Annotated in this window: 40 protein-coding genes and 1 pseudogene; 27 read left to right on the forward strand and 14 right to left on the reverse strand. The window is 64.5% G+C overall.

Annotated features, from left to right (window positions below):
* Positions 1-100: 100 nt before the first annotated feature.
* The 8 genes and pseudogenes from B9A11_RS22370 to B9A11_RS19750 all read left to right on the forward strand — a co-directional run.
* Positions 101-208, forward strand: a pseudogene (locus B9A11_RS22370) (hypothetical protein); the annotation flags it as partial.
* Between the two features lie 91 nt (positions 209-299).
* The gene (locus B9A11_RS19720) at positions 300-1,361 is read left to right on the forward strand and encodes a thiolase family protein (RefSeq protein WP_234988913.1); all 1,062 of its coding nucleotides are present in this window, start codon (positions 300-302) and stop codon (positions 1,359-1,361) included.
* A 9-nt stretch (positions 1,362-1,370) separates the two neighbouring features.
* Positions 1,371-2,528: an amidohydrolase gene (locus tag B9A11_RS19725; RefSeq protein ID WP_058249142.1), complete on the forward strand. Its 1,158-nt coding sequence runs from the start codon at positions 1,371-1,373 to the stop codon at positions 2,526-2,528.
* A 32-nt stretch (positions 2,529-2,560) separates the two neighbouring features.
* Positions 2,561-2,833 (forward strand): alanine racemase, encoded by a 273-nt coding sequence (locus B9A11_RS19730; protein WP_058249143.1) that lies wholly within the window; start codon positions 2,561-2,563, stop codon positions 2,831-2,833.
* A gap of 6 nt (positions 2,834-2,839) precedes the next feature.
* A complete protein-coding gene (locus B9A11_RS19735; protein ID WP_058249144.1) occupies positions 2,840-3,130 on the forward strand; it encodes a type III PLP-dependent enzyme domain-containing protein in 291 nt (96 codons plus the stop codon).
* Positions 3,108-3,638 carry an alanine racemase C-terminal domain-containing protein gene (locus B9A11_RS19740; RefSeq protein WP_058249145.1) on the forward strand — a complete coding sequence of 177 codons (531 nt, stop codon included), beginning with the start codon at positions 3,108-3,110 and terminating at the stop codon, positions 3,636-3,638. Before B9A11_RS19735 ends, B9A11_RS19740 begins: the two co-directional genes overlap by 23 nt.
* Before the next feature lie 159 nt (positions 3,639-3,797).
* Positions 3,798-4,616, forward strand: a complete 819-nt coding sequence (locus B9A11_RS19745; protein ID WP_058249146.1) for an alpha/beta fold hydrolase — start codon at positions 3,798-3,800, stop codon at positions 4,614-4,616.
* An 82-nt stretch (positions 4,617-4,698) separates the two neighbouring features.
* Positions 4,699-5,238 carry a hypothetical protein gene (locus B9A11_RS19750; RefSeq protein WP_058249147.1) on the forward strand — a complete coding sequence of 180 codons (540 nt, stop codon included), beginning with the start codon at positions 4,699-4,701 and terminating at the stop codon, positions 5,236-5,238.
* Between the two features lie 21 nt (positions 5,239-5,259).
* Here B9A11_RS19750 and B9A11_RS19755 read toward each other — a convergent pair whose 3' ends face one another.
* From B9A11_RS19755 to B9A11_RS19765, 3 genes are read right to left on the reverse strand one after another with little or no spacing between them, the layout of a single operon-like run.
* The gene (locus tag B9A11_RS19755; RefSeq protein ID WP_058249148.1) at positions 5,260-6,327 is read right to left on the reverse strand and encodes an ABC transporter substrate-binding protein; all 1,068 of its coding nucleotides are present in this window, start codon (positions 6,325-6,327) and stop codon (positions 5,260-5,262) included.
* Positions 6,324-7,724, reverse strand: a complete 1,401-nt coding sequence (locus tag B9A11_RS19760) for a sensor histidine kinase (protein WP_058249149.1) — start codon at positions 7,722-7,724, stop codon at positions 6,324-6,326. Before B9A11_RS19760 ends, B9A11_RS19755 begins: the two co-directional genes overlap by 4 nt.
* Positions 7,717-8,388, reverse strand: coding sequence for a response regulator transcription factor (locus B9A11_RS19765; RefSeq protein ID WP_058249150.1), 672 nt, complete (start codon positions 8,386-8,388; stop codon positions 7,717-7,719). The genes B9A11_RS19760 and B9A11_RS19765 overlap by 8 nt, the downstream gene beginning before the upstream one ends.
* A 176-nt stretch (positions 8,389-8,564) precedes the next feature.
* On the opposite strand from B9A11_RS19765, the gene B9A11_RS19770 reads away from it, so the two are divergent.
* The 3 genes from B9A11_RS19770 to B9A11_RS19780 all read left to right on the forward strand — a co-directional run bounded on the left by B9A11_RS19770 (position 8,565) and on the right by B9A11_RS19780 (position 11,617).
* A complete protein-coding gene (locus B9A11_RS19770) occupies positions 8,565-9,554 on the forward strand; it encodes a Bug family tripartite tricarboxylate transporter substrate binding protein (protein ID WP_058249151.1) in 990 nt (329 codons plus the stop codon).
* A gap of 80 nt (positions 9,555-9,634) precedes the next feature.
* Positions 9,635-10,066, forward strand: a complete 432-nt coding sequence (locus B9A11_RS19775; protein WP_058249152.1) for a tripartite tricarboxylate transporter TctB family protein — start codon at positions 9,635-9,637, stop codon at positions 10,064-10,066.
* Positions 10,067-10,075: 9 nt separating this feature from the next.
* Positions 10,076-11,617 carry a tripartite tricarboxylate transporter permease gene (locus B9A11_RS19780; RefSeq protein WP_058249153.1) on the forward strand — a complete coding sequence of 514 codons (1,542 nt, stop codon included), beginning with the start codon at positions 10,076-10,078 and terminating at the stop codon, positions 11,615-11,617.
* 187 nt (positions 11,618-11,804) lie between these two features.
* On the opposite strand, the gene B9A11_RS19785 is transcribed toward B9A11_RS19780, so the two are convergent.
* The 3 genes from B9A11_RS19785 to B9A11_RS19795 form a co-directional block, all read right to left on the reverse strand.
* Entirely contained in the window at positions 11,805-13,280 is a 1,476-nt protein-coding gene (locus B9A11_RS19785) for an inorganic phosphate transporter (RefSeq protein WP_058249154.1), read from the reverse strand.
* Entirely contained in the window at positions 13,277-13,786 is a 510-nt protein-coding gene (locus B9A11_RS19790) for an NUDIX hydrolase (RefSeq protein WP_159452536.1), read from the reverse strand. Before B9A11_RS19790 ends, B9A11_RS19785 begins: the two co-directional genes overlap by 4 nt.
* A gap of 127 nt (positions 13,787-13,913) precedes the next feature.
* Positions 13,914-15,089 (reverse strand): LysR family transcriptional regulator, encoded by a 1,176-nt coding sequence (locus tag B9A11_RS19795; protein ID WP_143595952.1) that lies wholly within the window; start codon positions 15,087-15,089, stop codon positions 13,914-13,916.
* A 466-nt stretch (positions 15,090-15,555) separates the two neighbouring features.
* Between B9A11_RS19795 and B9A11_RS21510 the strand changes: the two genes are divergently transcribed.
* The 16 genes from B9A11_RS21510 (at position 15,556) to B9A11_RS19865 (ending at position 33,142) form a co-directional block, all read left to right on the forward strand.
* On the forward strand, positions 15,556-15,699 hold the full coding sequence (locus tag B9A11_RS21510; RefSeq protein WP_159452537.1) for a hypothetical protein: 144 nt from the start codon (positions 15,556-15,558) through the stop codon (positions 15,697-15,699).
* Positions 15,700-15,776: 77 nt separating this feature from the next.
* A complete protein-coding gene (locus B9A11_RS19800; protein WP_234988914.1) occupies positions 15,777-16,835 on the forward strand; it encodes a TRAP transporter substrate-binding protein in 1,059 nt (352 codons plus the stop codon).
* 62 nt (positions 16,836-16,897) lie between these two features.
* Complete coding sequence (locus B9A11_RS19805; RefSeq protein ID WP_058249157.1) at positions 16,898-17,491, forward strand: TRAP transporter small permease; 594 nt, start codon at positions 16,898-16,900, stop codon at positions 17,489-17,491.
* Positions 17,488-18,801 (forward strand): TRAP transporter large permease, encoded by a 1,314-nt coding sequence (locus tag B9A11_RS19810; RefSeq protein WP_058249158.1) that lies wholly within the window; start codon positions 17,488-17,490, stop codon positions 18,799-18,801. The genes B9A11_RS19805 and B9A11_RS19810 overlap by 4 nt, the downstream gene beginning before the upstream one ends.
* A 120-nt stretch (positions 18,802-18,921) precedes the next feature.
* Positions 18,922-19,683 carry an SDR family NAD(P)-dependent oxidoreductase gene (locus B9A11_RS19815; RefSeq protein ID WP_058249159.1) on the forward strand — a complete coding sequence of 254 codons (762 nt, stop codon included), beginning with the start codon at positions 18,922-18,924 and terminating at the stop codon, positions 19,681-19,683.
* A gap of 26 nt (positions 19,684-19,709) precedes the next feature.
* Entirely contained in the window at positions 19,710-21,503 is a 1,794-nt protein-coding gene (locus B9A11_RS19820) for a feruloyl-CoA synthase (protein WP_058249160.1), read from the forward strand.
* Positions 21,504-21,728: 225 nt separating this feature from the next.
* Complete coding sequence (locus tag B9A11_RS19825; protein ID WP_058249161.1) at positions 21,729-23,270, forward strand: benzoate-CoA ligase family protein; 1,542 nt, start codon at positions 21,729-21,731, stop codon at positions 23,268-23,270.
* Complete coding sequence (locus tag B9A11_RS19830; RefSeq protein WP_058249162.1) at positions 23,270-24,088, forward strand: alpha/beta fold hydrolase; 819 nt, start codon at positions 23,270-23,272, stop codon at positions 24,086-24,088. The genes B9A11_RS19825 and B9A11_RS19830 overlap by 1 nt, the downstream gene beginning before the upstream one ends.
* Positions 24,088-24,528 carry a DUF309 domain-containing protein gene (locus tag B9A11_RS19835; protein ID WP_083499955.1) on the forward strand — a complete coding sequence of 147 codons (441 nt, stop codon included), beginning with the start codon at positions 24,088-24,090 and terminating at the stop codon, positions 24,526-24,528. The genes B9A11_RS19830 and B9A11_RS19835 overlap by 1 nt, the downstream gene beginning before the upstream one ends.
* Positions 24,529-24,653: 125 nt before the next feature.
* Positions 24,654-26,315 carry a 2,3-epoxybenzoyl-CoA dihydrolase gene (gene boxC / locus B9A11_RS19840; RefSeq protein ID WP_058249163.1) on the forward strand — a complete coding sequence of 554 codons (1,662 nt, stop codon included), beginning with the start codon at positions 24,654-24,656 and terminating at the stop codon, positions 26,313-26,315.
* A 152-nt stretch (positions 26,316-26,467) separates the two neighbouring features.
* Positions 26,468-27,919: a benzoyl-CoA 2,3-epoxidase subunit BoxB gene (gene boxB, locus B9A11_RS19845; RefSeq protein WP_058249164.1), complete on the forward strand. Its 1,452-nt coding sequence runs from the start codon at positions 26,468-26,470 to the stop codon at positions 27,917-27,919.
* Between the two features lie 127 nt (positions 27,920-28,046).
* Positions 28,047-28,214 (forward strand): hypothetical protein, encoded by a 168-nt coding sequence (locus tag B9A11_RS21965; protein WP_186009228.1) that lies wholly within the window; start codon positions 28,047-28,049, stop codon positions 28,212-28,214.
* A gap of 124 nt (positions 28,215-28,338) precedes the next feature.
* The gene (boxA, locus tag B9A11_RS19850) at positions 28,339-29,520 is read left to right on the forward strand and encodes a benzoyl-CoA 2,3-epoxidase subunit BoxA (RefSeq protein WP_058249165.1); all 1,182 of its coding nucleotides are present in this window, start codon (positions 28,339-28,341) and stop codon (positions 29,518-29,520) included.
* Between the two features lie 106 nt (positions 29,521-29,626).
* Positions 29,627-30,058 carry an acyl-CoA thioesterase gene (locus B9A11_RS19855; RefSeq protein ID WP_058249166.1) on the forward strand — a complete coding sequence of 144 codons (432 nt, stop codon included), beginning with the start codon at positions 29,627-29,629 and terminating at the stop codon, positions 30,056-30,058.
* 85 nt (positions 30,059-30,143) lie between these two features.
* On the forward strand, positions 30,144-31,061 hold the full coding sequence (locus B9A11_RS19860) for a helix-turn-helix transcriptional regulator (protein WP_058249167.1): 918 nt from the start codon (positions 30,144-30,146) through the stop codon (positions 31,059-31,061).
* A gap of 23 nt (positions 31,062-31,084) precedes the next feature.
* On the forward strand, positions 31,085-33,142 hold the full coding sequence (locus tag B9A11_RS19865; protein WP_058249168.1) for a 3-hydroxyacyl-CoA dehydrogenase NAD-binding domain-containing protein: 2,058 nt from the start codon (positions 31,085-31,087) through the stop codon (positions 33,140-33,142).
* Positions 33,143-33,160: 18 nt separating this feature from the next.
* Here the strand turns inward: B9A11_RS19865 and B9A11_RS19870 are convergent, their stop codons facing one another.
* The 8 genes from B9A11_RS19870 to B9A11_RS19905 all read right to left on the reverse strand — a co-directional run.
* Positions 33,161-34,570 carry a 3'-5' exonuclease gene (locus B9A11_RS19870; protein ID WP_058249169.1) on the reverse strand — a complete coding sequence of 470 codons (1,410 nt, stop codon included), beginning with the start codon at positions 34,568-34,570 and terminating at the stop codon, positions 33,161-33,163.
* Position 34,571: 1 nt separating this feature from the next.
* Positions 34,572-35,072 carry a hypothetical protein gene (locus B9A11_RS19875; RefSeq protein ID WP_058249170.1) on the reverse strand — a complete coding sequence of 167 codons (501 nt, stop codon included), beginning with the start codon at positions 35,070-35,072 and terminating at the stop codon, positions 34,572-34,574.
* Positions 35,073-35,150: 78 nt separating this feature from the next.
* Positions 35,151-36,974 carry a putative nucleotidyltransferase substrate binding domain-containing protein gene (locus B9A11_RS19880; RefSeq protein WP_058249171.1) on the reverse strand — a complete coding sequence of 608 codons (1,824 nt, stop codon included), beginning with the start codon at positions 36,972-36,974 and terminating at the stop codon, positions 35,151-35,153.
* A gap of 5 nt (positions 36,975-36,979) precedes the next feature.
* Positions 36,980-37,528: a dihydrofolate reductase family protein gene (locus B9A11_RS19885; protein ID WP_058249172.1), complete on the reverse strand. Its 549-nt coding sequence runs from the start codon at positions 37,526-37,528 to the stop codon at positions 36,980-36,982.
* A gap of 112 nt (positions 37,529-37,640) precedes the next feature.
* The gene (locus tag B9A11_RS19890; protein WP_058249173.1) at positions 37,641-39,434 is read right to left on the reverse strand and encodes a sodium:solute symporter family protein; all 1,794 of its coding nucleotides are present in this window, start codon (positions 39,432-39,434) and stop codon (positions 37,641-37,643) included.
* 5 nt (positions 39,435-39,439) lie between these two features.
* Positions 39,440-39,721: a DUF4212 domain-containing protein gene (locus B9A11_RS19895; RefSeq protein WP_058249174.1), complete on the reverse strand. Its 282-nt coding sequence runs from the start codon at positions 39,719-39,721 to the stop codon at positions 39,440-39,442.
* Between the two features lie 136 nt (positions 39,722-39,857).
* Positions 39,858-40,541, reverse strand: a complete 684-nt coding sequence (locus B9A11_RS19900) for an adenylate kinase (RefSeq protein ID WP_058249180.1) — start codon at positions 40,539-40,541, stop codon at positions 39,858-39,860.
* A gap of 6 nt (positions 40,542-40,547) precedes the next feature.
* A partial coding sequence (locus B9A11_RS19905; protein WP_143595953.1) for an AMP-binding enzyme occupies positions 40,548-41,105 on the reverse strand: 558 nt, incomplete at its 5' end.

Genomic DNA, 41,105 nt, shown 5'->3' on the forward strand with positions numbered 1-41,105 from the left:
TGATGCGGCGCTGATCCCTGAACCCTTTGCCGAAACCCTCGTCACCGCGCAACTGGGTGTGCTGTGGTTCCAAGTCCATCTCAAGGGCTTGCCGACCCACGTGGCCTATGCCGGCAGCGGGTCCAACGCCATCGAGGCCGCGATCCCGCTGATCCACGCGCTGCACGAGATGGAGCACCGCTGGAACGCCGCCGACCGGCGCAGCGCCGATTACGCCCATATGGATCACGCGCTCAACCTGAACGTGGGCAAGATCGAGGGCGGCGCCCAACCTTGCCACGCCCGCTGTGCAGGCCGCCGTGGCCCGCGCCGGGCTGATCGGGGCGGACATCGAAGAGGCCGTCTTTGGCGCGGCGCTGACCCAAGGGACGGCGGCGGCCAACGTGGCGCGGCACATCACCTTGGCCGCTGGCTTGCCCGACAGCGTGGCGGGGACGACGGTGGACCGGCAATGCGCTTTGGGACTGAACGCTCTGGCGATGGCGTCCCATATGATGCGCTGCGAAGGCGTGGATGTCGCGCTGGCGGGGGGCTTGGAAAGCATCTCTCTTGTGCAGAACGCCCACTGGAACGATCACGCCTACCGCGACCCGCCGGTGCGCGAGGGCTACTATATGGCCATGCTCGACACCGCCGAAGTGGTGGCCGCGCGCTATGGCATCTCGCGCGCAGCACAGGACGCCTATGCGCTGTCAAGCCAAGCCCGCACGCCCCGCGCGCAACAGGCCGGGCGTTTTGCCGATGAAATCGTGCCCGTGCAGGCGGTCCAGCAGATCACGGACAAGGCCACCGGCCAAAGCCGCTCTGCCCCCGTGACCCTGCGCCAGGACGAGTGCAACCGCCCCGGCACCACCGCCGAAGGGCTGGCCAGCCTGGGTGCGGTGCGCGGGCCGGACAAGACCGTCACGGCAGGCAACGCCAGCCAGCTGTCCGATGGCGCGGCGGCGCTGGTGGTGATGGCGGCGTCAGAGGCCGCCCGGCGCGGTCTGACCCCGCTTGGCGCGTTGCGCGGCTTTGCCGTGGTGGGCGTCGCGCCCGAGGAAATGGGCATCGGGCCGGTGGTGGCGATCCCGCGACTGTTGAAACGGCACGGCCTTGCGTTGGACGACATCGACCTTTGGAAAATCAACGAAGCTTTTGCCGCGCAACTGGTGTATTACCGCGACCATCTGGGCATCTCTGACGAGCGGCTCAACGTCAATGGCGGCGCGATTTCCATCGGCCATCCCTACGGCATGAGCGGCGCGCGCATGGCCGGGCACCTCTTGCTCGAAGGTCAGCGGCGCGGCGCGGAATGGGGGGTCGTGTCCATGTGTGTCGGCGGCGGGCAAGGCGCGGCTGGCCTGTTCGAGATTTTTTGAGGGGGTATCATGGACTTTCTGACCCAAGGCCAGCTGGCCTATCTGACCAATCTGCGCCACGCGCTGCACCGCACCCCCGAGGTGTCGGGCCAAGAGCGCGAGACCGCCGCGCGCATCACCCGCGAGCTGCAAGCGCTGGGGCCGGACCGCATTTGGCAGGGGCTGGGCGGGCACGGGGTGGCCGCCGAATTCAAGGGGGCAAAACCGGGGCCGACGGTGCTGCTGCGCTGCGAGCTTGACGGTTTGCCGATCCGGGAACTCTCAAGCCTGCCGTACCGCTCCGAGGTGCCCGGTCAGGGGCATCTGTGCGGCCACGACGGCCACATGGTGTCGATGCTGGGGGTGGCGATGGCGCTGGCGCAGCGGCCCGCCACGGGCCGGGTGATTGTGCTGTTTCAACCCGCCGAAGAGACCGGAGCAGGCGCGCAGGCGGTCATAGAGGATGCGCGCTGGCCAGAGCTGCGCCCGGATTTTGCCTTTGCCTACCATAACTTGCCCGGTCGTCCCTTGGGCGAGATCGGCCTGCGCCCCGGTCCGGGCAACTGCGCCTCGCGCGGGATGCAGGTGCTGTTCGAGGGCAAAAGCTCTCATGCGGCCGCGCCCGAAGACGGGCTGTCGCCCGCAGTGGCCATGGCGGCGCTGATGACCGAACTGCCTGCGCTGAGCCATGGGGCGATTGGCGATGCGGACTTTGCCCTTGCGACCCTGACCCACGCGAAACTGGGGGAGCCGAGCTTTGGCATCGCCCCGGCGGACGGCGAGCTGCGCGTGACCTTGCGGTCGATGACCAATGCGCGCATGGACGAGATGGTGGCGCAGGCACAGACCCTCGTGGCGGCGCGCACGGCGGACCTGCGCAGTGACGTGGCGTGGCACGACGTGTTCCGCGCGGTGGTCAACGACCCCGACGCCACAGAGATCGCGCGGCACACCGCCCGCGCGCAGGGGCTTGCCCTGCATGAGATGGCGCACCCCCTGCGCTGGTCCGAGGACTTTGGACGCTTTGGCGACGACGGGGCCAAGGCCGCGCTGCTGTACATCGGGGCAGGCACGGACCATCCGCAGCTGCACAACCCCGATTACGACTTTCCCGACGCGCTCATCCCCCTGACGGCGGGGCTGTTTCACGGCATCACCCGGTCGCTGCTGGGCGGGCCAGAGGCGTAATTCCCGCGCGCGCTCTGCCGTCTTGGTGCCGGGTGCATCTGGATCGCATCGCGGCCAATCTGGACCGTGCGCTGGCGCTGGTGCCGCCGGGGCGCCGGTTCTGCGCGGTGCTCAAGGCCGACGCCTATGGCCATGGGATCGCGCGGGTTGCCCCCTTGATCAAAGAGCAAGGCGTTGGGATCATTGGCATAACCTCGAACGCAGAAGCCTTTGCCGTGCGCCGAACGGGCTTTGACGGACGGCTTTTGCGCCTGTGCGCCGCGCCCCCCGCCGAGATCGAAGAAGCGCTGGACCTGCGGGTCTAGGAGCAGGTGTCCTCGGTGCAGGGGGCGCAGCATCTGCGCGGTTTGCGGTATGTTGGGCGCAATGCCGCGCCGGTGCATCTGGCGCTGAACTCTGGCGGGATGGCGCGTGATTGCATCGACGTCACCCGGCCCGAGGGCCAAGCCGCCTGCGCCGCGATCCTGCGGTTGCTCGGCGGGCAGATCGCCGGGATTTGCACCCATTTCGCCAACAACGCACCCGAGGCTTTGGCCCGCAGCGCCGCGCTGTTCCAGAGCCACGCCGCTTGGGCCATTGATGCCGGGGCTGTGCCGCTCTGATCTGTTGATCCACGCGGGCAGCTCGCTGACCCTGGTATCGGAGGTGCCGGTCGAGACCGATATGTACCGCTGCGGCGCGCTGCTCTATGGCATCTTGCGCCCCGACTGGGGGTTTGTCCCCACGATGGAGGTCGCCGCCCGCGTCGTCAGCGTGCTGGACTACCCCAACGGTGCGTATGTCGGCTATGACAACGCGGCGCGTCTGACCCGCGACAGCCGCTTGGCCTGTGTGTCGATCGGCTATCAGAACGGCTTTGACAGAGGCGCGACGGAGGCCGCCGTGCTGATCCGCGACCAGCGCGCGCCGGTGGTCGGCAAAGTGTCGATGAACGCGCTGATCGTCGATGTGACGGGCATCGGGGGCGTGTCGGTGGGCGATGTGGCGACGGTCTTTGGCCAAGGCCATCGCGCAGAAATCCCCCAAGCCACGGTTGAGCGGCAGTTCGGCACCATCATGGCCGATCTTTACACCGATTGGGGGCTGCGCAACCCGCGGCTTTATGCCTGAGCCCGCCGCCAGCGCCTGCCTTTGTGGCGGTTGCGGGCACCGACCGGCGGGAAATGGGGCGAACCCACGATTATCAATCGACCTAAGCGGGAAAATCGGCCACCAATTGGCCGGGGGCACGCCCCCCACACAGGCCATCGACACCATAGGAGCGCCAAGATGCTGGACCTGCCGAACACTGCGCAGATTGCGGGCAATGCCGTCAAATGGGGGCGCATGGGGCGCGGTCCGGCCATGGTGGCGATCCACGGCACGCCCTTTTCCTCGCAGGTCTGGCGGCGGATCATCCCGTCGCTGGCCGAACATCGGACGGTCTATTACTTTGACCTTGTGGGCTATGGTCAGTCGGAAATGCGCGCGGGGCAGGACGTGTCTTTGGGCGTGCAAAACGAAGTGCTGGCGGCGCTGATGGACGAATGGCAGTTGGACCGCCCCGACGTTCTTGCCCATGACTTTGGCGGGGCGACCGCGCTGCGGGGGTGGTATCTGAACGGCCTGCGCTATGGCTCTTTGACGATTTTTGACGCGGTGGCGCTGGCGCCTTGGGGCTCGCCCTTTGTGCAGCATGTGCGCCAGCACGAGGCCGCCTTTGCCGGGATGCCAGACTATATGCACCGCGCGATGCTGCGCGCCTATTTGCAGACCGCCGCGCATCAGCCGCTGTCCGAAGAGGCCCATGAGGTCTACGCTGCGCCGTGGCTGGGGCCGGTGGGTCAGCCCGCCTTTTACCGGCAGATTGCCCAGATGGATCAACGCTTTACCGATGAGGTCGAGCCGCTGTATGGCGCGATGGACTGCCCCGTTACGGTGCTTTGGGGCGAGCAGGACGCATGGATTCCCATCGAACGCGGTCAAGAGCTGGCGCGGCGCATTTCGGACCGTCCGATCATCCGCGTGCCGGGGGCGGGGCACCTGATCCAGGACGACCGCCCCGAGGCGATTGTGGCGGCGGTGCTGGGAATGATCTTGGGGCGGTAGGGCGGCGCGGCCCTTGCATCCGGGCGGGGTTTCGCGGGATAGGGACACGGCGCGCGAGATGCGCGAGCAGTGAAAGTGTACCATGTCCCAAGACAAGCCCCCGCAGACCGACCACCTTCAGAGCGATTGTTCGAAATGTGCCGCGCTGTGCTGTCTGGCGCTGGCCTTTGACAAGGGGCGGGACTTTGCCTTTGACAAGAACCCCGGAGAGCCGTGCCGCAACCTGTCCGGCCACAGCTGCACGATCCACGACGATCTGACCGAAAAGGGGTTCCGGGGCTGCGTGGCCTATGACTGTCTGGGGGCGGGCAACCGCGTGGTGCAAGAGGTCTTTGGCGGGCAATCGTGGCGCGACGAGCCGCGCCTGACCCGCGTCATGATGGAAGCCTTTGCCGGGATGCGCGAGGTGCACAAACGCATCGACCTGCTGCGCGCCGCCGGGAGCTTTCCGCTGGAGCCGCGCGATGAACAGACCCGCGCGGGCTTTTTGGCGCGTCTTGAGGACTGGCGTTGGAGCGGGCCGGAGCTGAACGACTTCGAGGTCGCGCTGGCGCTGGAAATCGACATCTTTATCCACTCGCTGTCGGCCTATCTGCCGCAAGCCTTTTTTGAAGAGCGCTAGGGGCGTTCAGGGGCGCCTAGTCTAGGGCGCGATCTGCCCAAAGGTACCCCGCCACTTGGCGATAAAGTTCAGCTGGCGGTGCCGGTCCATGGCCACCAGCGTCGTCGGGTCGATCGAGATAAAGCGCCGCGCGCTTTCAGGCAGGCTGGTGTCTTCGCGGTCGGGCTGCTGGATCAGATTGGCCTCTGTCAGGGCGCGGCGACCCTCGGGGGACAGCAGGTAATCAAGGAACAGCGCCGCCCCTTGGGCATTCGCCGCTCCGCGCGGGATCACCAGGGCGCGCGACAAAAACAGCGTGTAATCGGTGGGATGGATGATGCCGATGTTCGCCTGGGGGGCCGAGGCGACATAGGACCCCAGCACATTGTACGCCATCAGATAGCGCCCCTCGGCCACGCCTTGGATGATCTCGGCAGAGCAACAGGTCGCCACGGCATTGACGCGCGAAAAGCCTTCGAGCAGGCCGCCAAAGGTCGTCGCGGCCTGGCTGTCCATAAAGGCAAAGAGAAACCCAAGGCCCGAGGCCTGAATGTCATAGGTGGCGATCTTGCCGCGATAGCGCAGCGGCGAGCGGCGCATCAGGTCCAGCAGGGCAAAGCGCGATTGCGGCACGTCCTCGGCGGGGACCAGCGCGCTGTTGTAGATGGTGACGGCGGCCTCTTGGGTGATGCCCCAGATCTCATTGCGCCACTTGCGCGTGTCCGGCAAGGCGTCGGTCAGGGGCGAGCGGTAGGGCTGCGCGCAGGCGCGGTTCACAAGGTCCACCATCTGGTGCACCCCAGAGGAAATCACCACATCGGCGCCGGGGCCGTCGCCCTCGCAGGCGCGCAGGCTATCGGCATAAAGCGCGTTTGAGCCCCATTGCTCGTACCGGATGGTGATCTGCGGGTGCCGGGTGACAAAGCCGGTCAGCGCCGGGGCCAGAATGGCGATGTCGGTGGTGGAACGCACGATCAGCGAAACGCCCGGCGCGGTGCCTGCGGCGGCGTCGGTGTCGACACCGGGCGCGGTGAAGACGGCTACCGCCTCTTGGGCGCGGGCGGGCAGCGCAAGCGTCAGCATCAGCAGCAGGGCAAGGGCGCGGATCATGGGCCGACCTCGTTGTGGGCATCACCGTGGGCAGGAAAGGACAGGGTCACGCGGTAGCCGGCGGGGGTCTGGGCCATGCCGACCGTCCCGTCAAAGGCCTGCGCCACGGCGCGCATGATCGACAGGCCGAGACCTGCGCTTTTGCCGCGCGACGCCGCCGAGCGGGCAAAGCGTTCGCCAATCTGGCTCAGCATGTCGGCGGGCGGGCCGTCGCCTGCGTCCTGCACCCAGATCTCGGCCCTGTCCCCAACGCGGGTGACCCCCAGACTGACCGGAGAGGCGCCGTGCCGCAGCGCATTGGCCAGCATGTTCTTGACCGCTTCGCGCAGGGAGATTTCGTCGCCCATGATGGTCGCGGCCTGATCCCCGAGGTCAAGAAGCACCTCGATGTCGGGCGAGAGCAGCTCGTGGTCGCGTTCCTCAAAGATGTGCAGGGCAATGTCGCGCAGGTCCACCGGGGCGGGCGGCGCGTTGTCGGTGCGGTGGATGACCAGCGCCCGCGACAGCATCTGGTCCAGCAGGTTCCCCAGTGACCGCGTGCGCCGCAACAAGCGATCCAGCCGGGCGGGGCGCTGCGCCGGGTCATCCTCCAGCGCCAGTTCGGCCTGCGCGCGGATCGCGGCCACCGGCGTGCGCAACTGGTGCGCCGTGTCGGAAATCAGGTTCTTCATCGCGCCCACCTGCCGGTCGAGCCGCTGCATAAAGCGGTTCATCGAGGCGACCATGACGGCGACTTCGGCGGGGCCGTCGGTGGGCATGGGCGTCAGGTCATAGGGGTCGCGCTCCGCCAGCTCCTGCGCCATCCGCTCCAAGGGCCGCATCGCCGAGCGGATCACAAAAAACGCCCCAAGGATCAGCGCCACGCCCCCAAGGCCCGTCGCCAGCAGGGCGCGGGTTGTCAGGTCATAGGCCATCTCGCTGCGTGCGCGTGACGTCTGGCCGACGGTGATCGACACCACGCCGGAATAATCCCTCTCGGAAAAGGGGCGCACCACGGTGACATAGCGCGCGGCCTCTCCTTGCATGGTGCCATCGAAAAACCGCGGCGCATCAAGGCTGCGCGGCAGATCGGCCGCCGCAGTGGCCCAAGGATGCCCGGTCAACAGCGCGCCAGAGGGGCCGCGCACCGCATAGGCGATGCGGTCGTCCTGCGCCAGGGACAGCAGGCCAAAGGCGGACACGGGGATGTCGGCCACCGGCACCCCGCCGACGATGTTCACGGATTCGGCAATGTCCTGCGCCGCGCCCACGAGCAGGCGGTCAAAGGCTTGCTGCGCCGCGTTCTGCCCATAGGCAAAGGCCGCAAGCGACACCACGACGCCGCCCATCGCCAGCAGCGACAGCACCCCCAGCATCACACGGGCCAACAAGGTGCGGGGCAGCCACGCCTTAGCCATGCTGCACGATCCGGTAGCCAAGGCCGCGCTGCGTCTCGATCGCCACGCTCGACCCAGAGAGCTTTTTACGCAGGCGGGCGATATACAGCTCGATGGCGTTCAGGCCCACGTCGGCGTCGTCAAAGGCGAACAGCCCGTCATAGAGGCGCTGCTTGTTCAGCGTCTCGCCCTGATGGCGCAGCAAAAGCCCGAGCAAGGTCGCCTCGCGCCGGGTCAGGTCCAAGGGTTGGCCCTGCATCGTGGCGCTGAGGCCCGCGGGCGAATAGCTAAGCGGCCCCAAGGTGATGGCATCGGACTTTTGATCCGAGTCGCGACGCATCAGCGCGCGCAGCCGCGCCTCTAGCTCTCGTTGGTCAAAGGGTTTCACCAGATAATCATCCGCCCCAAGGTCCAGCGCCGACACCCGGTCATCCACCGAAAACAGCGCCGTCAGCATCAGCACCGGCGTGCGATTGCCGCGCGCGCGCAGGTCGGACAGCAGTTCGGTGCCGTTGCGATCGGGCAGGTTGATGTCCAGCACGATGGCGTCATAGCGCTGCACTGCAAGGAAATCCTCGGCGTCCTCGCAGGTTTCGGCCAGATCGCAGGCCATACCGCTTTTGCCAAGGCGGATGGCGACCGCTTCGGCAACGTCTGTGGCATCTTCAACGATCAAAACACGCATGGATCGGCCCTTTTTCGGAAAGCTACCTTCCGGTTTGACAGGTTCGTGACAGCTAACCTCATTACACCCCCTTATCAGCCAAGCGCGAGGAGACCGCAAACATTCGCGGAGCGCTGGTCAAGGGACACCGGGCGGCCATACGCCCGGACGATACATCAATGTGGAGGAGTTATCACATGATCCTTAAAGCTTCCCGTCTTGCTCTGGCAGCGGCTGTTCTGGGCGTGTCCGCCCTTGGCGCATCTGCCGAAGGCTTCACCCCCGAAAACCCCGAGTGCATCGCACCGGCGAACCCCGGCGGCGGCTGGGACTTTACCTGCCGTCAGGTCGGCAAGTCGCTGCAAGACCTCGGTCTGCTGGATAAGACCGTGCAGGTCGTGAACCTCGCCGGTGGCGGCGGTGGTGTGGCGTTCGCCGAAGTCGTCAACAAGCGTGGCGATGACAACGACCTGATCGTGGCGGCATCCACCGCAACCGCGACCCGTCTGGCGCAGGGTGCATACCCGGGCAACTCCATGGACCAGGTGCGCTGGCTGGCGACCATCGGTGCGGACTACGGCGTGATCGCCGTGGCGGCTGACAGCGAGATCGCGGACCTGCCCGCGCTGCTCGACCAGATCAAGAACGACCCGACCGCCGTTTCCGTGGCGGGTGGCTCGGCTGTTGGCGGCTGGGACCACCTCAAGGTGCTGATCGCGGCCAACGCCTATGGCATCGAAGACGTGCGCACCGTCAAGTACATCGCCTTTGACGGCGGCGGCGAAGCGGTGACCCAGCTGCTGGCGGGCTCCGTGCAGGCCTTCACCGGCGACATCTCCGAAGCCAAGGGCTTTGTCGACAGCGGTGACATCCGCGTTCTGGCCGTGCTGTCGCCGGACCGCCTGCCGGGCGAATTCGCCGACTTCCCGACCGCAAAAGAGCAGGGCGTTGAGGCCATTGGCGCAAACTGGCGCGGCTTTTACGCACCGGGCAACATGAGCGACGAAGCGTATGACGCATGGGTTGCCAAGATCGCTGACCTCTACGCGTCCGACTCTTGGAAAGAGACCATGGCCGTGAACGGTCTGGCCCCGCTCGACCTGCAAGGCGATGCGTTCCAGTCCTTCGTGTCCGACAGCGTCGCACAAATCCAGGCCATCTCGAAAGAGATCGGCATCATCAAGTGATCGTCTGATCGCTGATTTTTCAGGGCGTCCCCATCGGGGGCGTCCTTTTTCACAACATATGCCGCTACAGGAGATCCCTTATGAGTGATCGTATCTTTGGCGCTGTTGGGGTTCTGCTGGCGATTGGCTTTGCCTTTGCCGCGCTGGCCATCGAAGAGAGCTTTCTATCCGATGCCGTTGGTCCCAAAGCCTTTCCCCTGATCATTGCCGCCATTCTTGGCCTGAGCTCGGCGGTGATCGCCCTGAAACCCGATGCTGCGCCGGAATGGCCCAGCCTGCCGCGCCTGGCCGAAATCCTCGCCGCCGTGGTGGTGATGGTGCTGTACGCGCAATTCCTGCCGGTGGTGGGCTTTGTCATCGCGACGGCCTTTGCCGCGACCTATCTGACGTGGCGTCTGGGCTCTGGCCTGATTGCGTCGGTGGTGACGGGCGTGGGCACGTCTCTGGGCATCTACGTGATTTTCCATCTGGTGCTGGGGCTGTCGTTGGCCCGTGGCCCGCTGGGGTTCTAAGGGGGACTTATGGACACTTTGGCTTCTTTGGCGGATGGCTTTGCCATCGCGCTGACATGGCAGAACCTGGCGCTTGCGCTGCTGGGCTGCTTTTTGGGCACGATCATGGGCGCGCTGCCCGGTCTTGGCCCGTCGAACGGTGTGGCGATCCTGATCCCGCTGGCGTTTACGCTGGGGCTGGGGGCGACGCCGTCGTTGATCTTGCTGACATCGGTTTACTATGGGGCGATGTATGGCGGGCGGATCAGCTCGATCCTGCTGAACATTCCCGGCGATGAACCGGCGATGATGACCTGCCTTGACGGGCACCCCATGGCGCAAAAGGGCATGGCCGGTCAGGCGCTGTCGCTGTCGGGGATTGCATCCTTTGTTGGCGCGTTCTTTGCCACCTGGGGTCTGATCTTCCTCGCGCCGCAGCTGGTCAAGATCGCGCTGCTGTTCGGCCCGGCGGAATATTTCGCGCTGTTCGCGCTGGCGTTCATGACGCTGGGCGGCGTGTCGTCCACGAACCAAGCCAAGTCGGCCTTTGCCGCCGCTTTGGGTCTGGGCCTCGCGATGATCGGTGTGGATACCCAAACCGGCGTGCCGCGCTTTACCTTTGGCGAAGTGCACCTGTACGACGGTCTCGACTTCCTCGTGGCGATCGTGGGTCTGTTCGCGCTGTCCGAGGTCTTTATCTTCCTCGAACACCGCCACGGCAACGCCAGCGGCGATGCGGCCAAGGTCAAGGTCGGCCGTCTGACGCCGCCCATGTCCATGCTCAAGGAAACCACTCCGACCATGGCGCGCTCGACCGTGCTGGGCTTTATCGCCGGGGTGCTGCCGGGGGCGGGCGCGTCGCTGGGCTCTTTCATCAGCTACTCGATGGAAAAGCGTCTGGTGGACCAGAACGGCAAGACCTTTGGCAAGGGTGACCCGCGCGGCGTCGCGGCCCCCGAGGCGGGCAACAACGCCGCCGCCGGTGGTGCGCTGGTGCCGATGCTGGCGCTGGGTGTGCCGGGGTCGGGGACGACCGCCGTGCTGCTGGCCGTGCTGCTGAGCCTGAACATCACGCCGGGGCCGCTGCTGTTCACCCAGAACCCGGACGTGGTCTGGGGTCTGATCGCGGCGCTGTTCATTGCGAACTTTATGCTGCTGGCGATGAACATCCCGATGGTGGGCCTGTTCACCCGCGTGCTGATGGTGCCGCCGCGCATCCTGATGCCGATCGTGGCCATGGTGTCCTTTGTGGGGATCTACGGCATTTCCGGCTCCAGCTTTGACCTGCTGGTGATGATCGGGTTCGGTGTCATGGGCTGGGTGCTGCGCAAGCTGGACGTGCCGCTGGTGCCGATCATCCTAGGGACGCTCTTGGGCAACTCGATGGAGAACAACCTGCGCCGCGCGATCACCATCGACAACGGCGACTGGTTCACCCTGATCGACAGCCCGCTGTCGCTGGTGCTGTGGGCGATTGCCATCATCGGCTTTGTCCTTCCGCTGATCGTGGGCCGCAAGGTCAAGGCGCAGATGCACCAGAACCGCGACGAAGAAGGCGCGATCTCTGACTAAGGGGCAGCGGTACCCTCTCACTCCACTCCTCTTCTCATGAGGGGGTAGCGCAGGGCGGGCCATGATTGGCCTGCCCTTTTTGATTGCTCAAAGCGTTGGCGGCGGGCGCATGGCGACATCCAAAGAAAAAGGCGGGCCGTCGTGGACCCGCCTTTCGTGTCTGTTCAGAGACGCTTTTCAGCGCCGTTTAGCTGCCTGCAAAGGTGGTCAGCATCCAAAAGCACAGGCCCGACAGCAGCGCTGTGGCAGGCACGGTGATGATCCAGGCGGCCACGATGGTCAGGAAGTGCGAGCGGCGCACCAGCTTGCGGCGGCGGCGTTCCTCGGCGGCCATGGGCTTGGACGGGGAACGCGCGATCTTGAGCTTGCGAGAGCGGCGCTCGGCGTGCCATTCGCGGAAGAACCCGACGCCGAACACGCCGCCCACCGCGATATGGGTCGAGCTGACCGGCAGACCCAGCCAGGACGCCGCGATCACCGTGATCGCCGCCGACAGCGCCACGCAATAGGCGCGCATGGGGTTCAGCTTGGTGATCTGGTTGCCGACCATGCCGATCAGCTTGGGGCCGAACAGCAGCAGACCAAAGGAAATGCCGAACGCGCCGATCATCATCACCCACAGGGGGATGGTCACCTTGGTCGCCATGGCAGAGGTTTCCGCCGCCGACACGATCGCCGCCAGCGGGCCGACCGCGTTGGCCACGTCGTTCGCACCATGGGCAAAGGACAGCAGCGCCGCCGACACCACCAGAGGCAGGCGGAACAGCACCTTGAGGCTGCGGTTGCGGTTTTCCAGCCCCTCGGCCTGACGGCGGATGAACGGCTTGGAAATCAAGGTAAAGGCGATGCCCGCGATCAGGCCGATCAACAGGGCGGTGGGCAAGTCGATCTTGATGATCTTTTTCAGACCCTTGATGGCCAGGTAGGTGCCAAAGGCGGCGGCCATGATGCCGATCAGGACTGGCACCCACTTGCGCGCGGCGGCGATCTTGTCCTCGACGTAGATGATCTTCCACTTGATGAAGGCCAGCATGGCGGCGGCGATCAGACCGCCCAAGGCGGGGGAAATCACCCAGGACGCCGCGATCTTGCCCATCGACACCCAGTTCACGGCCACAAGGCCCGCAGCGGCGATGCCCGCGCCCATGACGCCCCCCACAACCGAATGCGTGGTCGACACCGGCGCGCCGATCCACGTGGCGAGGTTCACCCAGATAGCGGCGGCCAGCAGCGCGGCCATCATCGCCCAGATGAACGTCTGCCCTTCGGCAAGTCCCGAGGGGTCGATGATCCCCTTGGAGATGGTCGACACCACATCGCCCCCCGCCAGCAGCGCGCCCGCGCTTTCGAAAATGGCGGCGATGAGGATCGCGCCGAGCATGGACAGCGCCTTGGCGCCCACGGCGGGGCCCATGTTGTTGGCCACGTCGTTCGCACCGATGTTCAGCGCCATATAAGCGCCAAAGCCTGCGGCCACCACGATGATCAACTGTCCCGGCTCACCGCCGGTCAACAAGGACGCCGCCAGCGCCGCGAGGCCGATGAACACCAGCGAGATGCCCATGCCCACCAGCGGGCGCGAGACATACATGCCTGCCGATTCCAGACGCGAGAGCCTGTTCAGGTCTCGGTCGAGTGTTTTCCAAGGGTCTGGCTGGGTCACGTGATGTCCTCCGTTTGGGCTCTGGCCGGGGTGTGAACCGGGTTTTGTACCGGGGGCCGGAACGTCTTTAGTATGTCTGTGAGTTCTGTGTCGGATACGATCCGCGCGGCGTCCTGCACGGGCAGCCAGCGGCGGTCTCGCATCCCGGCTTCGGGATAATCCTCGGCGAGCGAGGCGACCTCGATCCCGAACACCGTGACATTGGTGCGCGCAGGCACGCCGCCGCGCATCTTTTTGATGTAGGTGAACTGACCCATCTCAAAGGGGGCGCGGGCGGTCGGCTGAACGCCGGCCTCTTCCCATGCCTCGTCCAGCGCGCTGCCCGCCGCCGACAGACCCGCCTTGGGCCAGCCCTTGGGGACGATCCACCGCTTGGTGGTCAGCGAGGTAATCAGCAGCACCTCTGGGCCATCCGTGCCCGCGCGATAGCAGATCGCCGCCACCTGGAACCGCGACGGGCGGCGCAGCAGCGGCATCAGGTAGTTCTTGGCAAAGCGGCTTAGCATCCAGACGGGTCCACGGGCGAAAAAGGGTATCGCGCGCGCCTATCAGGTTCACATGCCGAAAATCAATGCTGTTGCTTGGATTCGTCGCAAAACATCGGCAAACCGCCGCAAAAACCCGTCCAGCGTGTCAGTGCAGCAGGTCCACCTGCGTGCTGAGCGTGTCGAGAAAGGTCTCTTGCATCGGGGTGGGTTTCCAGTCGTCGCGCACGGTGGTGCCGATCACATGGGCGCTGTCGCCCAGATCGGTGTCCACCCGCGCCAGCGTGCCGCGGCGACAATCCTCGGCGGCTTCGATCTGCGAGAGCATCGCCAGTTTGTCAGAGCCGCGCAAAAGGCCGCTGACCAGCGCGTGGGCCGAGGATTCGATCATCGGGCCCAAGCAGTCCTGCGGCACATCGGCAAAGAACTGGTCAAAGTGCTGCCGCCCGCGCATCCCCGGATGGCCCACCACCCACGGGTAGGCGGCGAGGTCAGCCTTGGTCGGGTGGCCTATCGACAGGACCGGGTGCTCGGGGCGGCAAAAGACGCCGAGCCGGTCCTCGAACAGGGCGTTTTGGCGAATGTCGGGGGCGGGCAGGGGGTCACGCAGGCGGCCCACCATGATGTCAATCTCGCCGTGGCGCAGCGCATACAGCATGTCGTCAAAGGGCGCATCGACCACGCGCACATGCACCTCGGGCGCGATGTCGTGCAGGCGGTTCAGCACCGGCGGCATGATCGTGCCTTGCGCCAGGGACAGCGCGCCAACCCGCAGGATTGTGCTCTTGCCCGAGGTCAGCGCCACGATATCCTCGACCCCGTGGTCCAGATCGGCAAAGGCCAGACGGATGGCGCGCACCAGCACGTCGCCGTCGCGGGTCACGTCGATGCCGCGATGGGTCTTGGTGTACAGGGTTTTGCCCAGCTGGGTTTCCAGATCGCGTGCCGCGCGATGCAGCGCGGGTTGCGAGATGCCCAAGGCCACGGCGGCCAAGGAAAAGCTGCCATGCCGCGCCACCGCGTCCAGCGCCTTGAGGTGTGTGGTGGTCAGCGCGCCCATAACCCCCGCCGCCGCGCGGATGTTGCGCAAGGCAACCGCAAGCCGGTTCAAGGCCCCCTCGACCCGGACCAAAAACACGGTGCCCGCCGGGGTGGGTACCAAGCCCTTGCTGCGGCGATTGAACAGGGACACGTCAAGCAGGCGTTCCAGCTTGGCCATGGATTGGGTGACGGCGGGTTGCGACAGCTGCATGCGTTCGGCCGCAATAGAGACGCTGCCGCTTTCACAAACGGCAACGAAGGCACGCAGGTGCCGGATATTCATGTCGCGCCCGCTGATCACGGTTGTCCCCCGGAAAGTCGAATGGCGGTATCTAATGCTAAAACACTAAAAATTGCGTTTGGTTCCAGCAAATATCCCAAGTGGTCCCGAGGTCAACCAAACGATGCCTCCGAAAAGCATAAATCTGAGGGGGCGGACAGGGGTCACCTAAGGGGAGGGTCGCCGCGCGGTGATTCCGTTTTTCGCCCATGGCGGCGTGTGTGCGCAGAAAACGCTCTGCCGTGGCGGGAATTTGCGGGTTTGCGCCCGGATGAGACCGCGAACACGTAAGAAAATTTTGTTTCCAAGTGGAAGATACTGGACAATCGGCTGGGATTCGGGTTCCCATAAGGCAGGTCGAGACAAGCATTGCGAATTGGAGCGCGCAAGCTTGTTGCAATATAGTGCGAAACCTGTAACGGTTTGCATTATAGTGCCCACTGCGGGCGGCCAGCTAGGGGAGGATAGCATGACCACACGTAGAAGCCTGATCGGGACGGTTGCCGTGCATGCGCTGACGGCGATGCGCGCTTTTGCTGCCACCTCTGGTGTCGATGTCTCGATCTTTGCGGGGGAAACCCTGGCAAAGGCCGACGGCCCCGCCCGCTTATGAAAGAATACAAAAAGTGATTTGAGTACCGCCGGTTGTGGTGGCACTCATGCAGTTCAGATCATTCAGGGAGGAAAGAAATGATCGCACGTAGAACCCTCATGGGTCTCGCAGGGGCCGCAATGGCCACCATGATGACCACCACGTCCGCACTGGCACAGGAAGTCACCCTGACGCTCGAGCACTTCCTGCCCGCGCAGGCCAACGTGCCGCGTCTGGTGCTGGACGTCTGGGCCGACAAGGTCGAAGCCGACAGCGAAGGCCGCATCAAGATCGAACGCTACCCCACGATGCAGCTGGGCGGCACCCCGCCGGAACTGATCGACCACGTTCAGGACGGCATCGCTGACATCGGCTGGACCGTTGTGGGCTACACGCCGGGCCGCTTCCCGCGCACCGAAGTGTTCGAATTGCCCTTCATGGTCGAAGATGCGCGCGCCGCGTCCTACGCCTTTAACAAGATGTACCAAGAGCAGATGGCCGATCAGGACTTTGCCGGTCTGCACATCCTGGGCACCTGGGTGCACGGCCCCGGCTTGTTCCACACCAAGGATCCGGTGGCCAAGCCCGCTGACCTTCAGGGCATGAAGATCCGCGGCGGCGCGCGTCTGGTCAACGATCTGCTGACCCGCGTTGGCGCAGAGCCGATCGGTATGCCGGTCCCGGCCGTGTCCGAAGCGCTGTCCAAGGGCGTTCTGGATGGCACCACCATCCCGTGGGAAGTCACTCCGGCGGTGAAAGTGTCCGAACTGGTGGGCAACCACACCGAATTCGAAGGCCCGGGCCTGTACACCCTGACCTTTGTTCTGGCGATGAACGAAGACACCTACGCGTCGATGCCCGAAGACCTTCAGGCGGTTCTGGATGCGAACTCTGGTGTTGATTTCTCGATCTTCGCGGGCGGCACGCAGGCCGATGCCGACGCCCCGGCGCGTAAAATCGCGGTTGAGCGTGGCAACAACATCATGACCATCTCTGCCGAGCAGGCGCAGGCCGACTGGGCGCCGATCGTCGACCCGATCTACGCGTCCTGGATCGCAGACATGGAAGGCAAAGGCATCGACGGTCAGGCGCTGATCGACGAAGCCAAGAAGCTGATGTCTGAGTACACCTCTGACATGGATACCTGGGGCAAGTAAGCCTTCAGACCTAAACGGGGCCGCAGCACAGGTTGCGGCCCCAATTCTACGAGGGGAAATTCATGCAAAGCGTTCATCGCTTGGTCCTCGGCATCGCCCGTTTGATGGCAATGCTGGGCGGGGCCGTCTTGACCTTGTTGATCCTGATCACCTGTATTTCGATCCTTGGCCGCGCCAGCAACTCTGTGCTGCACGCGATGGCGTCTGCGGGCATCCTGCCCGGCATGGCTCAGGGGCTGATCGACGCAGGGGTTGGCGCGATCCGAGGCGATTTCGAAATGGTCGAGGCCGGCATGGCCTTTTGCATTTTCGCGTTCCTGCCGTTCTGCACGGTCACCGGCGGGCACGCGTCGGTTGACGTGTTTACCAACTTTCTGCCGCGCGGCGTGAACCGCGTGCTAGAAGTGCTGATCGCGGCGCTGTTCGCCGCCGTGCTGGTGGTCATCGCCATGCAGCTGAACGAAGGCTTTGCCCGCAAGCTGAACTCGGGCCAGACCAGCCTGCTGTTGGAATTCCCGATCTGGTGGTCCTATGCGCTTAGCCTGTTTGGCGCGGTGATGTCCGCTGCGGTCGGTGTCTACGTGGCGCTTGTGCGCCTGATTGAACTTTTGACGGGCCGGGCGATCATGCCCAACGCCGTGGGGGCGGACCATTGAGCAATCTTGAAATCGGAATCCTGTCGTTCCCCTTTCTTCTGGGGCTGATCTTTCTGCGCGTGCCGATTGGTCTGGCGATGTTCTCGACCGGCTTTGGCGGCATGTGGCTGGTGATGGGCAACACCCGTCTGCCCATGGCACAGCTCAAGGATCTGGCCTACACGACCTTCTCGAACTATTCGCTGTCGATCGTGCCGATGTTCCTGCTGATGGGCTATTTCGCCACGCTGGGCGGCATGTCTCAGGCGCTGTTCAAGGCCGCCGAAAGCTTTTTGGGCCACCGCCGGGGCGGTGTGGCCATGGCAGCCATCGGCGCCTGCGCGGGTTTTGGTGCGATCTGCGGCTCGTCGCTGGCGACCGCGGCCACCATGAGCCGCGTGGCCCTGCCAGAGCTGAAATCCTACGGCTACAAGGGCGGTTTCAGCACCGCGACGCTGGCTGCGGGCGGCACCTTGGGCATCCTGATCCCGCCGTCGGTCGTGCTGGTGATCTATGCCATCCTGACCGAGCAGAACATCGCCAAGCTGTTCCTCGCCGCCTTTATCCCCGGCATCCTTGCGGCCATCGGCTATATGATCGCGGTGTCGATCTATGTGCGCCGTCACCCCGATGCGGCGGGCGTGCGCGAGCCTGTGCCGATGTCCGAACGCTTTCAGGCGCTGATCAACGTCTGGCCGGTGCTGCTGGTGTTCATCGCCGTGGTGGGCGGCATCTATGGCGGTATCTTTACCCCGACCGAAGGCGCAGCCGTCGGCGCGCTGGGGACCGGCATCATTGCCCTCAGCAGTGGCGGCCTGACCTGGCGCACGCTGATCGACAGCTTTACCGACACCGCGCGGTCCTCTGCGATGATCTTTTTCATCGTGCTGGGCGCGGCGTTCTACAACGGCTTCCTCGCGCGCACCCGTGTGCCGCAGGAACTGTCGGCGTGGGTCGTGGACCTTGGCCTGTCGCCCTTGATGGTGCTGGCGGCGATCCTTGTGCTGTACCTGATCTTTGGCTGCTTTATGGACAGCCTGTCGATGATCCTGCTGACGATCCCGATCTTCTTCCCGGTGATCTCGGCGCTGGATTTCGGCATGTCCGCAGAGCACGTGGCGATCTGGTTCGGCATCCTTGTGCTGATCGTGGTCGAGGTGGGGCTGATTACGCCACCTGTGGGGATGAACCTGTTTGTCATCAACGCGATGGACCCGGAAACCCCGATGGTCGAGACCTACAAGGCGGTGCTCTACTACGTGGTGTCGGATCTGGTCCGCGTGGTGCTGCTGGTGGCGTTCCCGGCGATCACCTTGTTCTTGATCCCCTAAGACGGGGCAGAGGCTGCCGGGGCGGAGGAGCCTTGGCGGCCCACTCATTTCCAGCGACGGGCGTGGCCCGTGTGCAGATACGGCCCCAAGGCTGGGCCAGTTAAGATTGTGGAGGATACCATGGATATTTCTGGATTGGTTGCGATCGTCACCGGCGGCGCAAGCGGGCTGGGTGCGGCAACGGCACGCAAGCTGGCCGAGCAGGGCGCCAAGGTCGGCATCCTGGATTTCGACGCCGAGCGCGGCGCGCAGGTGGCGGCCGAGATCGGCGGGCACGCGGTCAAGACCGATGTGTCCTCCGAGGAGAGCGTCGCCGCCGCGATTGCCGAGATCAAGGAAAAGCTGGGCGCGCCCCGTGTGGCGGTGAACTGCGCCGGGGTCGGCCTTGCCGCCCGCATTGTGGGCCGCGAGGGCAAGCTGTCCACCGACGTCTTTGACAAGACCATCAAGGTGAACCTCTACGGCACCTACAACGTCATGTCCTATGCAGCCCGCGAGATGATGGAGCTGGACCCGCTGGACACCGGCGAGCGCGGCGTGATCATCAACACCGCCTCTGTCGCCTTTCAGGACGGTCAGGTGGGGCAGGCGGCTTATTCGGCGTCGAAGGGTGCGATTGCCGCCATGTCCCTGCCCGCCGCGCGCGAGCTGGCTAAGCCGGGCATCCGCGTCATGGCCATCGCGCCGGGCCTGTTCAACACCCCCATGATGGAAGGCCTGCCCGAGGAAACCGTCGCCGGCATCGTCGCCAACGTACCCTTCCCGCACCGTCTGGGGATGCCCGAGGAATACGGCCTGCTGGTCAGCCAGATCGTCGCCAACCCCTACCTGAACGGCGAGACCATTCGCCTCGACGCCGCCGTGCGTCTGCCGCAGCGCTAAGCGCCGCGTAAGGGAGGAGGAAAGACATGAGCAAGTATCGCCCCCACGCCGTTGCCCGCGAAGACCGCGACGACGGCACGATCATCCTGCGCTCGGCCTATGACATCAGCCCCGTTGCCAGCAAATCCGGCGATTGGGTCGACGCTTGGGCCGAGAAAACCCCCGACGCGGTGTTCATCGCCGAACGCTCTGGCAAGGGCTGGCGCGAGGTCAGCTATGCTGAAACCCGCGAGCAGGTGCGCACCATTGCGGCGGCGCTGCTGGCGCGCGGCATGGGGCCGAACACGCCGATCATGGTGATCTCTGGCAACAGCGTCGACCACGGCCTGTTGGCGCTGGCGGCGCAATACATCGGCGTGCCGACCGTGCCGCTGGCGGAACAATACGCCTTGATCCCCGGCGCGCGGCCTCAGCTGATCCACTGCGCCGAGGTCATCAAGCCCGCCATGGTCTACGCCGATGACGGCGCGAAATTTGCCGACGGCTTGGCGCTGGAGCTGTTCGACGGCGTGGAAAAGCTGGTCTCGATCAACGTGGCCGAGGGCCAGACCCCCTTTGCAGAGCTGCTGCGCGGCGACGGGGCCGACGTGGACACCGCCGCCGCCAAGGTCACGCCGGACACGGTTGCCAAGTACCTGATGACCTCTGGCTCGACCTCGCACCCCAAGGCGGTCATCACCACCCAAGGCATGATGTGCGCCAACCAGGCGCAAATCCTCGACGCGCTGCCCTTTCTTGGGGCCAAGCCGCCGAAAGTGATGGACTGGCTGCCGTGGAACCACGTCTTTGGCGGCTCGCACAACTTCAACATGATGCTGTCCAACGGCGGCAGTTTCTACATCGACGGCGGCAAGCCGATCCCCGCGATGATCGGCACCACGCTGGAAAACAACCGCGAACACAGCGCCACGCTGGCCTTCAACGTGCCGGTGGGCTTTGCCTATCTGCGCGACGCGATGAAGACCGACAAAGCCCTGCGCGAAAGCTATTTCCGCGATCTCGACATGCTGTTCTATGCCGGCGCGTCGCTGCCGCAGGACGTGTGGCGCGATCTCGAAGACATGGCGCGCGATGTGCGCGGCGACGTGCCCCTGATGAACTCCAGCTGGGGGCTGACGGAAACCGCGCCCGCCTGCCTGATCCAGCACGAGCCGACCACCATGTCGGGCATTGTCGGCGTGCCCATGACCGGCGTCGAGGTCAAGATGATCCCCGACGAGGACATGCGCTGCGAGGTCCGCGTGCGCGGCCCCAACATCATGCCCGGCTATCTGAACGATCCCGAAAAGACTGCCGATGCCTTTGACGAAGAAGGGTTTTTCGTCACCGGCGACGCGATGAAGTTCGTGGACCCGGACGATCTGACCAAGGGTCTGCGGTTCGATGGCCGCATCTCCGAGGACTTTAAGCTACTGTCCGGCACATGGGTGCGTGCGGCGAACCTGCGTCTGGAAGTCATCCCGGAACTGGCCCCGCTTGCCGCTGACGTGGTGATCTGCGGTGCGGATAAATCCGAAATCGGCGTGCTGATCTTCCCCACCGCCGAGGCGATGGGGATGGGCGAGGCGCAGAACGGCGCCTTGGTGTCCGATGCCTTGAAAAAGGCCATCGGCGGGCGGCTTGAGGCGCGCTCGGGGCATGGGTCCGCGGCGCGGATCGCGCGGGCGATGGTTCTGGCAGAGCCGCCCAGCATTGGCGACGGTGAAATCACCGCCAAGGGCAACCTGAACTTCCGCAAGGTGCTGGCGCGGCGGGCCGATCTTTACCAGCGGCTCTATGACGACGCCGACCCGGCAGTCATTCTGGGCGAACACGCTTAACCGACAAAACCCGAGGCCCGCGCCTCGGGTTTTTTTGTGCATAAAAGTGCACATTTGGCGAAAGCTCCCGTTGCAACTCTGCGGGTTGATGTGCATTATATAGCACAAGCGAGGCCGCCGGGAATCGCTTGGATCAGGATGCGCCGGGAAGAGGAGCCCGCCGCAACTCGCCCTGACCCAAGCTGCGCGACAGGACGGCGGCCCGCAGCTGATGGGAGGAAAATCATGAGCGAAAACCAGAACGCAGCCCTGTATTTCGTCGACCGCCACGTGGACGAAGGCCGCGCCGACAAGGTCGCCTTTCGCGAGGCGGCCGGGGCCAAACGCAGCCTGACTTACGGCGCATTGGCGCAGCGCAGCGATCTTGTCGCCGGGGCGTTCGAGCAGGCCGGGGTGGTGCCGGAGCAGCGCGTCGCCTGCATCGTGCTGGACCAGATCGAATACCCCGAGATTTTCTGGGGCGCGCTCAAGGCCCATGTGATCCCGATCGCGCTGAACACGCTGCTGTCGACCTCGATCTATGATTTCATCCTCAAGGACAGCCGCGCGACCTGCCTGATGGTCTCTCACGAGCTGCTGGACGTGGTGATGCCCGCGGCGGCGCAGGCTCCGCACCTCAAGACCATCGTGGTGATCGGCGGCGAGGCCCCCGAGGGCACCATCAGCTATGAAGACTTCCTGACCGGGGCCGCGCCCAAGCAAGCGGTTCACGTGGGCGAGGACGAATGCGCCTTTTGGTTGTACTCGTCGGGCTCCACCGGCCAGCCCAAGGGGGTGCGCCACGTGCACGGCGCGTTGCAGGCGACATCCGACACCTACGGCGCGCAGGTTCTGGGCATCCGCGAAGACGACGTGGTCTATTCCGTCGCCAAGATTTTCTTTGCCTATGGTCTTGGGAACGCGATGACTTTCCCGCTCAGCGTCGGCGCGACCACGGTGCTGTTCAACGGCCGGCCCACGCCGGATGTGGCCGCCCAGATCATCGCGGATGAGCAGCCTACGATCTTTTGCGGGGTGCCGACGCTTTATGCCGCGACGGTGCATTATTTCGAGAACAACCCGGTGCCGCAGAGCAACCTGCGTATGTGCATCTCGGCGGGCGAGGCCTTGCCCGAAGAGGTCGGCAACACCTGGCAAGAGCTCTTGAACGTGGAAATCCTCGACGGGGTGGGCAGCACCGAGATGCTGCATATCTTCCTGTCCAACCGCCCCGGCGACGTGGTTTACGGCACCTCCGGCATGGCGGTTCCGGGCTACGAGCTGCGCTGCGTCGACGAGGACGGCGCGGAAATCGCCCCCGGCGGGGTGGGCGAATTGCTGGTCCGTGGGGCCTCTGCCGCCGAAGGATACTGGAACAAGCGGTCCAAATCCCGTGCCACGTTCGAAGGCGAATGGACCCGCACCGGCGACAAGTACGAAATCACCGCCGAGGGGCGTTTCGTCTACTGCGGGCGCACCGACGACATGTTCAAGGTGTCGGGCATCTGGGTCTCGCCGTTCGAGGTCGAGCAGGCCTTGATCGCGCACCCCGGTGTTTTGGAGGCCGCTGTTGTGCCGAAACGCGACGAAGAGGGGCTGGAAAAGCCGCAGGCGTTTATCGTGCTCAAACCCGGCGCGGCGGCGGACAAGGTGCTGCCCGAGCTGAAAACCTTGGTCAAGGAAAAGGTCGGCGCGTGGAAATACCCGCGCTGGATCGAGGTGGTCGAGGATCTGCCCAAGACAGCGACCGGCAAAATTCAACGTTTCAAACTGCGCGAGGTGGCGTGATGAACTGGCAAGATCAAGCAAAAGGCACCCTGACCGCAGGGGGTAAAACGCTGGAGTATCAATGCTTTGGCCCCGCCCCGTCCGAGGCGCCGACCATCGTTTTGCTGCACGAGGGGCTGGGGTGCCTTGCGCTGTGGCGCGACTTTCCCGCCGCTCTGGCCAAGGCCACCGGCTGGGGCGTCTTTGCCTATTCGCGCGCGGGCTACGGCCAGTCGGACCCGGCCGATCTGCCGCGCCCGCTGGACTATATGACCCGCGAGGCTTTGGACGTGCTGCCGCAGGTGCTGGACGGTTTCGGGTTCGAGCGCGGCGTGCTGATGGGCCATTCTGACGGCGCGACCATCGCGGCCATCTATGCCGGGTCGGTCGAAGATCACCGCGTGCGCGGGCTGATCCTCATGGCGCCGCATTTCTTTACCGAAGAGACAGGTCTGTCGGAGATCGCAAAGGCGAAAACCGCCTATGAGACCACCGATCTGCGCGACAAGATGGCCAAGTATCACCGCGACGCGGACAACGCCTTTCGTGGCTGGAACGAGGCCTGGCTCGATCCGGGGTTCAAAGCGTGGCACGTGGCCGATGTCATTGATTACCTTCGGATTCCCACCTTGGCGATCCAAGGCAAGGACGACCAATACGGCACGCTCGCCCAGATCCAAGAGGTCGAGGAGCGGTCCTATGCGCCGGTCGACATGCTGGTCCTGGACGACTGCCGCCACGCCCCGCACCAGGATCAGCCGCAGGCGGTTCTGGACGGCGCGGCAGAGTTCCTGACCCGGCTTGCGCGGATCGAAAAGGCCCAGCCGGACGCCGCGTGATGACCGATTGGCGGCCCCCTTTTGCCTACCTGCCGGGCCAGACCGCGCGCCACCCCGAAGGGGCGTTCGATCGGTTCAAGCAGGTGGCACCGGGGGCGCTGTCCGCCAGCATGCCGTGGCGTTTGGGGCTCGATCTGTACCACGAGGGCTTTTTCTGGGAGGCGCATGAGCTGTGGGAGGCGGTTTGGCTGGCCGCTCCGCCCAACAGCGCCGAACGCTGCGCCATCCAGGGGGTGATCCAGCTGGCCAACGCGGCGCTCAAGCGGCGCATGGGACGAGAGGCGGCAGCGCAGCGTCTGGACGACTTGGCAGAGGCGCACCTGCTTGAGGCGGCCCGGCGCGGCGCGGATGTGATGGCCCTGACCGAGACGCAGATTCTGGCCCTTAAAAAGATCGCGAGAGGCCCGCAAAAATATGCAATAAAATGCACGCTGCGCTAAATCACTGAAACTAAATCAAAGAAACTGGCCAAAACCGGCTTGATAGATAGAAAAATAGTGCATATTTTGCTTTGAGGGAAAAGCGATACGCACTATAGTGCACAAAAGGACGTAGGAGACCGAAGATGACCAAGCGTATCGACTTTCAGGTGGATCCGACCAAGTACAACCACTGGCGCGTGGAATACGACGGCCCCGTGGCCAATCTGATCATGGACGTGAACGAAGACGCGGGCCTGTTCGATGGCTATCAGCTCAAGATGAACTCTTATGATCTGGGCGTCGACATCGAGCTGGCGGACATCGTGCAGCGGATGCGCTTTGAGCACCCCGAGGTCAAGACCGTGGTGATGAAGTCCGGCAAGGATCGGATCTTCTGCGCCGGTGCGAACATCCGGATGCTGGGCGGCGCGGCGCACAGCCACAAGGTCAACTTCTGTAAGTTCACCAACGAGACACGCAACACCTTTGAGGCGGCCGAGGAAGACAGCGGTCAAAAGTACATCGCGGCGGTCAAGGGCGCCTGCGCGGGCGGCGGCTATGAGCTGGCGCTGGCGTGTAACTACATCATGCTGACCGACGACAGCTCGTCCAACGTCTCGCTGCCCGAAGTGCCGCTGCTGGCGGTTCTGCCGGGCACCGGCGGTCTGACCCGCGTCACCGACAAGCGCAAGGTGCGCCGCGATCTGGCCGACGTGTTCTGCTCGACCGAAGAGGGCGTGCGCGGCAAGCGGGCGCAGGACTGGAAGCTGGTGGACGAGGTTGTCGCCAACTCGAAATTCGACGCCGCCGTCGAAGAGCGTGCGCGTGAATTCGCCGCTGCCTCGACCCGGCCTGACGTGGACAAGGGAATCGAGCTGACCCCGCTGGACCGCACCTTCCACGAGGATGGCTCTGTCACCTATAGCCTCGTCGAAGTGCAGGCCGATCGCGCGGGCCGCAAGGTCACCATCACGCTCAAAGGCCCGGATGAGGCCGCCCCGGCGGATATGGACGCCTTCACCGCGCAGGGCGCGCAGGCCTATATGCTGCGTCTGGCGCGCGAGTTCGACGACGCGATCCTGCACCTGCGCCTGAACGAAAAAGATCTCGGCCTGATGGTCTTCAAGACCCAAGGCGACCCCGAAGCCTTTGCCGCCCACGAACAACTGCTGCTGGACAACGCCGATCACTGGCTGGCGAACGAAGTGCTCAAGTACTGGAAGCGCGTGCTCAAGCGTGTCGATGTGACCTCGCGGTCGATGGTGGCGCTGGTCGAGCACGGCTCTTGCTTTACCGGCATTCTGGCCGAGTTGCTGTTCTCGGTGGACCGCACCTACATGATGGAAGACGAGTTCGAAGGCGACAACCGCCCCATCGCCACCGTCACCCTGACCGACGCCAACTTTGGCCCCATGCCCATGGGCAACGGTCTGACCCGTCTGGAAACCCGGTTCCTGGATGACGACGCCGCTCTGGCCGCCGCCAAAGAGGCCAAGGGCGAGGCGCTGGAGGCCGAGGACGCCGACCAAAAGGGTCTGGTGACCATGATCCTCGACGATATCGACTGGGAAGACGAAATCCGTATCTTCATGGAAGAGCGCGCCTCGTTCAGCCCGGACGCCATGACCGGCATGGAGGCGAACCTGCGCTTTGCTGGCCCGGAAACCATGGAGACCCGGATCTTTGGCCGCCTGACCGCGTGGCAGAACTGGATCTTCAACCGTCCGAACGCGGTGGGTGAGACGGGCGCGCTTCAGCGCTACGGCACCGGCGTGCGCGGCGACTACAACATGGAGCGTGTCTGACGACACGGGCGCGCCTCCGGCACGACATGGAGCGTGTCTAACCCGACGCGCCGACGGTGGGCCACAGCGCCCACCCTACGGGTCCCGGCCGGCGCCGTCCCCGTCATCAACTTTCCGGTGGGCCAGTGCCCCGCCACATGAGGAGGAATAGGATGCTTGATCTGATCAACGTAAGCTATGACACGCAGATCCCGAACAACGTGGGCCTGTCGTCGGACAAAAAGGTGCTCAAGGCGCTGGAACGCTGGCACCCCGGTTACATCAACTGGTGGAACGACCTGATCCCGCAGAACTTCCAGGAATCGATGGTCTACCTGCGCACCGCCGTGTCCGTGGACCCCAAGGGCTGGGCCAAGTTCGACTACGTCAAGATGCCGGAATACCGCTGGGGTGTTCTGCTGGCGCCGCAGGTCGAAGACCGCCGCATTCCCATGGGTGAGCACGCCGGTGAACTGGCATGGCAAGAGGTGCCGGGCGAATACCGCAACATGCTCAAGCGCCTGATCGTCATTCAGGGCGACACCGAGCCGGGCTCGGTCGAGCAGCAGCGCTTCCTCGGGCTGACCGCGCCGTCCCTTTATGACATGCGCAACCTGTTCCAGGTGAACGTCGAAGAGGGCCGCCACCTGTGGGCGATGGTCTACCTGCTGTTCAAATACTTCGGCAAGGATGGCCGCGAAGAGGCGGATGACCTGCTGCGCCGCTCCTCGGGGTCGGACGAAGCGCCGCGGATGCTGGGCGCCTTCAACGAGGAAACGCCGGACTGGCTGTCGTTCTTCATGTTCACCTACTTTACCGACCGCGACGGCAAGATGCAGCTGGAAAGCTTGGCTCAGTCGGGCTTTGACCCGCTGTCGCGCACCTGCCGCTTTATGCTGACCGAAGAAGCGCACCACATGTTCGTCGGTGAAACAGGCGTGGGCCGCACCATTCAGGCGACCTGTGACGCGATGAAAAAGGCCGGGATCACCGATCCCTATAACATCAACAAGATCCGCGATCTGGGCGTCATTGATCTGCCGACCATCCAGAAAAAGCTGAACCTTCACTACACGCTGTCGCTGGACCTGTTCGGTCAAGAGGTGTCCACCAACGCCGCCAATGCCTTTAACTCGGGCATCAAGGGGCGCTACATGGAAACCCGCATCGACGACGACCACAAGCTTCAGGACGCCACCTACACCGTGCGCACCGTCAAGAACGGCCTGATTGTCGCCGAAGAGGTTCCGGCCCTGACCGCGATCAACATGCGCCTGCGCGACGACTATGTCCGTGACGCCGCCGGTGGCGTTGGCCGCTGGAACAAGCTGATCGAAAAGTCCGGCATCGACTTTGAACTGACCCTGCCGCACGAGGCGTTCCACCGCCAGATCGGCGTCTTTGCCGCGATCAAGGCCGACCCCGAAGGCAACATCATCTCGAACGATGAATGGGCCAAGCGCCGCGACGAATGGCTGCCCTCCAAGGCCGATGGCGACTACATCCAGTCGCTGATGAAGCCCTGCTACGAGCCCGGCCAGTACGCGTCGTGGATCTCGCCGCCCAAGGTCGGCATCGACAACAAGCCCGGCGACTTCGAGTACGTCAAGCTGCACATGGCGTAACTGCCGCCCCCTTGCGCGTGTTTTTAGACGAAAACACGCAAAGGGTTTGATCTGGCGCAAGGCGATCTTAACGCCCTGCGCTATCCAATCGCCGCGATACGACCTCTGCGCGAACAGGGAGACTTCGATGAAAACCGACCGCATGATCGGCCACGCGCCGCGCACACAGGCCATGGGCCAGGAACTGGTCTCGATTCAGGGGCCGTGTATCGGCTGCAAGGGCTGTCAGGGCGTCTGCGCCGCCCTGATTGAGGCGCTGTCCGTCCCGGATGTGATCCTGAGCCGGGACAGCTAAGGCAAACCGGCTGACACGGCCCAGATAATCAACGACACGCATACCAGGGTTCGCCGCATTTCGCGCGCGTGCCATGATAAAGAACAGCGCCGCGACACGCGCGGCAGCAGGGGAGGCAACCACCATGAACAAGCCGATCAAACAGCACCTGATCGACCCCGAAATCTGCATCCGCTGCTACACCTGCGAGATGACCTGCCCGGTCGAGGCGATCGTTCACAACGACGACAACGTGGTCGTCGACGCGGACAAATGCAATTTCTGCATGGACTGCATCCCGGTCTGCCCCACGGGGTCGATCGACGAATGGCGCGTTGTGGCCGAACCCTACTCGGTGGACGAACAGTTCGATTGGATGGAACTGCCCGAGCAACAAGACCTCGGTGCCTCCGAGGCGGACACCGGCATGGAAGCGCTGGACGACGCCATGGCGCAACTGCTCGCCGATGCCCACAAGGGGGCCGGGGGCAAGGCCAAGGCACCGGCGACCGCCGCCAAGCCGTCGATCAACATGCACACGCTGGGCAAGCCCGCCACCGCCAAGGTGCAGGGCAACTACCGCCTGACCAACGATCCGGCCCATGACGTGCGCCACATCATCCTCGACTTCGGCGGCACCCCCATGCCCGTCCTCGAAGGCCAGAGCATCGGCGTCATACCCCCCGGCACCGATGAAAACGGCAACCCGCACCTGCCGCGGCTCTACTCGATCTCGTCCCCGCGCGACGGCGAGCGCCCGAACTACAACAACCTGTCCCTGACCGTGAAACGCGAAGAGATGGGCCTGTGCTCCAACTACGTCTGCGACCTGAAACAGGGCGACGAAGTCCAGGTCACCGGGCCCTTCGGCGCCACCTTCCTGATGCCCGACGACCCAGAGGCGCGCCTGTTGATGATCTGCACCGGCACCGGCTCGGCCCCCATGCGCGCCTTCACCATGCGCCGCCAGCGCACCACGGGCGGCAAATCCGGCGGCATGACCATGTTCTTCGGCGCCCGCACGGAAAAATCGCTGCCCTACTTCGGCCCGCTGAAAAAAGTCCCGACAAGCCTGCTCGACCAACACCTCGTCTACTCGCGTGAGGGCACCAAACAATACGTCCAGGACGTCATGCGCGAAGAGGAAGACAAGGTCGCCGAGCTGCTGAACGACCCCAAAACCCACATCTACATCTGCGGCCTGCGCGGCATGGAAGAAGGCGTCGAACTGGCCTTCACCAACATCGCCGAAAGCATCGGCCAACAATGGACCGCCCTGCGCGACGCCATGCGCGAAGAAGGCCGCTACCACGTGGAAACCTATTAAAACGCTCAGCCCCCCGGTCTTCTTCTCTTTAAAAATATCCCGGGGGGAATGCCCAAAGGGCAGGGGGGCAGCGCCCCCCTCTCATCTACAGTCAAAAGCCAAACCCATGTCCGCATCGCCCCCCAGCTACACCCATGAAATCCGCGTCAGCTGGGCCGACTGCGACCCGGCGAAAATCGTCTACACCGCCCGCATCCCGTGGTTCGCGCTCGACGCCATCAACGCCTGGTGGGAAGACACCTACGGGGAGGGCTGGTTCCAGATGGAAACCGACCACGGCTTTGGCACACCCTTCGTCAATATGAACATCGACTTCCGCGCGCCGGTCACCCCGCGTCACCGCCTGCTCTGCGACGTCTACCCGACCCGCCTTGGGACCACCTCCATCTCCTTCCGCGTCATTGGCCGCCAGAACGGCACGCTCTGCTTCGAAGGCAGCTTCACCAACGTCTTCGTCACCGCCGAAGCCTTCGCCAAATCCCCGCCGCCTGCCGACGTGCGCGCCCATGTGCTGAAATACCTGCGGGACGATGCGTAAAACTGCTCCCAAAACAGGCAGCAGCGCTTGCGCCACCCCGCCAAGCCATTAAACTGTGCATTATAATTCATAACCCGCAGGCGACATGGCAGAGATCACCTCTTTTTCCGGCAAAACCACCAAGGTCGACAGCACCGCGCTGATCGACACAGAGGTGGCCCGCCTGATGGCCCGTGTCGGCGAACGGGTGCGCCACGCGCGCGAGCGGCGCAATATCCCGCGCCGGGTGCTGTCCGAGATGTCCGGCGTCTCGCCGCGCTATCTTGCGCAGCTCGAAAGCGGCGAGGGCAATATCTCGATCGGCCTGCTCATGCGCGTCGCCATGGCGCTGGATTTCCGCATCGAATGGCTGGTCGGCCAAGAGGATCCGTGGAATTCGGACGTGCTGCGCGTCACCGAGCAATTCCGCGTCGCGGACCGCGCCAAGCAACAGGAAATCCTTGATCTGCTGACCGCCGCACCGGGGCGTGGCCAGCGGGCGGGGCGTGTCTGCCTGATCGGCCTGCGCGGCGCGGGCAAATCGACGCTGGGCCGCAAATTGGGCGCGGCGCTCGACCTGCCGTTTGTCGAACTCAACCGCGAGATCGAACAGACTGGCGGGATGCCGGTGGATGAAATCATGGCGCTTTATGGCCAAGAGGGCTATCGCAAGCTCGAGGCCGACGCGCTCGACCGCGTCATCGCCACCCACGACCGGATGATCCTTGCCGTGGCGGGGGGCATCGTGGCGGAGCCTGCGACCTTCAACCGGCTGCTTTCGCATTTCCACACCATCTGGCTCAAGGCCAGCGCTCAGGACCACATGCACCGCGTGCGCGCCCAAGGGGACGAACGTCCCATGGCCGGAAATCCCGAAGCCATGGCGCAGCTCAAAACCATCCTCAAGGCGCGCGAAGCTCTGTACGAACGCGCCCATGCGCAGCTCGATACCTCTGGCCATAGCGTCGAGGACAGCCTTGCGCAGTTGCAGGCGCTGATCGCCGAGCAGCACTTCTTAGACTGATAACTCCCTGGAAAGGCGTCACAATGAAGGTGAACACCCGACGCGAGGGCGCCGCCCTGATCGTGGAAATGGAAAACGCGCCGGTCAATGCCATTGGGCAGGCGATGCGCGCCGGGCTGGCCGAGGTGCTGGACAGCCTGCCCATCAACGGGGTCACCCGCGTGGTGCTGACCGGCGCGGGCAAAGCCTTTGCCGCCGGCGCAGATGCGCGCGAATTCGACGGCCCCGCGCTCGACCCGCAGCTGAACGATGTGGTTAATCGCATTGAACGGTCCGAGACGCCGTGGATCGCCGCCATCAACGGCGTGGCCTTGGGCGGGGGCGGGGAACTGGCGCTGGCCTGCCGCTATCGCATCGCGCGCCCCGGCACGGTGCTGGGCTTTCCCGAGGTCAATCTGGGCATCGTGCCCGGCTCTGGTGCGACCCAGCGCCTGCCGCGCCTGATTGGCATGAAAGCAGCGCTGGCCCTGATCCCCACGGGGCAGGCGATCAAGGCCGAAGAGGCCGAGACCCTTGGCCTGATCGACGGGATTTCCGACGATCCTGTGCAGGTCGCGGTGCATCTGGACGAGGGCAGCCTTGAACTTGCGAACCCGATTTGCGACCTGCCACGCCCTGAGCGCGAGGACGACGCCATCGCAGCGGCCTTTGCCGTGGTCGCCAAGAAACTGCCGAACCAGATCGCGCCGCACCGCGCGGTGGAACTCATCGCCGCCACCTCTGAACGGCCTATGGCCGAGGGGCTGGCCGACGAGCGTCAGACCTTTTTGGACCTGCGCGTCGGCGACCAAGCCCGCGCCCTGCGGCACATGTTCTTTGCCGAGCGCGCCGCCAAGGCCCCCGATTGGCTGACCGAAGCCCCCGCGCCGCTGGATCAGATCGCCGTGGTCGGCGGCGGCACCATGGGGGCGGGGATCGCCTATGCTTTGCTGAACGCGGGCAAGCGCGTGGTCCTGTTGGAAACCGACGCCGCAGGCGTGGTGCGCGCGCAGGAGAACGTTGAAAAGATCATCGACGCCAGCCTGAAACGCGGGCTGATCTCCGAGGCCGGGGCCGAGGACCGCCGCGCGCGCATCACCTACAGCGCCGACTATGGCGAGGCGGCGGCCTGTACGCTGGCCATTGAGGCGGCGTTTGAGAGCATGGACGTCAAGCGCGAAGTTTTCGCCAAGCTCGAAGCGGCGCTGCCCGCCGAGGCGATCCTTGCCTCGAACACCTCGTACCTTGACCTCGATGAGATCGCCGCAACGGTGAGCGACCCCAGCCGCGTCGTCGGCCTGCATTTCTTTGCTCCGGCGCATATCATGAAGCTGCTGGAAATCGTGCGCGGGGCCGCGAGTTCGGACCGGGCGCTGGCGACGGGCTATGCGCTTGGCAAGGCGTTGCGCAAGATCCCGGTGCTGGCGGGCGTCTGCGACGGGTTCATCGGCAACCGCATTCTGGCGCGCTACCGCGAGGCGGCGGACACGGTCTTTATGGACGGCTCGACCCCGTGGGAGGTGGACGAGGCCATGGTGGATTTCGGTTACGCCATGGGCCCTTACGAGGCGCAGGACCTGTCCGGGCTGGATATTGCCCACGCCAACCGCCGCCGTCAGGACGCCACGCGCGACCCGAACCGCCGCTACATCCCCATCGCGGACCGCATGGTCGAGCTGGGCAAGCTGGGGCGCAAAACGGGTGCGGGCTGGTATCGCTACCCCGGTGGCAACGGCAAGGTCGAAGACCCGATTGTGGCCGATCTGGCGCTGGAAGAGGCGCATTTCGCCGGGATCACACGCACCGACTATGGCGCGGATGAAATTCGCGGGCGGCTGGTCTTGGCGATGATCAACGAGGCTTGCGACATCCTGAACGAAGGCATCGCCGCCAGCGCCCGTGACGTCGATCTGGTGACGGTGTTCGGCTATGGCTTTCCGCGCTGGCGGGGCGGGCTGATGCACTACGCCGACAGTTTGGGTGTGGCGAACATTGTCGCCAAGCTCGAAGAATTGGCCGCCGAAGACCCCGTCGTCTGGACCCCGTCGCCCTTGCTGCGCGAGTGCCTCGACAAGGGTGTGACGCTGGCCGAGGTCCGCTAAGGCATTGGAAGGTCTGAGTTAGTTCAGGTCTTCGAGCAAGCGCCCATGGCGGCGCGTCTCTGCCAGAACCTCGCCAAAGGTGGTCATGCCGCGCGCTTCGAGCATGGGCAGAAGGTGCACCAAGACCTGCGCCGTGGCGACCGCATCGCCCAGAGCTGTGTGGCGCAAATCGGGCGGGATGGTGATCGACAAACGCTGGCACAGCGCGTCCAACGTGTGGGTCTGCGACGCGCCGAACAGCACCGCCGACAGGAGCACCGTGTCGAGAATGGGGTTGTCCCACTCGACGCCCATGCGGGCTTTGTCCCGGTGCAGGAACGCCATGTCGAAGGGCGCGTTATGCGCCACGATGACAGAGCCCTTGGCGAACTTATGGAACTGCCGCCCTGCCTCGGCGACGTCGGGCTTGCCCGCGACCATGGCGTCGGTGACGTGGTGCACGCGGGTCGAGGCGGGCGGAATCGGGCGACCGGGGTCGACAAGCTGGTCGATCTGCTCGCCGGGGACGATGCGGCCATTGACCACGCGGACCGCGCCGATCTGCACGATGTCGTCCTTGTGCGGCAAGAGCCCGGTGGTTTCGGTGTCAAAGACCGTATAGCTGAGCGCGCGCAGCGGCGTGTCCTCGATGGCCCCGCCGGGGCGCTGGTCGAGCAGGTCAAAGTCATAGACCAGCGGGCGCGCAGCCTCTGGGGCGAGGTTCACATGGGCTGCGTCGATGATCAACATATAGCCGCCCGCGTCCATGGGTTTCATCCGGGCGTCATAGCTTTGCTGGCCATCGTGGCCCTTGGCGATAAAGGACACGTCCTTGCCGGTTTTGTGCATCCGCTGGCGGGCGGCATCCAGACTTGCGCTGTCAAAGTAGTCCGAGATCGCGGCGTTCAGGCGCGCAACCCCTTGGCCAGACAGCACTTCTGCGGCCTGACCATCGTAGAGGACGATTTGCCCGGCGGGATTGACAAGGATCGTCGCCACGGGGATTTCGGTCAGCAGCGCGGTCAACTGGGCCTTTTCGGCGGACAGGCGCTCTGTCTCGGCGGCAATGCGCGCGGCGGTGGACAGGGCGGTCTGCGACAGCGCCTCGGTGACGGCACTGGCGGCGGGGGCCAGATCGCCAAGGTAGCGGGCCGAGGTCGTATCGACCTCGCGGTCAATGCCCGCATGGGCGCGGGCGCGCATCTCGGCGGACAGACGCTCGATCGGTTTGGCGACATTCTCGTCAAACAGCAGCCAGACCCCGGCGGTCAGCGCAAGAATGCCGAAACAAGTGAGCGTGGCGGCAAAGACAAAGCCATCGGCGACCGAGGTTTCGGCAACGCGCGCGTACCCCAGCCAGATCGCCGCAAGGGCGATGGCCGCGCCGCCGCCCCCCAGCAGGCAAAAGAACAGAAAGATGCGCAGGCGGAGACTAAGCTGTGTGAGCATGTCAAACGGCCTCGCAGACGGTTTTGACCACCGGATCGTCGGCGCCCACGTCCCGCCAAACGGGGGGGGAGCCATCCCCCAGCGCCGGGTCGGCACGGCGCATGGCGGTGCAGTCGACCATGACCTCGACGGATTGGGTGGGGCGCCAATGGCCAAAGAAGTAGAGGGTTGTCAGGTACAGCCCGGCGGTGTCGGCATTTGGGCGCAACGCTGCGGTGTCCGCAGCGACAAAACGGTCCGTCATGGGAAAGACGTAGGTCCAGGGCCGCCAGAGCGCGCGGGACTCGATGCTTTGCGCGACGGTGACCCCCTCTGGCAGCGCGGCGGCGGTGCGGCTGTACCATGTGTATTCGTTCGAGATGCCAGTGGCGAGCATGGCCGCCCCTGCGCCAAGCGGAACCAGCCATTTGGGCAAACGCCCTCCGGTGATCTTGGCAAGCAACATCATGACGCCCGCACCGGCAAAGCCCGCGATAAACACCGCGATCAGTTCGATAAACATGTCTCCCCCCTTTTCTCCCGCGCGGCCCAAATCTTTTTCAAAAGATTTGCAAATTCCTTGAAAGGAATTTGATCCGCGTCAGGACAACATTCCTTTGCCGTGCCCCACGGCCGATTGCAGCGATTTGACCACCACGAAGGCGTCGCGCAAATGACTTCGCTCAAAGTCCGACAGGTCCGATGGCGCAAGGTAATTGTCCGGCGCGGCCCCGCTTTTGATCTGTTTGGCCTGATGCTCCAGCCGGGTTTCGGCGATCAAATCGTAGGCGTCCAGCAGGTCCTGGCCGCCGCTTTGGCTCAGCACGCCGGCATGGCGTGCCGCCTCTAGCCTTGCCCGCGTGTTCACCTCGGTCAGTTGGCCTTGCAACGCGTAGACGCGGCCCAGATCGACCACCGGCACCACGCCGTTGTGCTTCATATCCAGCTGGTTCTTGTGTTCGCCCGAGCGGATCGTCGCAAAGCCGCGCAGCAGCCCCAATGGCGGCGTGTGCTTCAGCGAGTTGCTGACCATATGCGCCACAAAGATCGAGTTTTTGGCCGCCTTGGCCAGCGTTTGCTCCTGAAGGTCGTCGAACAGCGAAACGGTCCCGCCGATGGGCCGCAGGTCGAACATGACAGAGGCCAGCATCTGCGCTTCGGGCGACGGTTTGGCGATCCAGCCGTCGAAATAGTCGCGCCACACGCGCAACGGTTGGCACCAGCGGTCCGCCGTCGCCATCATGTCGCCGGGGCAATAAACATAGCCGCAGGTGTTCAGCCCGTCACAGACAAAGCCCGCCAAGTCCTTGAAATAGCGCATTTGTTCGGGCGTGACCGCGTCGTCGAGGATCAGGCAGTTGTCCTGATCGCTGACGCCGGTCTGTTCCTGCCGCCCCTGGCTGCCGCAGGCCAGCCACAGGTAGGGCACCGGCGCGGGGCCAAAGCGCTCTTCGCCCAAGGCCAGCAGCCGCCGCGTTGCGGTGTCGGCGATATCGGTGATCAGGCGCGTGACAACTTCGTGGCGGTTGCCGCCCGCCACCAGTTGCACCAGCAGGTCGGGGATGCGCGCGGTGACGCGGGCCATGGCGGCGGCGTCCGGCGCATGGGCGATTTCCGAGACCAGCTCGGCCGAGGTCATCGCCTGAAAGCGCGTCAGGTCGGTCTGGGTGACGATGCCCACCAGTTTGCCCGCCTCGACGACCGGCACGTGGCCGATGCGCCGTTCCATCATCATATGCAGCACGTCAGAGCCGATGGCGCAGGGCGGCAAAGACACCGGGTCCGCCGTCATGATCTGCGAAATCGGCGTGGTCATGGGCAGCGCCCCCGCGACGACTTTGCCGGACATGTCGCGGATGGTGACGATGCCGTGCAGGGCATCCCCAACCGTTACGCAAATCGAGGACACATGGCGGTCGGCCATCAGGCGCGCGGCCTCTTGGACCGTGGCGTCCGGGCCGCAGGTCAGAGGGGTGGTCGCCATCAAGGTTTCCACGCGCGAGGTCGCCAGATCGGAACGCTTGGGTTTCACAGGCCTAGTGCGGTCAAAGAAGCGCTGCACCCCGGCATGGGTTTCAATCAGGCGCAGGAAATCGCCCTTGGGCAGCACCAACAGCGTGCTGTCCTGCACCGTGCGGGCCGAGGTCACGGCGCGGCCATCACGCACCAGCCCCCGCTCGCCAAAAGAGTTGCGCGGCCCCAGCAAGGACAGCTGTGCGCCGTTCTGGTCGCGCACCTCAACCGCGCCTTCGTGGATCAAGTAGAGCCCCTCCAGCGCTTCGCCCAAGGCATACACGTCTTGGCCCGCCGCAATGCTGCGCGCGCGGAATTGCGGCGCAAGCTCGGCCAGAACCTCTGGCCCCAGCGCGTCATAGGGGTGCACCCCCGATAAAAACCGTGTCAGCGTGGGCAAATCGAGGGGCATGGGCCTTAGTCCTGTTGTTGCGCAGGGATCACGTAGCGACAGGTCACCAGACCCGACGGATAGGCGTTCACGTCTTCCAGCTCCAGATCCATGTCGCGGTCCAGCGCGCCGAACAGGCGGCGGCCATGGCCCAGCAGGATCGGCACGGTGGTGATGGTGATCTCTCGGATCAGATCGGCCCGCAGGAACGACTGCACCACAGAGCCGCCATCCACGTAGACGTTCTTCCAGCCTTCTTTTTCCAGCGCCTGCATCAGCCGAAAGGGGCGGGCGCGGGTCAGGCGGACCTTGTCCTGCAAATCGGCGGGGATGTCGTCCAGCGTCAGCGACTGGCTCAGCACCACCACCGGCAGGGTGTAGGGCCATTCTTCAAAGTCCAGCGCGCGGCGGAACGTGTTTGATCCCATCACGATGCCATCGACGCGGCCGATGAAGGCGTCATAGCCGTGGTCCTCGCCTTCGACGGGTTGTTTTTCCAGCCAGTCGATCTCGTGGTCGGCGCGGGCAATAAAGCCGTCGAGGCTGGTCGCGATGAATACATGTCCGTTGATCATGGCGGATAGGATACTCCGGATTTGGGTCTGTCAAACGAAACTCCCGTCCCGCTTACGCGGAACGGGAGCGTTTGGCAAAGGGTAGGGGGTAAAGGTTGTGCCCCCCACGTGTTTAGTGGCCTTCGACTGCGGCACCCGCGCCACGCGGAACGCGCACGGATTCGACCAACTCTTCGATCTCTTGCGGGATCGGGGCGGTCATCTTGGACACGGTGAACGCCACGGCAAAGTTGATCAGTGCGCCAATCGCGCCGAACGAGGTCGACTTGATGGTGCCCAGCAGGGGATCCGCATCGGTAAAGCTGTTGGTGCCCGCGATGAAGAACCAGCCCTTGTGCAGGAAGATGTAGATCAAGGTCACAACCAGACCGGCAATCATGCCTGCCACGGCGCCCTTGTTGTTCACCTTGGTAAAGATGCCCATCATCAGCACGGGGAAGATCGACGCCGCTGCCAGACCAAAGGCCAGAGCCACGGTTTGCGCCGCAAAGCCCGGGGGGTTCATGCCCAGAATGGTCGCGATCACGATCACGATGGCCATGGACACACGCGCCGACATCATTTCCGACTTTTCAGACATGTCCGGGGTCAGCTGGCCCTTGAGCAGGTCGTGCGAGACCGCCGAAGAGATCGCCAGCAGCAGACCCGCCGCGGTGGACAGCGCCGCCGCCAGACCACCCGCAGCCACCAGACCGATCACCCAGGACGGCAGGTTGGCAATTTCCGGGTTCGCCAGAACCAGGATGTCGCGGTTGAACTTGGTCAGCTCGTTCTCAGAGCCCCAGCCAGCCGCTTCCATGGCTGCCACGGTTTCGGCGTTCTTGTCGTTGAAATACGCAATCTTGCCGTCGCCGTTCTTGTCTTCCCAGCCCAGCAGGCCGGTCTGCTGCCAAGTCGCCATCCAGTCATAGGCCGGATCGGTGGCGATGGTCTCGGTGGACACCGGCTCGCCCGATGCGCCGTTCGGCCAGAACTGTTCGGTGATGTTCAGGCGGGCCATTGCGCCAACGGCGGGGGCCGTCAGGTACAGCAGCGCGATGAACACCAGCGCCCAGCCAGCGGACCAACGGGCGTCGGACACCTTGGGCACGGTGAAGAAGCGCATGATCACGTGCGGCAGACCGGCAGTACCGATCATCAGCGACAGGGTGAACAGCACCATGTTGAAGGTGTCGCCATTCGCCGCCGTGTACTCGGCAAAGCCAAGGTCGGTGACGATCTGGTCCAGCTTGGTCAGCAGCGCGACAGAGCCTTCGGCGCCGGTGGTCTCACCGAACAGGCCAAGCGCCGGGATCGGGTTGCCGGTCAGTTGCAGCGAGATGAACACAGCCGGGATGGTGTAGGCCAGGATCAGCACGCAGTACTGCGCGACCTGCGTGTAGGTCACACCCTTCATGCCGCCGAACACGGCGTAGGCAAACACCACGGCCGCGCCGATGATCACGGCGGTGTCTTCGTCCATTTCAAGGAAACGGCCAAAGGCGATGCCGACGCCCTGCATCTGGCCGATCACGTAGGTCAGCGACGCAACGATCAGGCACAGAACGGCCACAAGGCGCGCGGTGGGGCTGTAGAAACGGTCGCCGATGAACTCGGACACGGTGAACTTGCCGAACTTGCGCAGGTAAGGCGCCAGCAGCAGCGCCAGCAGCACGTAACCGCCGGTCCAGCCCATCAGGAAGGACGAGTTGTCATAGCCGACAAAGGCAATCAGACCGGCCATCGAGATGAAGGAGGCCGCCGACATCCAGTCCGCCGCGGTCGCCATGCCGTTGGTGACCGGGTGCACGCCGCGGCCCGCCGCGTAGAATTCCGAGGTCGAGCCCGCGCGGGCCCAGATCGCGATGCCGATATAGAGCGCAAACGACGCGCCCACGAACAGCAGGTTAATGGTAAACTGATCCATGTGCCTTATTCCTCGTCCACGCCGAATTCACGGTCGAGCTTGTTCATGCGGAAGGCGTAGAAAAAGATCAGCGCCAAGAAGACGATGATCGAGCCTTGTTGCGCGACCCAAAAGCCCAGGTCCGAGCCGCCGATCGTGATCCCCGAGAACATCGGGCGCAGCAGAATGCCAAAGCCAAAGGGCACGATGGCCCAGATGACCAAGGACACCAGAATGATCCGCACGTTCGCGGCCCAATAGCGCTTGTCGCTCTCGGCCTGTGCGGCGTTTGTGTTGTGATCCGCCATGGCGGGTCCTCCTCTTCCTCCAAAAAGACGCGTTCCGGGTTGGGGTCCGGTTGCGCCCGCTCACTTGGCCCCACCCAAAGGGCCCGTGCCGCCCCGCGCGACGGGCGCGAGACGGCTAGGGGTTGCGTCACTGCGGTTATGCGGTGGCGGTCTTGACGATCGCGGCCAGATCGGCGGCGATGCTGTCGATTGCGCCCATGGCGTCGATGCGGCTCAGCGCACCGGCCTTGGCGTAGTAGTCGATCAAGGGGGCGGTCTGGGCGTGGTACGCTTCCAGACGGCTGGCGACCGTTTCGGCATTGTCGTCGGCACGGCGTTTGAAATCAGTGCCTTGGCACTTGTCACAGGTGCCCGCCGTCGCCGGTTGCTTGAACGTGTCGTGATAGCCCTCGCCGCAGCCCGCGCAGGTGTAGCGCCCGCTGATGCGGGTCACCATGGCGGCGTCGTCGACGTCGAGGCTGATGGCCGCGTCGATCTTCTGCCCGGATTCCTCCAGCAGTTTGTCGAGCGCCTGCGCCTGCACGGTGGTGCGCGGAAAGCCATCAAGGATCACGCCGCGCTGGCAGTCGCTTTGCGCCAGACGATCGCGCAGGATGTCGATGACGATCTGGTCACTGACCAGCTCGCCCGCTTCCATCACGGCCTTGGCGGCTTTGCCCGCCTCGGTGCCTTGGGCCACGGCTTCGCGCAGCAGGTCCCCGGTGGAGAGCTGCACGAGGCCGAATTTCTCTTCGAGCATCCGGGCTTGGGTGCCTTTGCCGGCCCCGGGAGGGCCGAGCAGGATCAGAACCGGGGCGATCACGGTTGTAGCGCCATCCATCATCATTCAGGCCCCCTTGTTCGCACGATTCTCGATGAGATCGTCGACGACGGAAGGGTCGGCGAGGGTGGAGGTGTCGCCCAAAGCGCCGTAGTCGTTCTCGGCGATCTTGCGCAGGATGCGGCGCATGATCTTGCCCGAGCGGGTTTTCGGCAGGCCCGGTGCCCATTGGATCAGGTCCGGCGAGGCAATCGGGCCGATCTCGGTGCGGACCCAGGTGCGCAGCTCCTTGCGCAGGTCCTCGGTCGGCTCGACGCCGTTCATCAGGGTCACGTAGCAATAGATGCCCTGGCCCTTGATCTCGTGCGGGTAGCCCACAACCGCGGCCTCGGCGACCTTTTCATGGGCCACAAGCGCCGATTCGACTTCGGCGGTCCCCATGCGGTGACCGGACACGTTGATCACGTCATCGACGCGGCCGGTGATCCAGTAATCGCCATCGGCGTCGCGGCGGCAGCCGTCACCCGAGAAGTAATAGCCTTTGTAATCCGAGAAGTACGTCTTTTCAAAACGCTCGTGGTCGCCCCAGACGGTGCGCATCTGGCCCGGCCAGCTGTCTTTCAG

This window comes from Tropicibacter naphthalenivorans (genome assembly GCF_900176475.1).
In the GTDB taxonomy this organism is placed as follows: domain Bacteria; phylum Pseudomonadota; class Alphaproteobacteria; order Rhodobacterales; family Rhodobacteraceae; genus Tropicibacter; species Tropicibacter naphthalenivorans.

Bases quoted from the DNA above. Each gene is read 5' to 3' on its own strand.
- B9A11_RS19890 (WP_058249173.1), bottom strand. From the start codon at position 39,434: ATGGATCAGTTTACCATTAACCTGCTGTTCGTGGGCGCGTCGTTTGCG.
- B9A11_RS19870 (WP_058249169.1), bottom strand. From the start codon at position 34,570: ATGCTCACACAGCTTAGTCTCCGCCTGCGCATCTTTCTGTTCTTTTGC.
- B9A11_RS19815 (WP_058249159.1), top strand. From the start codon at position 18,922: ATGGATATTTCTGGATTGGTTGCGATCGTCACCGGCGGCGCAAGCGGG.
- B9A11_RS19820 (WP_058249160.1), top strand. From the start codon at position 19,710: ATGAGCAAGTATCGCCCCCACGCCGTTGCCCGCGAAGACCGCGACGAC.
- B9A11_RS19805 (WP_058249157.1), top strand. From the start codon at position 16,898: ATGCAAAGCGTTCATCGCTTGGTCCTCGGCATCGCCCGTTTGATGGCA.
- B9A11_RS19800 (WP_234988914.1), top strand. From the start codon at position 15,777: ATGATCGCACGTAGAACCCTCATGGGTCTCGCAGGGGCCGCAATGGCC.
- B9A11_RS19750 (WP_058249147.1), top strand. From the start codon at position 4,699: ATGTCCCAAGACAAGCCCCCGCAGACCGACCACCTTCAGAGCGATTGT.
- B9A11_RS19790 (WP_159452536.1), bottom strand. From the start codon at position 13,786: ATGCTAAGCCGCTTTGCCAAGAACTACCTGATGCCGCTGCTGCGCCGC.
- B9A11_RS19795 (WP_143595952.1), bottom strand. From the start codon at position 15,089: ATGAATATCCGGCACCTGCGTGCCTTCGTTGCCGTTTGTGAAAGCGGC.
- boxB (WP_058249164.1), top strand. From the start codon at position 26,468: ATGCTTGATCTGATCAACGTAAGCTATGACACGCAGATCCCGAACAAC.
- B9A11_RS19775 (WP_058249152.1), top strand. From the start codon at position 9,635: ATGAGTGATCGTATCTTTGGCGCTGTTGGGGTTCTGCTGGCGATTGGC.
- B9A11_RS19880 (WP_058249171.1), bottom strand. From the start codon at position 36,974: ATGCCCCTCGATTTGCCCACGCTGACACGGTTTTTATCGGGGGTGCAC.
- B9A11_RS19835 (WP_083499955.1), top strand. From the start codon at position 24,088: ATGACCGATTGGCGGCCCCCTTTTGCCTACCTGCCGGGCCAGACCGCG.
- B9A11_RS19865 (WP_058249168.1), top strand. From the start codon at position 31,085: ATGAAGGTGAACACCCGACGCGAGGGCGCCGCCCTGATCGTGGAAATG.
- B9A11_RS19745 (WP_058249146.1), top strand. From the start codon at position 3,798: ATGCTGGACCTGCCGAACACTGCGCAGATTGCGGGCAATGCCGTCAAA.
- B9A11_RS19830 (WP_058249162.1), top strand. From the start codon at position 23,270: ATGAACTGGCAAGATCAAGCAAAAGGCACCCTGACCGCAGGGGGTAAA.
- B9A11_RS19760 (WP_058249149.1), bottom strand. From the start codon at position 7,724: ATGGCTAAGGCGTGGCTGCCCCGCACCTTGTTGGCCCGTGTGATGCTG.
- B9A11_RS19895 (WP_058249174.1), bottom strand. From the start codon at position 39,721: ATGGCGGATCACAACACAAACGCCGCACAGGCCGAGAGCGACAAGCGC.
- B9A11_RS19885 (WP_058249172.1), bottom strand. From the start codon at position 37,528: ATGATCAACGGACATGTATTCATCGCGACCAGCCTCGACGGCTTTATT.
- boxA (WP_058249165.1), top strand. From the start codon at position 28,339: ATGAACAAGCCGATCAAACAGCACCTGATCGACCCCGAAATCTGCATC.
- B9A11_RS19755 (WP_058249148.1), bottom strand. From the start codon at position 6,327: ATGATCCGCGCCCTTGCCCTGCTGCTGATGCTGACGCTTGCGCTGCCC.
- B9A11_RS19770 (WP_058249151.1), top strand. From the start codon at position 8,565: ATGATCCTTAAAGCTTCCCGTCTTGCTCTGGCAGCGGCTGTTCTGGGC.
- B9A11_RS19900 (WP_058249180.1), bottom strand. From the start codon at position 40,541: ATGGATGGCGCTACAACCGTGATCGCCCCGGTTCTGATCCTGCTCGGC.
- B9A11_RS21965 (WP_186009228.1), top strand. From the start codon at position 28,047: ATGAAAACCGACCGCATGATCGGCCACGCGCCGCGCACACAGGCCATG.
- B9A11_RS19725 (WP_058249142.1), top strand. From the start codon at position 1,371: ATGGACTTTCTGACCCAAGGCCAGCTGGCCTATCTGACCAATCTGCGC.
- boxC (WP_058249163.1), top strand. From the start codon at position 24,654: ATGACCAAGCGTATCGACTTTCAGGTGGATCCGACCAAGTACAACCAC.
- B9A11_RS19855 (WP_058249166.1), top strand. From the start codon at position 29,627: ATGTCCGCATCGCCCCCCAGCTACACCCATGAAATCCGCGTCAGCTGG.
- B9A11_RS19825 (WP_058249161.1), top strand. From the start codon at position 21,729: ATGAGCGAAAACCAGAACGCAGCCCTGTATTTCGTCGACCGCCACGTG.
- B9A11_RS19740 (WP_058249145.1), top strand. From the start codon at position 3,108: ATGCCGGGGCTGTGCCGCTCTGATCTGTTGATCCACGCGGGCAGCTCG.
- B9A11_RS19780 (WP_058249153.1), top strand. From the start codon at position 10,076: ATGGACACTTTGGCTTCTTTGGCGGATGGCTTTGCCATCGCGCTGACA.
- B9A11_RS21510 (WP_159452537.1), top strand. From the start codon at position 15,556: ATGACCACACGTAGAAGCCTGATCGGGACGGTTGCCGTGCATGCGCTG.
- B9A11_RS19765 (WP_058249150.1), bottom strand. From the start codon at position 8,388: ATGCGTGTTTTGATCGTTGAAGATGCCACAGACGTTGCCGAAGCGGTC.
- B9A11_RS19860 (WP_058249167.1), top strand. From the start codon at position 30,144: ATGGCAGAGATCACCTCTTTTTCCGGCAAAACCACCAAGGTCGACAGC.
- B9A11_RS19875 (WP_058249170.1), bottom strand. From the start codon at position 35,072: ATGTTTATCGAACTGATCGCGGTGTTTATCGCGGGCTTTGCCGGTGCG.